The organism is Rhodococcus sp. A14 (genome assembly GCF_011603105.1).
In the GTDB taxonomy this organism is placed as follows: Bacteria; Actinomycetota; Actinomycetes; order Mycobacteriales; family Mycobacteriaceae; genus Rhodococcus_F; species Rhodococcus_F opacus.
Genome location: NZ_JAAOQS010000039.1, coordinates 1 through 57,671, shown reverse-complemented (window position 1 = coordinate 57,671; position 57,671 = coordinate 1). Strand labels below are relative to the sequence as shown.

Here is a 57,671-nt window from a genome sequence, read left to right as displayed (position 1 = left end):
GGACATCCAGCCGCGGGTGCCACGGGGCGGGGTCTATCCGTTCGTGCGGGCGTTCGCGACCGTGCTCGCCACCGACGTCGCCGTCGCCGCGGTGGTCGGCGATCTGATCAAGGGACGCAGTGTGGTCTACGTCGACCTGATCGGCTATGACGAGGTGTCGCATCACTCGGGCATTTCCCGGCCGGAGACCCTTGCGGTGCTGACCAAACTCGACGACGTCGTCGAGATGGTGCTCGCCGTGGTGGAGCAGGCCGATCGGCCCTACCGCGTCGTCGTGCTGTCCGATCACGGGCAGAGTCAGGGTGCGACCTTCCTGCAACGGTACGGGGAAACTTTGGGGCAGTTGGTTGTCCGGCTCGCCACACAGCGCGAACCGGCGGCGGTGAAGCGCCACTGGTACGAGCGCGAATCCGGCGTCTCCCACCAGCCCGGGGCTGAGGGGCGCGGCTACGCCGCAGCGAGCGTGCACTCGCCGACTGCCGGCGAGGAGGCCCACGCCTCTGCAGGCGAGCCGATCGTGCTCGGCTCCGGCAATCTCGGTCTGGTCTACTTCCCGCACCTGCCCGGCCGCGCCGATGTAAATGCCGTCGAGGCTGCCCATCCCGGGCTGCTCACCGGGCTGCGCGAGCATCCCGGGGTCGGCTTCCTGCTCGTTGCCGCCCCGGGCGGGTCCGTGGTTTTCGGACCCCACGGCCAGGTCGACGTGACGACCGGCGAGGTCACCGGCGAGAACCCGCTCGCGGTGATGGGCCCTGACGCGCTGGCAAAGGTGCGACGCACCGACACCTTCGGCAACGTTGCCGACATCATGGTCGGTGGCGCGTACTGGCCCGAGACCGACGAGGTCGCGGCGTTCGAGGAGCAGGTCGGGTCGCACGGTGGAATGGGCGGACCGCAGAGTACTCCGTTTCTCATCTACCCCGCCGACCTGCCCGCACCGCCCGACCCGCTGCACGGGGCCGAGGCCGTGCACACGGTGCTCGTCGGCTGGCGGGATCTTTCGACGGGACCGCGCGCACGCGACCTATCGGGAACCGGCCCTTGACGGCTGGCGAAGACCCGCAGCCCAAGACGTGCAATGTGCTGCGATCGCCTCCGGGCACGGCGGAAGATGGAACTACGACGGGAAGTCGGACCGTTGTGAGGAAGTACGCGCCGCCGTCGAGGGGGTAGTCACGTGAACAGATCAGGCATCCCCGATACCGGCGACCGTGGCCGGCGGTGGTGGGCCCGTGTGGCGTTCGTGTTCGCCGTCGGTGCGGCGGCAGTGCCCGTGCTGTTCGCCGGGTTGCTGGGCACCGTGGCGTTGCTCATCGTGGGGGCCGGTGGCGTCGTGGTCACGGTGGCAGCGTTGTACTGGTTCCTCACCCGGCGCGGGGTGCTCAGGTGGATCTCGCTGGGGGTGGCGATCGTCGCGCCGATCGTCGTGCTGACGCTGTTCATCCGCGCGCACCTGCTGTGGGTGGTGCTGCTCGCGTACGTGCTCGCTCTGCTGGCCGTCGTCTGCGCCCGCGCCGCTTTGCGTGGCAGACGTGCGGAGATGACCATGCCCGAATACCCTGCCCCGCCCGCGCAGCACCCGTTCCTGATCATGAATCCGCATTCCGGTGGCGGGAAGGTCGCGAAATTCGACCTGAAGCGCAGAGCCGAAGAGCTGGGCGCCGACGTCGTGCTGCTCGAAGGGCCGGCCACCGTCGACGTCACCGCACTGGCCCGGCAGGCGGTCGCGAAAGGGGCCGATCTGCTGGGGGTGGCGGGCGGAGACGGGACCCAGGCGCTCGTAGCGGCGGTCGCGGCCGAACACCACCTGCCGTTCCTCGTGATCAGTGCCGGAACCCGCAACCACTTCGCGATGGATCTCGGACTCGACCGCGCCGATCCGACCCGATCGCTGGACGCACTCCGGGACGGTGTCGAGCTGCGCGTCGACCTCGGCACCATCAACGGTCGAACCTTCGTCAACAATGCCTCGTTCGGGGTCTACGCCGAGATCGTGCGCAGCCCCGCATACCGCGACGACAAGGCCGCGACAGTGCTGACGCTGCTCCCCGATCTGCTCACCGGGCACGCCGGGCCTCGATTGGTCGCACGGATCGGTGAGACTGCCGTGGAGGGACCGCAGGCGGTCCTGGTGAGCAACAATCCGTACGGCAACAGTGATCTGGCGGGTCTGAGCCGCCGGGACCGTCTCGATCGCGGCGTCCTCGGCGCGGTCACCCTGTCGGTGGCGAACACCCGGCAGGCGGTCGGTCTGCTGCGCCGCACCAACGTACGCGGCCTGACGCAGGAAACGTCGATGGAGGTGGTCGTAGACGCCGACACACCGGAGATCCCCGTGGGAGTCGACGGCGAATCCCTCCTGCTCCGCACTCCGGTGCGGTGCACCATCGAACCGGACGCCTTGCGGGTGCGGGTGCCCAGGACGAGGCCCGGGGTGCGTCCCGCTGCACCGGCGTTCGACTGGGTTCGACTGTGGCGGACGGCGTTCCGACCTCACCCCCCGTCCGGGTCGGCGCCCCGAGACTGAATACGGGAGGTGGTTCTCGATCGTTCGGCAATGCCGTCGCTCTTCAGGATCACGTAGATCAGTGCCGACACGAACGGAACGAGGAGCAGGAAACACACCCAGAACGCTTTCATCCACCCCGAGGTCCCGTGGTCGCGGAACAGGTCGGCGCTGATCGCGAACAGCAGCAGGAGATACGCCAGGAACGCGAAGGCGATGGCACCGAGCCAGAAGATCGTCCAGAAGGAATCCATGCGCCGCGCCCCGTCCTGTGGTCGGTTCAGTCGTCGGTCGGATCGGCGGTGTGATCGGCTCGACTGTGGAATGCGGCCACGGCGGCGTCGATGGTGGGATAGAAGTGTGTCGCGTCGAACCTGTCGCCCACCCCGAACCGGATGAGCCGATCCTTGATCGGGCCCTTCATCTCCGCGAACGCCAACCGGATCTGTTTCCCTTCGAGATACGTGTCGAGGTCGACGAGTTCGTCGACGGCGGTGGTGTCGAGACCGGTGATCGGCTCGGCGGCCACGATCACCCACTCGACCGGGCTCGGCGCTGTCGCCACCACCGAGCGCACGTATTCGTCGAAGATCTCGCCGTTGGCGAAGAAGAGGGGAGCGTCGAAGCGCACCAGTACCAGTCCGGGGATGCGGAGGCCGCCGGGGTGGCGTTCGACGTCATGGAAGCCGGGGCGGTCGGTCGTCCGGACGAGTTCCGTGCGGTACGGCTGCCAGGCCTGCGCGACCACCGCGACGAAGGACAGCCCGATCGCGACGAGGATGCCCTGCAGCACGCCCACCAAAGCGACCCCGAGGAATGCCGCGACGGCGAGTCCGAACTCCACAGTGCTCATGCGCCACATCCGGATCATTCCACTCACATCGACCAGCGCCGTGGCGGCGACGATCACCACGGCCCCGAGTGTCGCGTCGGGGAGGTACGTGGTGACCCCGGGGGCGACGAGAACGAAGACCAGGACGGCGAGTGCTCCGACGACGCAGGCGAGTTGGGTGCGGGCGCCGCTCTGTTCGGCCACCGGGGTCCGCGACCCGCTGGCGGAGATGGGGAACCCGCCGAACAGTCCACCGGCGATGTTGGCCACGCCGACCGCCTTCATCTCCGTGCTGCCGTTCACGTCTTCACCGTGCCGGGCGGCGAACGTGCGGGACAGCACCCCTGTGTCGGCGAACGCGATCAGGGCGATACCGGCCGCGGGGCCGACGAGGTTCCCCACGTCCCCCCAGTCGACACCGCCGAACGACGGCAGCGGCAGGCCGGCGGGCAGGGCGCCGACCATCCCGATGTCGTCGGTGAGTCCGAGTGCGGCGGACAGGATGATCGCGCCGACCACGGCCACGAGGACGCCGGGGATGCGGGGCACCCAGATGCGGAACCCGATGATGACGGCGAGGGATCCGATGCCCACTGCGGCGGCGACGGGGTCGATGTTGCCCTGTACCACGGACTTTCCGATCTCCCCGATCTCTCCGATGAGGCCGGACGCGTCGACGGAGAATCCGAGCAGCTTGGGCAGTTGGCCGACGACGACGATGAGCGCGATCGCATTGAGATAGCCGAGCCGGATGGGCTTCGACAGCAGTTCGGTCACGAAGCCGAGATGCAGGAATCCGCCGACGAGGAGAATGAGGCCGACGAGGACGCCGAGGATTCCGGCGAGCGCGAGCGCGCTCTCCGGGTCGTCGGCCACGGCGAGAGGCAGTACCGCCGCGGCGATGAGCGGCGCGAGCGACGAGTCCGGGCCGAGCACGAGGATTTTCGACGGCCCCACCACGGCATACGCGAGGAGCGGGATGATCGTGGCGTAGAGGCCGGCGTAGGCGGGCAACCCGGCGGCCTCCGCGTACCCCATCCCGGCGGGGATGAGCAGGGCGGTGAGGACGAGCCCGGCGGTGATGTCGGGGCGCAGCCATTCGCGGCGGTACGCCCGCGCCGTCGCGATGCCCGGCAACTGCGCGAGGCTGCCTGTCCAGGACATGGTCCGGGCCTCAGCGTGCGCGCTGGGGGTCGACGGCGGCGGGGGCGGTCATCGGTGCGGGCGGCTCCGAGTGGAGGTGGCGCCGGCGCCGGAACGCCTTCTCCGCTTCGACGACGATCGGGATGATCAGTGACCACCCGAGGCAGGCGAGCCACTGGCCGCCGGTCAGCGACGTGGTCATGAGGAGGTCCTGGAGGAACCCGGCCTCGACCGCGAACACCGTCACGATGGTCGGGATCGAGAGGATCTTCAGTGCGCCGAGGATCGGTGGGGTGAGCCCGGATTCCGGGTCGCGTCGCATGACGAGCCCGGCGAGGATGGAACCGAACGACAGCACCACGAACGCCGTCGTCATGGGAACGTTCGCCTCGGTCGTGCTCATCTCGCCCGGCGCGAGGAGCATCGCGGCGAGCGTGACGGCGAACTGCAGGACGCCGTATGCCAGCCACTGCACGAACGCCCTCCGGTTGGCGATCGGCATCTGCGGGTCGCGGGGCGGCTTGTTCATCAGATCCGGTGCAGGCGGGTCGAGCATGATGACGGCGACCGGGAACAGCGTGATGAAGAAGTGCTGGAACAGCACCATCAGCGGGGTGAGCGCGACACCGTCGTTGATGTCGAAAATGCTCGCGACGAGAAATAGCAGCACCAGCGAGAACAGTTTCGACATCTGGTACCGGATGTAGGACACGATCTTGTCGTAGATGTTGCGGCCCAACCGGATCGCGGTGATCAGGGTCCCGAAATTGTCGTCGGTGAGCACCATCTTGCCCGCCTGTTTGGTGACTTCGCTGCCCGAGCCCATGGCTACGCCGATATCGGCCTTCTTCAGCGCGGCCGCGTCGTTGACGGCGTCCCCGGTCATCGCCACGACGGCGCCGTTCTTCTGCATGATGTCGGCCAGGCGCAGTTTGTCCTGGGGGGTGACGCGGCCGAACACGTGCAGATGCGGGAGTGCGGCCGACAGTTCCTCATCGGTCATGGCCTGCAGTTCCGCACCACCGATCGCGCCTGGTCCGAGCCCGAGTTCGGCGCCGATCGCGGATGCCGTGATCGCGTGGTCGCCGGTGATCATGCGAACGTCGATGCCCGCCTCGTGGGCGGTGCGCACCGATTCGATCGCCTCCGGCCGAAGCGGGTCGATGATCCCGACCATGCCGACGAACGTGAGGTCCGCGACGTAGGACATGGGGTCGGCCACCGCAGCCTCCTCCTGCCCGTCGAGGCGGCGGACCGCGAAGGCCAGCACGCGAAGCCCCTTCTCGGACATGGTCCGGTTCGCTGCCGTCAGTTCCTCCCGGACCTCGTCGAGCGGCACCTCCTGCCTGCCCGGCCTGAAGGCGGTCGTGCACCGCGCCAGGACCACGTCGGGCCCGCCCTTGACCAGTTCCACGAATTGGGTTCTGCCATCGACCTCGAGATGGTGGAACGTCGCCATGAACTTGTACGCGGAGTCGAACGGCACGGCGGCGACGCGCGGATACGTCCGCCGGGTCAGTGGGGCGTCGACACCGATCTTCGCCGCGAGCACCACCAGCGCGGCCTCCGTCGGGTCGCCGACGACCTCTCCGGTGCCGGAGACCGTGGCGTCGCTGTCGAGGCACAACCCGTACGCGAGCAGCGTGAAATCCGGGACCGCCTCGCCCGCGACGTGGGTGATCTTCCCCGACTTGGCGTAACCCTCACCGTCGACGGTGTACCACCGGCAGTGGAAGTACAGCGACCGCACGGTCATCTGGTTCATCGTCAGCGTGCCGGTCTTGTCCGAGTTGATTACGCTGGTCGCGCCGAGCGTCTCGACGTCCGTGAGGTTCTTCACGATGGCTTTGGCGTCGGCCAGCTGCCGTGCGCCGTAGGCCAGCATCGCCTGGACGAACGTCGGCAGACCGGTCGGGATCGCGGAGACCCCCATGGAAATGCCGAGCAGCAGCAGCGTCGTCACGTCCTGTCCGCGAATCACCCCGATGATCACGATGATCGCCACCGAAGTCCACGCGATGACGCCGAGCACTTTCGTGAGCGAGTCCAGTTCGCGCTGCAGCGGAGACTTGCTGGGCGCGACCGCAGAGAGCATCGACGCGATCTGACCCATCTGGGTGTGCATGCCGGTCTCCGTGACCACCATGGTGGCGGTGCCGCGGGTGACCGAGGTGTTCTGGAAGCCCATGTTGCTGCGGTCGCCGAGAGAAACGTCGATGGTGCCGAGCGTCTGGGGGTCCTTCGCGACGGGTGCACTCTCACCCGTCAGTGCCGCCTCCTGGGTCTCCAAGGTGGCCGTCGTGAGAAGGCGGCCGTCCGCGGGGACGATGTCGCCCGCCTCGAGCTGCACGACGTCGCCCGGCACGAGCTCGGTGGCGTCGAGCTGGGTCAGAGCGCCGTCGCGGACCACCCGCGCCTGCGGTGTCTGCATCTTCGCCAGTGCGTCGACGCTGGCGCGCGCCTTCACTTCCTGCCGTGTGCCCAGCACGATGTTGAGCCCGACGAGAACCGCGACCACGATCGCCGTCGGGATTTCGCCGATGACGATGCTGACCACGGCCACCGCGACCAGCATCAGGTTCATGGGGTCCTTCAACTGCAGCAACGCGATCGACCACGTCGAAGGCGGCGGCTCGGAGGCGATCTCGTTCGGACCGTGCCGTCGGCGACGTTCGTCTACTTCGCCGGTCGTCAGCCCCGCCTGCCGATCGGAGGCCAGTGCGGACACGACGGCGTCGGCGTCCTGGGCATGCCAGGCCGTCTGCGCTTGCGTGGGTTCCGTCGAGACCATGACCGCTCGTCCTTTCGGCTCGGATCCTCAGTAGGGGGTGGGAATCCAGTGCAGTGGTTGCCTCGGCGCCTCGTAGCCGTGCGGGCCCCGCCGCTCCGGCAAGGTGATGTCGGGGCGTTCGAGGGGTTCGTAGGGGATCTGGCTCAGCAGATGGCTGATGATGTTGAGTCGACCGCGTTTCTTGTCGTCGTTGACCGCGACGTACCAGGGCGCCCAACCGGTGTCGGTGAAGTGGAACATTTCGTCCCGTGCCCGCGAGTAGTCGTACCAATGGGTGTACGACTTCAGGTCCAGGTCCGACAGCTTCCAGATCTTCCGCGGATCGTCGATCCGGCTCTGCAGGCGCAGCGTCTGCTGGTCCTCGCTCACCTCCAGCCAGTACTTCAGCAGGATGACGCCCGAGTCGACGATCGCGCGTTCGACCACCGGGACGAGTTGGAGGAACTGCTGCGCTTGCTCCTCGGTGCAGAAGCCCATCACCCGTTCGACGCCCGCGCGGTTGTACCAACTGCGGTCGAAGATGACGACCTCCCCGCCGGCCGGGAGATGGGGCAGGTACCGCTGCACGTACATCTGCGTCTTCTCGCGATCGGTCGGGGCCGGCAGGGCGACGACACGGAACACGCGCGGACTGACCCGCTCGGTGATCGCCTTGATGACGCCGCCCTTCCCGGCGGTGTCGCGACCCTCGAACACGATGCAGATTCTCGCGCCCGACGATTTCACCCACTCCTGTAATGCGACGAGTTCGCCGTGAAGTGGGCGGAGCAGGCGGCTGTACTCCTTGTTCTTCATCGGTGCGGCGGGCTCGGCACCGCCTGGCCGGGGCAGGTCGAGCCCGGACTTCTCGTGCTTCGTCTTCTTTCCCACGGTTTCTACCCCGGCCGCCGACTGCTCAGACCCGAGCCGGCTGCCAGGTCGACACGGCCCAGATCACCACGACGTCGAGCGCGATGATGAGCACCGACCACCACGGGTAATACGGCAGCCACAGGAAGTTGGCGAATATGGAGACTGCCGCGATCACGATCGCGGACACCCGCGCCCATCCCGCGCCGGTGAGCAGCGCGAGGCCGACCGCCGCAACGAGCACACCCAGCACGATGTGAATCCAGCCCCACGTGGTCAGGTCGAACTTGTAGACGTAGTTCACCCCCGACACGAATACTTCGTTCTCGGCGACCGCGGCGATTCCCTGGCAGAACTGGATGATGCCCACGGTCACCATGATGATGGCCGCCCCGATCGAAGTGCCTGCCGCGACGCCCTGCTTGACCGACGTTGTCTCGGACATGACCGACCCCTTCCCTACCGCGAGCCGGGCGGCCCGGTACCACCATTGTCCGCCGTCTCCGCGTGGTAGTAGTCGTGAAACCGTATTTCCGGGCAGTACTCCGGAAACTGGATTGATCCCAGAGTCGTGAATATTCACGGTCTCGACACCGAACCGAGTTGCTCGAGAGGCCATTTCGTGTCTTGACGATGGCTTCGCAGCGGGACGACGATGAGTCGATGATCGGTGACGACGAGTTGCTTCAGGTCGAGCAGGTCATCGAGCGCCTGATGACTCGGTACCCGTCCGTCTCACCCGTGGACATCGAGCACGCCGTGCGCACCGTTCACAAGCGCTTCGCAGATTGCCGGATCCGGGACTTCGTCCCGCTCCTGGTGGAGAAGGGGGCCCGACGCGAGCTTGCCGACAGTACGGTGCCGGCCGCTGGTGACATTGCGCTCTAGCGGTGTCGTCGTGGGCTGGGTAATACTAGGGCGAGGCCGTGTGCGGCTGTCGCTGCTGTCTTCAGAAGAGAGGTCCTGCAGTGAACGACACCGATTTCGACGAACTCGGACCCATCGACTATCTCGTCGTGGAGTTCCCTGCCGACCGGAGACCCGACGGATCGGCGTTGCCCCTTCTCGTCGACCTGGTCGAACGAAACATCATCCGAGTGCTCGATCTGGTCTTCGTCCGCAAGGAAGCCGACGGATCGCTCGCCGGTATCGCCGTCGAGGACCTCGGGTTCGAGGGCGGTGTGGACGTGACGGTGTTCGCCGAGGCGACTACGGGTCTGATCGACCGAACCGACCTCGAGGATGCGGCTGCCGTCCTCGCCCCGGGCTGTTCCGGGGCGATTCTCGTCTACGAGAACACTTGGGCCGCACCGTTCGCCTCCGCCCTCCGGCGCGAGGGCGCGCAGCTCGTGGCCTCGGGACGTATCCCCGTCCAGGGAATTCTGGCCGCGCTCGACACGCTCGACGCCACTAGTTGAGATTTTGAGGAGCACCTCATGCCAGGCCAGAGTCCTGGCCCCTGACCGGAACACCGAGTGGACGGAGCGTCGAAAATGGAAGGCTTCTGGGAGTTCTTCTGGTTCATCTTCGTCTGTTTCGCCTTCGCGGCCTACTTGTCCGTGTTGTTCTCGATCATCTCCGACCTGTTCCGGGACCGCGAGACGTCGGGGTGGGTGAAGGCGATCTGGATCCTCTTACTGTTCGTCATTCCCTTCCTGTCTGCACTGGTGTACGTGATCGCCCGGGGCGACAGCATGGCGAAGCGGTCGATGGCCGCCGCCGAGCAACACAGGCAAGCGCAGGACACCTATATCCGGGACGTCGCCGGAAAGTCTCCGGCTCAGCAGATCACGGATGCCAAGGCGCTGCTCGATTCCGGCGCGATCACCGACGCCGAGTTCCAGGCGATCAAGACGAAGACACTGGCGTAGCGTCCGCCGGCGGTCGGCCGGGCAGACTCGTCCGAATGCGAACATCCCAGGTGGGCTTCGGTGTTCACCGGACGTGGTGTGATTGCGGATTGCTGTCGATAGCGACTCCGTGGCGGCTACGCTTGCCAGGTGCCGAACGATGTAATCGATGGTGCACCCGAGCGCGAAGCCGGTCCCGCCCGGCCACCCGGGTATCGCCGCTGGCTTCCGGACCGCTATGCCTTCGGGGGGCTGGTGGTCGCGGTCCTGTTCGTGTGGCTGTCGTTGACGCCGACACTGCTGCCGCGCGGTCCGTTCTTCCAGGGATTGGTCACCGGCGTGTCGGCGGCGCTCGGCTACGCCATCGGATTCCTCGGTTCCAAGTTGGTCCGCTACCTCGTGCAGCGGGAGGCGCCCACCCGTGTGAAGACAATGGTGCGCCGGGTGGCGTCGGTGATCGGAATCGTCGGAACCGTGGCGATACTGGTGTGGTTCTGGGATTGGCAGTCGCAGTTGCGGGCGATCATGAGCGCCGCACCGTTCCCGTGGTTCGGCTATCTCGTCATGGTGGTCGTGGCGGTGCTGATCTACGTCGGGTTGGTGGCGCTGGCCCGGGTGCTGCTGCGGGCGGTGCGGTGGGTCGAACGCAAGATCAGCCGGGTGGTGCCGCGGCGGATCTCGGCGACGGCCATCGGCGTACTGGTGGTGGCGCTGTTGTTCGCACTAGTCAACGGCGCCGCGGTGCGCGTGATCATGTCGGGGCTGAACAATTCGTTCGCCGCTGTCAACCAGGAGACCAAGGCCGGTGACGAGCCGCCGACGTCGTCGCTCCGTTCGGGCGGACCGGACTCGCTCGTCACGTGGGATTCGCTGGGACGGCAGGGCCGTTCATTCATGTCGCGTGGCCCGACCGTCGAAGAATTGTCCGCGTTCAATGGTGGGCGGCCCGCGGTGGAGCCGATCCGGACGTACGCCGGGCTGGCCAGCGGCGGCGATTCGATCCGCGGGAACGCCCAGCTGGCAGCGGACGAACTCGAACGCGCCGGCGGGTTCGATCGTGCGGTGGTGGGCGTGGCCACTACCACCGGTACGGGGTGGATCAACGAGAGTCTCGCCTCATCGCTGGAGTACATGTACAACGGCGACACCGCGATGGTCGGATTGCAGTACTCCTATCTGCCGAGTTGGCTGTCCTTCCTGGTGGACAAGGAGCGTGCCCACCAGGCCGGGGAGGCATTGTTCGACGCTGTGTACGACAAGTGGAAGGTATTGCCACCGGAAACTCGTCCGAAACTCGTCGTCATGGGAGAGAGTCTCGGATCCTTCGGGGGCGAAAGTGCATTCGGCAGTGTCGACGATGTCGAGGCCCGTACCGACGGTGTGCTGTTCACGGGGCCGCCGAACGCGAACGAGATATGGACCGACGTCACCACGAACCGCGATCCGGGCTCGCCCGAATGGCTGCCGATCTACGAGCAGGGCGGGACCGTCCGCTTCGGAGCACGCGCACCGGAGGACCTGCCACGCCCCGACGCCCCGTGGGGACGGCCACGGATGGTCTACCTCCAACACCCATCGGACCCGATTGTCTGGTGGTCACCGGAACTCCTGCTGAGCGAGCCCGACTGGCTGAAGGAGGACCGTGGCTACGACGTCCTCGACAGCACGCAGTGGTTCCCGTTCGTGACTTTTCTTCAGGTGGCGGCCGACATGGCGGTGTCGACGGGTGTTCCCGACGGGCACGGACACACGTACGTCGTCGACATCGCCGACGCGTGGAGCGCAATCCTGTCGCCCGACGGCTGGACCCCGGCAGACAACGATCGCCTGCGGACGACGCTCGCCGAGATGGGGGAGGACGGCTGACCTCCTCGCGTGCGCCGACGGCTACGGCGCCGCGAGGAAGGAGCTGACAGCGGGCGCGAGATCGGCTGCGTTGGTCACGATGTCGAGGTGACCGCCGAGGTGCAGGTGCAGGGTCGCGTGTGGCAGAAGCGCGTTCATGATGTGGGCGTTGGCGATGGGAATGATCGGGTCGTCGGTGCCCGCGACGATCAGGGTGGGCTGCCGGATGAGCGGAAGTACCGGCAGGCTCGTCCACATCGCTCCCGCGAGGAGTTGATGGAGATAACCGATGCGGGAGCCCGTGTGCATCTGTTTTCTGAAGACTCGCGCGACGGCTTCACCGCCGAGGCGCGCCGTGCCGCCGTACAGGTCGCCGGCGATGGCAGCCGCATAGCCGGTGTCGGTGAACCGCCTCGGAGTCAGCATCTTCGCGAGCACACGCGGGTGGCCCGGAATCATCAGGGCCCCGGTCCCGGTGGCGACGAGGACGACGCGCCGGCAGCGCCGAGGGTTCTGGAGGGCGAACTGCTGGGCAAGCGCTCCGCCCCAGGACAAGCCGAGGATGTCGACGACATCGACCCCGATCTCGGTGAGGAGGCGGCTCAGGCCGCACGCGAGGGCGGGAATCCCGTACGGGACCGGGGATGCCGGCGAACCCCCGGTGCCGGGCACGTCGAAACTGATGACCGTCGCTGTCGGATCCATCGAGGCGACAAGCGGGTCCAGCACTTCCAGGCCGGCTCCGATGCCGTTGCACAGGACCAGGGGCACACCGGTCCCGCGGCGGATCCGCACCCGGATCCGCCGACCGCCGACCGGAACGACCCTGTCGTCGAACCGGTCGCGCCCACCGAACAATTCGGTCACGCTCACGTGTAGAGCACCACGACGTCCGCGATGCACACCGGACGCGTTCCGCCGTCGATCTCGTAGGTCAATCCGAAGACTGCCTCGATGCCGGCCGGTTTCCGTTGAGCGGCGATCACGGACACGGTGACACGCAGCGCGGAACCGACGGGAACGGGCGCCGGGAACCGCACCTTGTTCAGGCCGTAATTGAGGGCGGCGTGCACGCCGTCGACGGTGAGAACTTCGGCGAGGATGCTCGGGGCCAGCGACAGCGTGAGATAGCCGTGCGCGATGGTGCCGCCGAAGGGGCCACGGGCCGCGCGCTCGGGATCCGTGTGGATCCACTGGTGGTCCCCGGTCGCGTCGGCGAACAGATTCACCTGATCCTGCGCAATTTTGAGCGTGCCGGTGGTTCCGATGGTCTGTCCGACGAGCCCGAGGAGTTCGGTGGGCTGTGTGAGATGCATGGGTAGGAATGTCCCTCTGTGGTGTCGAGTGGGTCAGCTGTGGTGGACGTAGGTGCCCGGGGCGGGCCCGAGCGGGGGGAACTGCCGGGCGCCGAGGCCGCCGGGGGCGTCGATGTCGGGTCCGCTGCGCTCGGCGAGCCACCGGGCGTAGTCGGGCCACCACGAGTCCGGTGCGGTCTCCGCTGCGGCCAGCCACTCGTCCGGAGTCTCCGGGTCGGGCTGCCCGAATCGGAAGGACGCTCGTGGATTGCCCGGGGGGTTCACGAGCGAGGCGATGTGACCGTTCGACGAGAGCACGAATCGGGAGTCCTTGCTGCCGAGGAGGCGAGCGCTCCGGTAGGTGGACTGCCACGGGCAGAGGTGGTCGGCGGAGCCGCCGACGACGTACGCGTCGGCGGTCACGGTGGCCAGGTCGACGGGTGTGCCGAGCATGGTCGCCGCGCCCGGCGTCGTCAGCGCGTTGCGCAGTCCGAGCAGGACGAGATCGCGGTGCAGTGCCGCCGCCATGCGGGTGGTGTCGGAGTTCCAGAACAGCACGTCGAAGGCGGCGGGAGCCCGGCCCTGCACGTAGTTGTTCACCCAGTACCGCCAGACCAGGTCGGTCGGACGCAGCCAGGCGAACATCTCGGCGAGGGTGCGGCCGTCGAGATAGCCCTTGGCGGCCGAGGCTCGGATCGCGGCCGCAGCGGCGCGCTCGCTCATGACGGCAGCCGCGGTGCCGGCCTGGGTCTGGTCGAGAACGGTGACGGCCAGGGTGAGGCCGGCGATGCGGTCGCCCTCGCCGATCTCGGCGAGATGTGCCGCGACCATCGCCGCGAGAATCCCACCCGAGCAGGTGCCCAGGACGTGGGCGCTGTCGGTTCCGGCAATGCACTGCACCGCATCGCGCGCCTCCACGATCGCCGCGCCGTAGGTGTCGGCATCCCAGTCCCGGTGCCGGGCGTGGGGGTTGCGCCAGGAGATCGCGAAGACCTGCTGACCCTGCTGCAGGAGGTACTCGATCAGACTGCGGCCCGGCGCGATGTCGAGGATGTAGTACTTGTTGATGACGGGCGGGACGATCAACAGTGGTGTGGCGTGGACTTGTTCGGTCTGCGGCGTGTAGTGGATCAGTTCGAACGTGCGGGTCTGCAGGATCACGGCACCCTTCGTCGCAGCCACGTCCTCCCCGACGGCGAACGCGTCGGGTTCGACCATGGCAGGCACGCGAGGTTTGGACAGCATGTCGCGGACGAGCGCGCGGACTCCGCGTGCCGCACTGAGGCCGCCCGTGTCCACCATTGCCTTCCAGCCCAGCGGGCTGAGGAGTGGATTGTTGGTGGGGGACAGGCCTTCGACGAGGTTGTCGAGGACGAACCGCATCCGTTCGTGGTCACGCCAGTCGAGTTCGGCGTCGTCGAGCAGGGCCGCAGCGGTGTGCGACGTCGCGAGATACGCCTGCATCGCCCGGCGCAGGGCCGGATTCTGCTGCCACGCGGCGTCGCCGAAGCGTTTATCCGACTTCGCGGGAGTTCGATCCGAGGCGCCGACGGCGATGGCGCCGAGTTCGCGGACGAGGGCGCCGCCGCGCCGGGCAACGGTACCCGGCCGGCCGGCGAGGCCGACCCCGAGACGGGTCCACGAGCTGTCGGGGAGCATGCGGGCGGCCACGCCGCGGGTTCCGCTGGTGAGGAGAAGGTCGAGGGGAGCGGTGAGCTCGTCGGGGATGGTGGGGAGGGGAGTGTCGCTCACGCTTGTGCTTTCGGTATCAGAGTGCGGCCGCGGCGCGGCCGAGTTCGCGTTTGAGGATCTTGCCGGTGGCGGTCATGGGAAGGGTGGTGACGAATTCGACGGTGCGGGGGTACTTGTAGCTCGCCATCTGCTGCTTGGCCCAGGCGATCACATCGTCCGCGGTGACCTGTGCGCCGGGCTCGAGGATGACGTACGCCTTGATCTCCTCGCCGTGGCTGTCGTCGGGGACGCCGACGACGGCGGCGAGAGAAATGGCATCGTGGCCGAGGAGGACTTCTTCGATCTCACGGGGGTACACGTTGAATCCGCCGCGCACGATCAGGTCCTTGGCCCGGTCGACGATGTAGTAGAAGCCGTCGTCGTCGACGCGGGCGAGGTCGCCGGTCCGGAACCAGCCGTCCCGCAGCACTTCTGCCGTGGCGTCCGGGCGGTTGTAGTAGCCCTTCATGATGTTGTGGCCGCGCAACGCGATCTCGCCGATGTCACCGGCGCCGGTGACGGTGTTCCAGTCCTTGTCGACGAGCCGGGCCTCGATTCCCCACACGGGGACACCGATCGAGCCGGGCCGTGGATCGCCGCCGGGATCGCTGAACGTCGCGAGCGGCGACGTCTCGGACAGTCCGTATCCCTCGAGGATCTGCACACCGAAGCGGTCGGCGAACCGGGTGAGGATCTCCACCGGCAGCGCGGCGCCACCGGAGATCGCGAGTCGCATGTTGCCGGCGATGCGGTCGATGTCGGCGGGGTGTTCGTCGAGGGCGCCGAGCAGACCCCAGTACATGGTGGGCACCCCGGCGAAGACGGTGATGTTCTCCCGTTCGATGAGATCGAGTGCGGCGGCGGCCTCGAACCGGGGCAGCAGCACGAGGGTCGCCCCGACCGAGATTCCGGCGTTGAGGGTGACGGTCTGGCCGAACGAGTGGAACAGCGGCAGGGTCACCAGGTACCGGTCGTGGGTGGCCGGTGTGCTGTCGAAGAGACGATTGGCGGTCAGCGCGTTGAGCACCATGTTGGCGTGGGTGAGCTCGGCGCCCTTGGGTTTTCCGGTGGTCCCGCTCGTGTAGAGGATGACGGCGGTGTCCCCGGGTTCGCGGACCACGGTCTCGACCTCGGTGTCGCGATCCGCGACGGCGTCCGCGAGTGTTCCGATGCCGTCGATCGTGGCGGGAGCGTCCGGGTCGGCGGTGATGCGGAACATGGTGCGGCAGTCGGGACTCTGCGTGAACGCGGAGCGCCCGTACTCGCCCATCGGCAGGTCGGGGGTGCCGTCGTAGCACAAGTACGCCTTGGCGTCGGAATCGGCGAGGTGGTAAGCGATCTCGCGGTCCTTGAGGAGAACGTTGAGCGGTACGACCACGGCGCCGGCCTTGAGGATGCCGTAGTAGACGACGGGGAACTGGGGGATGTTGGGGCAGGAGAGCGCGACCTTGTCACCGGGTTCGATGCCGCACGACATCAGCAGGTTCGCGACCTGGTTCGACCGGGTGTCGAGGTCGGCGTAGGTCATCCGTGCGTCGCCGAGAATCAAGGCGTCACGGTCGGGGAATCGGCGGGCGGAGTCTTGGAGAAGGACGGAAAGGTTGAGCACGGGAGACTTTCTCGTGGTGGGAGGGTGGGAGGAGCGCTACGACAGCGCCGCTGCGGTGGCGGCGCGCACCAGGTCTTCGGTGACCCCGGGCGCGCACTCGCGCAACACCAGGCCGGTTTCGGTGACGTCGACGACGGCCAGGTTGGTGATGATCCGATGCACGACACTGCGTCCGGTGAGAGGCAGGGTGCAGCGTTCGACGATCTTCGGGGCACCGGACTTGTCGCAGTGCTCCATGACCACGATGACTTTGCGGGCGCCGTGCACGAGGTCCATCGCACCGCCCATGCCCTTGACCATCTTTCCCGGAACCATCCAGTTCGCGAGGTCGCCGGCCGCGGAGACCTGCATTCCTCCGAGGACGGCGGTGTCGATGTGGGCGCCGCGGATCATCCCGAAGCTGAGCGCCGAATCGAAGAACGACGCGCCCGCGTTGACGGTGACCGTTTCCTTGCCGGCGTTGATCAGATCCGCATCCACCGCGTCCTCGTCCGGATACGGGCCGGTGCCGAGGATGCCGTTCTCGCTGTGCAGCGTCACGTCGAACCCCGCGGGCAGGAAGTTCGGGATCAGTGTGGGCAGCCCGATACCGAGGTTGACGTACTCACCCGGCGACAGTTCCCGGGCGGCACGGGCTGCCATGTCCTCGCGGGTCCAGCCGATCGTCTCGACGATGGTCGTCATGTCAGTCCTTCCTCGCGGCGACGGTGCGCTTCTCGATCTGCTTGTCCTGGGCCCCGGTGTGGACGATCCGGTCGACGAAGATCCCCGGCAGGTGTACCCGCGCCGGGTCGAGGACCCCGGGCTCGACGAGCTGCTCGACCTGCGCGATACAAATGCGGCCGGCCATCGCGGCGAGCGGGTTGAAGTTGCCTGCGGCCTTGGCGAAGACGAGGTTGCCTTCGGCGTCGCCGATGCGGGCGTGGACGAGTGCGAAGTCGGCGGTGATCGACTCCTCGAGCACGTACTGGCGGCCTGCGAACTCGCGGACCTCCTTCGGCGGAGACGCGATGGCGACCGATCCGTCGGCGGCGTACCGCCACGGCAGCCCGCCGTCGGACACGGGCGTTCCGACCCCGGCGGGGGTGAAGAACGCGGGGATCCCCGCACCGCCGGCGCGCAGCTTCTCGGCCAGGGTTCCCTGCGGCGTCAGTTCGACCTCGAGCTCACCCGACAGGTACTGGCGCGCGAATTCCTTGTTCTCCCCGACATACGACGCGGTGACGCGGCGAATCCGACTGCGGGAGAGCAGGATGCCGAGTCCGTGACCGTCGACGCCGCAGTTGTTGGAAAACACCTCCAGATCGGTGGCGTCACCGGCGGCGATCGCGGCGATCAGCTCGTCCGGGATTCCGCACAACCCGAACCCGCCGACCGCCAGCGACGCACCGGACGGGATGTCCGCGACCGCTTCGGCTGCCGAACCGAAGACCTTGCGCGTCATCGTCCACCAGCGTTCGCCAGCCCGGGAACGACCGTGCTCTCGATCAGTTCCCGGAGCAGTTCCTCGGCGTACGGCCAGTACCCGTAACCGGCGGCGGGATTGAGGTGTCCGACGGCACCCAGGTCGACGAGCTTGCTGCCCCACGACTCGGCCATCCCGGCGACCCGGCGGAATCGGGCCATCGGATCATTCGTGCTGGCGGCGACGATGCTGGGGAACGGCAGCCGGCGGCGGGGGACGGGATCCCAGCCACCCTGCTCGAGTTCCTCGGGGGTGGGATACCCCGCGGGTAGTGGTTCCTCGAGGTCCGGTGGGGTGGCCAGCAGGGCGCCCTGGACCGGGCGGGTGGACTGCTGGGCCCAGTGAACGGTGATCGCCACTCCCGCACTGTGAGCGACCAGCACGACCGGGCCGTCGATGTCCGCGACGACGGCGTCGAGTGCGGCGACCCGGGCCGCGAGGCTGAGCTTGTCCCGTTCGAGCGGCGGCACCGTCCGCACGGTGTCGAGTCTCTCGGCGAGCAACGTCTGCCAGTGGTCGGCGACGTGGTCGCGCAGTCCGGGCACGATCACCACGGTCGGTGCGGTGGAGGTGGAGGTGGTCACGGTCGACTCCAGTTCTTCGGAGGTGGATCAGGCGGGTGCGGCGGTGAGGGCGGCGAGCTTGCGGCGTCCGGCCGGGTAGGCGCGCTTGCCGAGGACGAGGGCGACGATCGCGACGATGTAGATCAGGGGAGCGATCTGCAAGGCAGTGACCAGGCCGAAGCGGTCGGCCAGCACCCCGACGACGAAGGGTCCCAGTGCCAGTCCGAGGAGGTTGTTCGCCAGGGTGAGCGTGCCGAAGGCCGAGGCGCGCACCGACGAGTGGGTGAGGTTCGCGACCATCGCGGCGATGGGGCCGGACGAGCCGGCGGAGAAGAAGGCTCCGATACCGATCAGGACCAGTTGGGGCGCGCCGGTCGGCAACTGGAACCCGGCGCCGAGGAAGACGAGGGAGATCACTCCGAAGACCACCGCGGTGGTCCATTTCCGAGCGGGATCGTTGCGGCTCACGCGGTCTGTGATGATGCCGCACACCACCATGCCGCTGCCGACGAGGAGGACGAAGATCGAGGCCATCGCACCGGCCTTGTCGAGGGCGAGACCGTAAGACCGGTTGAAGAAGCTCGGCAGCCACGCCAGAAGCACACCTGCGGTGAACATCTGGAGACCACCACCGATGTAGGCGAACACGACGGCGGGGGTGGTGAACAGGCTCGAGATCGGCGCCCGGAATCCGGCGGGGCCGGGTGCGTCGGCCGGGTCGTCGTCGGCCGCATGCTGAGCAAGTTTGCGTTCGGAGACCAGAGCCCGGAACAGGGCGACGAGCATGAGCCCGAAGACGGCCATCGCGGCGAACGACCAGCGCCAGCCGAGGTTGACGGCGATCACGCCGCCGAGGGCGACGCCGATCACGGACCCGAACGATCCGCCGCCCATGAAGGCGCCGCTGAGCGTGGAGTGCACTCGCGGGGCGAACACGCTGAGAACCACCGCGATGCCGACGCTGCCGTAGGCGGCTTCACCCACGCCGACCAGGAAGCGGGCGCCGAGCATCTGCTCGTAGCTGCTCGCCACGGCACAGAGCAGGGTGGCGATGCTCCAGAGCACGGCCATCAGGACGAGGCTCTTCACGCGACCCCACCGGTCGGCGAGCAGCGACAGCGGGAGGGTCAGCAGTCCGACCATCAGCGCGACGACGCTGCTGAGCGACGCCAGCTGGGAATCTGTCAGCGTCCATTCGGTTTTGAGGAGCGGGAAGACGGCACTGAGTACCTGCCGGGACATGTAGTCCGACAGCAGCAGACCGAAGGTGAGTGCGAAGACGATCCACGGATAGAACCGGGACCGAGAGGCCGGAGCGGTGCTCCCGGTGGCGGTATTCGGGGTGGTGGTGTTCAGGGCGGTGGTGGCAGGCAGTCCCATGAGGCCTCCTATGGCCGTCAGGAGTGATAAAGGGGTGGGGAGAGAGCCGGCCGTGCTCGTGTGAGCGGCGGTCTGTCCGGCTCTCTCCCCGGCGTGATGCAAAATCCCCCGGCGCCGAAAATCAGGCGTGGTGGGTGAAGCCGACCTGTCCGGGACGGCGGTTGGGCGCGTAGCCGAGCTTGGCGAGGGTCTCGTCGGCATCGGCGTAGGTCTGGCCGATCCGGTAGATGTCGCGGGCCTCCTTGCCGGTGGCCACCTCGCGACCCAATTCACCTGCGACGCGGACCAACTGCTCGACCTGCTGGACGGAGGTCATCTTCTCACCCTTGCGTCCCCAGATGGTGTCTTCGTTACCGCAACGGGGGTGCAGGCCCATCGCGATCGCCATCGCGTTGACCGGCAGCACGCTGCGCATCAGGGTCTCGAGGGTCAGGCAGGCACCGTCCGGGACTCGCTGGATGAAGTTCATGATGTTGTACGGGTTGGGGCCGTCGAAGCCGCCGCCGATGCCGACCCAGGTCAGGTTGAGCGGACCGGTGTAGATCCCGCGCCGGATGAGCCGCTCGACGGTCTCGAGCTGGGGGATGCTCGACAGCTGGAAGTGCGGCTGAATTCCGGCCGCCTGCAGGCGACGCAGATGCTCCTCGACCCACGCCGGGCCTGCCGGGACCGTCATCTCCCGGTACGCCTCGGCGAGCTCGGGCCGCTCCATCGAGGTGCCGGCGATGTCGTCGGCGGTCATGAGTTCCATGATGTTCATCTGCGAGGTGTTGATCGCGATCGTCACCTGGTCGGGTGCGGGATCGAGGTCGGCCAGCATGTGCCGGGTGTCGTCCGAGAGCCACTTCGCATCCGCCCCTTCGCCTTCGGGTGCGAAGGAGATCGATCCGCCGACCTGCAGGATCATGTCCGGCACCGCCTGGCGCAGTCCGGCGAGCAACTCGTTGAACTTCGAGAGCCGCTTGGAGCCCTTGCCGTCGAGCTCACGGACGTGGATGTGCAGGACGGTGGCGCCGGCCTCGTAGCAGTCCACTGCCTTCTGGACGTGCTCGTCCATCGTCAGCGGCAGGTCTTCGCGGAAGTCGTCCGGCTCCCACTCGGGACCGTACGGGGCACAGGTGATGACCAGCTTCTCCTGGGCCTCGGGGAAGAGGGCGTCGTCGTGGAAGTGCATGGTGTTCTCCGTTCGAAATCGGATCTGATGAAAAGGGGCAGTGAGTAATTCAGAAGGGCCGGTCGCCGATGATGCCGGCGCGCTCCATCTTGCGGACGGCGGGCCAGTAGTCCTGGACCGCGTAGTGCTGGGTGGAACGGTTGTCCCAGATCGCGACGCTGTTCTTCGTCCAGCGCCACCGCACCTGGTACTCGGGAATCGACGCCTGGCTGATCAGGTAGTTGAGCAGGTTGCTGCTGCCGGGCGCGTAGTCGATGCCGTACCGGATGTGCTCGGGGGTGTGGTAGTTGACGAAGTGGGTCGCGAAAGCGTTGACGAACAGGATCTTTTCGCCGGTCTCGGGGTGCGTGCGCACCACGGGGTGCTCGGCGTCGGGGAACCTCTCGTGCAGCGCCTGCCGCTGTTCCGGCGGCTGCGCGGCACCGAACGACGCCTCGATGCTGTGCCGGGCGCGGAGTCCGTCGATCTGCTTCTTGACCTGCTCGGGAAGCTTCTCGTACGCCAGGGCCATGTTCACCCAGATGGTGTCTCCGCCGATCGGGGGCGTCTCCACGCAGCGGAGCACGCAGCCCATGGGCGGGTTCTCCCGCCAGGTGGCGTCGCAGTGAAAGGCGTTCTCGTAGTGCTCGGCCGGGCTGTCGAGGTCCTTGTAGATTTGCACCAGCCCCGGGTGGTCGGGGTCGCTCCCCACGGCGGGGTGGTCCTCGAGCGGGCCGAACCGTTCGGCCAGCGCCACGTGCTCGGCGCGGGACATGTCCTGGTCGCGGAGGAACAAAACCTTGTACTCGAGCAGCAGTTCCCGCAGTTCGGCGAACAGGGCGTCGTCGCGGGCGGCGTCACCGAGGTTCACGTCGAACAGTTCGGCGCCGATCGAGCAGGTGAGCGGTGCGAATCGGAAGGATCCGGAAGGGGAGAGGATCGTGTGCGGTTCGGGCGAGTAGGTCAGTTGCGCGGTGTCGGTCATGGTGGTGTCTCCGTCGGGGTGAATGTGGTGGCGCGCTGTCAGAGTCGGAACACGGAGGAGCCGATGCTGCGGCCGGATTCGAGATCGTGGTGCGCCTGGACGGCGTCCTCGAGCCCGTAGCTCTGGTTGATCTCGATCCGGATCCGGCCGGCCTCGACGTGCCCGAAGAGTTCACCGGCGAGTTCGGCGCGCTCCGCCGGGTCGGCGATGTAGTCGGCGAGCGCGGGTCGGGTGACGAACAGCGAACCCTTGACGGCCAACTGCATCGCGTTGATCGGAGGAATCGGTCCGGAGGCGGTTCCGAAGCACACCAGCAGTCCGCGCCGGGCGAGGCAGTCGAGCGAGGTCTGGAAGGTGGACTCGCCGATGCTGTCGTACACGACGGGGACGCCGGCACCGTCGGTGATTTCCCGAACCCGCTCGGCGACGTTCTCCCGGGTGTAGACGATCACGTGCTCACACCCGTGGGCGCGGGCGATCGCGGCCTTCTCGTCGGTGGACACGGTGCCGATCACGTTGATGCCCAGCAACTTTGCCCACTGCGTGAAGATCAGGCCGACGCCGCCGGCCGCCGCGTGCAGGAGCACGGTGTCGCCCGCCTTCAGCGGGTGGATGCGCCGCAGCAGGTAGGCCGTGGTCAGACCGCGCATCGTCATCGCGGCCGCGGTGTCGAAGCGGATCGCTTCGGGCAGCGGGATCAGCGGTGCGGCCGGCATCACGCGTTCGGTGCTGTAGGCGCCGAGGGGGCTGCCCGTGTAGGTGACGCGGTCACCGACCTGCACGTGGGTCACGCCGGAGCCGACTTCCTCGACGACACCGGCCGCCTCCACTCCCATCCCCGCGGGCAACTCGGCCGGGTACAGGCCGGTGCGGAAGTAGGTGTCGGCGAAGTTCAGTCCGACGGCCTCGTGCCGGATCCGGACCCCGTGGGGACCGGGCTCCCCGACCTCGACGTTCTCCCACTTCATGACTTCTGGAGCGCCGTGCTCGTAGAACCGAACAGCCTGTGCCACAGTATTTCTCCTCTTCGATGTGATGATCGGTGCGGTGCCGCCGGACCGGTCGCGGTCGGGCGGGGCGGGGGTGACCCGGTGTGGCGGATCACCTCTCCGACCGCTTCTGTGATGCACCTAACAGTACGGGCGCATCCGGTCGATTGCTTATCCTGACGGGACAGACGGCCTATCATTCTGGGACAGGGCATTGGAGGTGGCATGAAACCCCTTGCGCGCTACGCGTCGCTGAACGGATACCTCGAGCTGTGCCGGTCGCTCGGTGTCGATCCGGTGCCGTTGATGAGGTCCGTCGGTCTCGATCCGTCCGGCCTCGCACTGCAGGACCGATGGATCCCGGCCGCGGCGATCGCGCACCTCCTCGAGCAGTCGGTGGAGGCGTCCGGGCACGAAGACTTCGGGGTGCGCCTCGCCGAGCGCCGGCAGTTCTCCAACCTCGGCCCTCTCAGCCTCGTCGTGCGCGAGGAACCCGACGTCCGCAGCGCCCTGCGCGTGCTCACGCGGTACACGCACACGTACAACGAGGCGTTGCAGACGCGGATGTCCGAGTCGAACGGTCTCGCGACCTTGCGCGTCGAACTGGACGTGGGAGAGGCAACCGAGACGCGGCAGTCGGTGGAACTGGCGGTCGGAGTGCTGCACCGGCTGCTGCGCGGCTTCCTCGGGGGCGGCTGGAAACCGCTCGCCGTCTGCTTCCCTCATCCGGCTCCCGCGGACACGGCTACCCACCGGCGTCTGTTCGGGCCGGTGGTGAACTTCGACCACGAGTTCGCGGGCATCGTCATCGACGCCGGCGACCTGGCTGAGCCGAACAAGATGTCCGATCCACTGCTCCGTCGCTACACCCAGCAACTCCTCGACTCGTGGGAGCCGTCGGACGACGTGACGATCGTGAGCCGGGTCCGCGAGCTGATCGAACTACTGTTGCCGACGGGCCGCTGTTCCGTCGAGCAAGTGGCTCGCAGTCTGGGGGTCGACCGGCGAACGGTGCATCGCCGCCTCGCCGAGAGCGGGGAGACGTTCTCGACCGTCCTCGACGCGACCCGCGTCGAACTCGCCGAACGGATGGTCGCGAATCCCCGCCTGAGTCTCACCGAGATCGCGGACGTGCTGGCGTTCTCGGCGCCGAGCAACTTCTCCCGCTGGTTCAGTGGGCGGTTCGGGTGCAGCCCGAGTCGCTGGCGCGCTCAGCGTGCGGGCGACACCGGGTGAATCGGCCGGCCCTCGTCCAGATCGAGCCTGCTGATGTAGTGGGCGCCGTCGTCGATCGGGTTGTCCGGTGGGAGGTAGCCCTCGCCGACGCGGCGGAAGCCGGCTTTCTCGAGCGCGCGCCACGACGCCCGGTTGGGGACGACGACGGGGACGACGATCGCGGTGGCGTCGGGTAGGTCGGCCCGGCACTTGGCGACGAACGCGCTGATCATCGCGGTTCCCAGCCCCTGGCCGGTGTGCTGCGGGCCGCCTACGTAGTAGTCGATGGAGATGCTTCCCGGTGGGATCTCGACGAGGGCGGCGAGGAGCGCGAGGTCCTCGGGATAGTCGGCGATCCGGTACCGCTGGATGAACCCGAACGGCAGGCCGTCTCGCAGGACGAGGAAGTCCTCGCAGGGCTCGGTGCCGTCGATGCTGCCGCCGAAGTCGCGCTCGATGTCGGCGTCTGCGGTGTCGTGGTTCCAGAACCGCGCGACGTGTGGTTCGCGGAGCCATCGTTGCAGTTGAGGGAAGAATTCGCGGGTCGTGCGGACGAACTCGAAGGTGACTGCGTCGGCGCTCACGGTAGGAAACTAGCAGGAACCACGTCGATTCAACTTCGGCATCGATAACGAGAATCTTTGACTTGGACATGTATCGAACATGCCTCTAGCGTGATTCCTATGACTCAGGTCACGCCTGGTAGCCGGGCGTGATCGGAGTCCTCCAACGTTCCCCGCACCACCAGCGCCAGCACAGAGAGGAGTCACCGATGACCCTCCCCCTCGCCGTTTCCCCGGCAGTCGACAGCGCGGTCTCCAAGATCTTCCGTCGCGTCGTCCCGCTGTTCATCGTCATGCTCATCTGCAACCAGCTCAACAGGTCCAACATCGGTTACGCGCAGACGCATCTCGAGGCGGACGTGGGCATCGGCGCTGCGGCGTATGGATTCGGTGCGGGTGTCTTCTTCATCGCCTACGCGATCTTCGAACTCCCGTCGAACGTGCTCATGGAGAAGTTCGGCGCCAAGGTGTGGCTCACCCGCATCATGATCTCGTGGGGCCTGGTGTCCGCGGCGATGGCGTTCGTCAACGGCCCGGAGATGTTCTACGCCCTGCGGTTCCTCCTCGGTGTCGCGGAGGCCGGCTTCTTCCCGGCCATCATCTTCTACTTCACCCGCTGGCTGCCGAACAACCACCGCAGCCGCGCCACGGCACTGTTCATCGCCGGGTCCTCCATCGCGGCCGCCATCTCGGGACCGCTGTCCGGACCGCTGCTGTCCCTCGACGGACTCGGCGGGCATCACGGCTGGCAGTGGATGTTCGCGCTGGAGGGACTGCTGTCGGTGGTCGTCGGTTGCTTCGCCTACCGCCTGCTCGACTCGAAGATCGACGACGCGAAGTGGCTCACCGGCGCGGAAAAGCACGACCTGCAGGCTGTCATCGCCGAGGAAGACGTGCTGCGCAGTGAGGCGTCCGCGAAGCGTGGCGAGTCGGGCTCGCGCTGGAAGCTGCTCCTGCAGCCGCGGATCCTGGTGTGCTGCGGCATCTTCTTCGCGATCACCATGGCGATCTACGCCAACACGTTCTGGTTGCCGTCGATCATCCGCCGCATCCCGGGCACCACCGACGTCACCGTCGGACTGCTCTCCTCGCTGCCGTGGATCTGCGCGATCTTCGCGATGTACTTCTCCAACCGCTCCGCCGACCGCACCGGACGGCACAAGCCCTACCTCGTCGCCGCGCTGCTCATCGGCGGTATCGGCACGATGGCCGCCGCGTTCGTCACGCCCTGGCTGGCGCTTCCGCTGCTGTGCGTCGCGACGATGGGATTCAAGAGCGCGAGCCCGCTCTTCTGGTCGATTCCGCAGCGCACGCTCCACCCGATGGTGCTGGCGCCGGCGATCGCGATCATCAACTCGCTGGGCAACCTGGGTGGCTTCGTCGCCCCGTTCGGCTTCGGAGTGATCAAGGAGCAGACCGGCACGGTGACGATGGGCCTGGTCGTGTTGTCGCTCTTCGCCCTGGCCGCCGCCGCGGCGGTGACCTACTTCCGGCGAGACAAGGAAGACATCGACGACGTCGCCGACCTGGCAGAGGTGGGCTCCGACGAGCCCACCGTGGCAGCCAAGTGACCTCTCCCCGGCACATACGAAACGCAGACGAGAACTCGAGGACTTGAATCATGACAGCAACGGTGAACCGGACCGACGTGACCGGACAGATGATCATCGCAGGGAAGCCCGTTCAGGGTTCCGGCACGACGATCCACGGCATCGACCCCACCACCGACGGCCGGCTGGAACCCGGCTTCGCGCACGGTGACGAACGGGACGTCGACGCCGCCTGCGCCGCCGCCGCCGACGCGTTCGCGCCGTTCCGCGCCACGAGCAGCGAGAAGCGCGCCCAGTTCCTCGAGGCGATCGCCGACAACATCGAGGCCCTCGGCGAGACGCTCATCGCCCGGGCGTGCGCCGAATCCGGACTTCCCCAGGGCCGCATCACCGGTGAGATGGGCCGCACGTCCGGACAGCTGCGGCTGTTCGCCGGCGTCCTGCGTGACGGCGGCTGGAACGGCGCCCGCATCGATCCCGCGATGCCCGACCGGACGCCCCTGCCCCGTGCCGACATCCGGCAGCGGAAGGTGCCGCTCGGACCCGTCGCGGTGTTCGGCGCGAGCAACTTCCCCCTCGCCTTCTCCGTCGCCGGCGGCGACACCGCGTCCGCGCTGGCGGCGGGCTGCCCCGTCGTCGTGAAGGCTCACGACGCGCACCCCGGCACCTCCGAACTCGTCGGCCGTGCCATCGCCGACGCCGTCGCGAGCACCGGCATGCCCGCGGGCACGTTCTCCCTGCTGTTCGGCTCGGGCCGCGGGCTCGGCACCGCACTCGTCACCGACCCGCGCATCAAGGCCGTCGGATTCACCGGATCACGTTCCGGTGGAACCGCTCTGGTCGCCGCTGCCGCCGCACGTCCGGAACCCATCCCGGTGTACGCGGAGATGAGTTCGATCAACCCGGTGTTCGTGCTCGAGAACGCGCTCACCACGCGCGCCGCCGACCTCGGGCGCGCATTCGTCGCATCCCTGACGCTCGGATCCGGACAGTTCTGCACCAACCCCGGACTCGTCATCGCCGTCGACGGTCCCGGCCTCACCTCGTTCGTCGAGTCCGCGAGCGCCGCCGTCGCCGGGAGCACCCCCACCCCGATGCTCACCCCGAACATCGCCGGCTGCTACGCGGACGGCGTCACCGCGCTCACCGGCGAGGCCACCGTGGAGGCGCGCGGCACCGAATCCGACGCGCCGAACACCGGCCGGGCCGCGCTGTTCAGCACCGACGCCGACACGTTCCTGGGCTCGGAGGTGTTGCAGCAGGAGGTATTCGGCTCGTCCAGCCTGATCGTCAAGTGCCGCGACGCCGAGCAGGTGCGTGCCGTGGCAGCGAAACTGGAAGGCCAGCTGACCGCGACCGTCCACGTCGACGACGCCGATCTCGACGAGGCCGGACGACTGCTGCCCGTCCTCGAACTCAAGGCCGGACGAATCCTGTTCAACGGCTGGCCCACCGGGGTCGAGGTCGGCCACGCGATGGTGCACGGTGGCCCACACCCCGCGACATCCGACTCGCGCACCACGTCCGTCGGCTCGCTGGCGATCGAACGGTTCCTGCGTCCCGTTGCCTACCAGGATGTTCCGAGCTCGCTGCTCCCCGCCGCCATCGCCGACGGCAACCCCGACCAGTTGTGGCGTCGCATCGACGGCCGACTCACCCAAGCCTGATTTTCCCTTCGTGAAGGAGTTCCCCATGCTCGACGGCGTCCTGTTCTTCCCCGTCACCCCGTTCACCGCATCCGGCGACGTCGACTACGACCGGCTCGCCGAGCACGTCGCCAAGGGTGTCGACGCGGGCCCCGGAGGCGTCTTCATCGCCTGCGGCACCGGAGAATTCCACGCCCTCGGGCTGGAGGAGTTCGGCAAGATCGTCGCCAAGGCCACCGAGGTCGTCGCCGGACGCGTCCCCGTGTTCGCCGGGGCCGGCGGCTCGGTGCAGCAGGCCAAGGAGTTCGCCGCCAGCGCGAAGGCCAACGGCGCCGACGGCATCCTGCTGCTCCCGCCGTACCTGGTGACGATGCCGCAGGCCGGGCTGGTGGAGTACACCCGCGCGGTCGCCGACACCACCGACCTCCCGCTCGTCGTCTACAACCGCGGCAACGCCCGGTTCGACGAGGCGGCCGCCGTGGAGGTGGCGCAGTTCCCGACCGTGGTCGGGTTCAAGGACGGCACCGGTGATCTCGACAAGGTAGGCCGCATCGTCCGTGCGGTGAAGGACGCGCTCGCCCCCTCCGGCAAGCCGTTCCTGTTCTTCAACGGCATGCCCACCGCCGAGGTCACCCAGCAGGCGTACCGCGCGATCGGTGTCACGCTGTACTCGTCCGCGACGTTCGCGTTCGCGCCCGAACTCGCTCTCGGGTTCTACGAGGCGCTCGAATCCGGCAACGAGGAACTCACCGACGCGCTGCTCCGCGACTTCTTCCACCCCTTGGTGCGCTTGCGTGACCAGGTGCCCGGATACGCGGTGTCGCTGATCAAGTCGGGGGTCGCGATGGAAGGTATCGACGCCGGGTCGGTGCGGCCGCCGCTCGTCCCGACGAGCGAGGCCCACCTGCGGGAACTCGCGCAGATCACCGCAGCCGGGCGCGCCGTTCTCGCCGACGCACTCGCCGTGCAGGCGGCGGTCTGATGACTGCCGCACCCATCCGAATCACCGGCGCACGGATCACGCCCGTCGCGTTCGTCGACCCGCCGCTCCTCAACACCGTCGGAGTGCACCAGCCCTATGCGCTGCGTGCGATCATTCAGCTCGACACGGACGGCGGGCTCGTCGGCCTCGGTGAAACGTACGCCGACACCGCCCACCTCATCCGGCTCGAGGCGGCCGCCGAAGCGATCGTCGGTCTGGACGTGTTCGCGCTCAACGCGATCCGCGCGGCGATCGACGAGAAGATTGCCACCCTGACCGTCACGGGCGGTGACGGGGTCGCGGGCATGATCACCACGGCCAGTACCACCGACCGCGTGTTCTCCCCGTTCGAGGTGGCGTGCCTCGACGTGCAGGGCAAGGCCCTCGGCCGGCCGGTCTCCGATCTGCTCGGCGGCAAGGTACGCGATGCCGTCCCGTTCAGCGCCTACCTGTTCTACAAGTGGGCCGGGCACCCCGGCGCCCAACCCGACGAATGGGGCGAGGCGATCGACCCCGACGGTCTGGTCCGTCAGGCGCAGAAGATGATCGGCGAGTACGGCTTCGAGGCCATCAAGGTCAAGGGCGGCGTGTTCTCGCCGGACGAGGAGATCGCCGGCATCAAGGCGCTGCGCGCCGCGTTCCCCGACCTGCCGCTGCGTCTCGACCCGAACGCCGCGTGGACCGTCGACACGGCGATCAGGGTTGCGTCGGAACTCGACGGCATCGTCGAATACCTCGAGGACCCGACGCCGGGCCTCGACGGCATGGCCGAGGTCGCACGTGAGGCGAAGATGCCGCTGGCCACGAACATGTGCGTCGTCGCGTTCGATCAGCTCGAGCCTGCCGTGCGGAAGGATTCCGTCCAGGTGGTGCTGTCGGATCACCACTACTGGGGTGGCCTGCAGCGGTCGCGGCTGCTCGCCGGTATCTGCGACAACTTCGGCCTGGGCCTGTCGATGCACTCCAACTCGCACCTGGGCATCAGCCTGGCCGCGATGGTGCATCTCGCCGGCGCCACACCGAACCTCACGTACGCGTGTGACACGCACTGGCCGTGGAAGACCGAGGACGTCGTCAAGCCCGGTGTGCTGAAGTTCGTCGACGGCGCGGTCCCGGTGCCGACGACGCCGGGGCTCGGTGTCGAGATCGACGAGGACGCCCTCGCCGCCCTGCACCAGCAGTACCTGGACTGCGGGGTGCGGGACCGCGACGACACCGGGTACATGAAGTCGGTGGACCCGACGTTCGAGAACACCTGTCCTCGCTGGTAGCTGTCTCACGAAAGGCGCCGACCGCGGTCTCGGTCGGCGCCTTCCGGGTGGGATACATTGAGTCCACCCCGAGGCAAAGGAGTGGATCGAATGTTCTCCCTCGCGCGGCTGTCGTGTTTCATCGCCGTCGCGGAGGAACTGCATTTCGGTCGCGCCGCGGAGCGCCTGCACATGACGCAGCCGCCGCTGAGCCGTCAGATCCAGCAGCTCGAAAGCGAACTCGGCGTGCAGTTGATCGACCGCACCAGCCGATCCGTCACCCTCACCGCCGCCGGTACGGCGTTCCTGCCCGACGCCCGGCGCATCCTGAGTCTGTCGGAGAGTGCCGCCCTGACGGTGCGGCGCGTGCCGGCCGGCGACCTCGGCACCGTCGTCGTCGGGTTCACCGGCGCGTCCGCGCACGCGGTGCTGCCGAGGTTGCTCGAGGCGGCCCGCGACCGACTGCCGGATGTGAAAGTCGTTCTGCGGGAGATGGTCACCTCCGTGCAGATCGAATCGTTGATCAGTGGTGAACTGGACCTCGGGCTGATCCGCCCCATCCTCACCCGCCCCGGCATCGACACGCGCCCCATCCATCACGAGCGGCTCGTCGCCGCGCTGCCGGCCGGTCACCCCCTCGCCGACGCCGAGCAGCTGGCGGTGGAGGATTTCGACGATCAGCCCGTCGTCATGTATTCGCCCGTCGATGCCCGGTACTTCCACGAACTGCTCATCAGCACGTTCACGATCGTCGGTGCCTCCCCGCGCTACGTCCAGTACGTCACGCAGGTGCACACCATGCTGGTGCTCGTCCGGTCCGGGCTGGGCATGGCCCTCGTCCCCGAATCCGCGCAGACGATGCACCCGGAAGGGGTCGTGTTCCGCCCCGTCTCCGCCGTCCGCGACCGGCCCGTCCAGATGAACGCCGCCTGGCGTTCGGACAACCGGAACCCCGCGCTGCGCAGGTTCATGGAGGACGTCCTCCCACAACGGGAGTGGGAATGAGAATCGGAGCGCTCAGAGCGTGAGCTTGCACGTCTGACCGATGTCGAGCACCCGCAGCACCCGGCCCGTCCCCAGCCACAACGCGCACGACAGCGCCAGGTCGGTCAGGATCTCGTCGGAGAAATGCTCGTGACACCGCGCCCAGAAGTCCTCGTCGTCGCGGAGCGCGGTGTGATCGGTGGCGAACCGGTGGGCGAACTCGGCCGCCGTCCGCTCCTCGGCGCTGTACCCCGGCCACGACTCCCACTCGAGAACGTGATCGTAGAAGTGCTCGTCGATCCCCGCATCGGCGCCACTCCTGTCGCGGGTGCCGAGGCACACGGCACACTCGTTCGCCTCCGCGACGGCCATTCGCGCGATCTCCCGGACCCGTAACGGTAACCGGTTCCGGTTGTACACGGCGTCCGTGAATGCCCCGAGTGCACCACCCAGCTCGGGTGAGATCGACAGCCAACCGGCCACGTCATCGTCACTGTAGCTACCTACTCGACTCATCCCCGAATGCTACAGCGGGAGGTGTCGCGGGGGATAGATCTGACACGTGTTCTATGTCAGTACTCAGTGGCAGGTGTTCGATGAGTCGGGATGCAGCACATTGCCCCCGGAGTTGGTCAGCGCATTCCGAGGATTCGGCGGACGACACCGCGTTTGCGCTTCTTCTCGATCGTCGTCGCCAGGCCGATCCGGCGGCCGGTGAGTGGATCGGTGGCGGGGGGACCGCCGAACCCGGCTTCGGACGCGGTTTCGGGTGCTGCGTCGCGGGTGTCCGTGAGGTACTTGTCGGGAAGCGAGAGCTTCGCGATGGTGCGCCACGACTTCCAGTACTGCACTGCGAGCGGGCCGGTCGTGTACGGCAGGTCGTACTTCTCGCACAGCTGCTTCACGCGGATCGAGATCTCGTGGTAGCGGTTGGACGGCAGGTCCGGGAAGACGTGGTGCTCGATCTGATAGCTCAAGTTGCCGGTCATGAAGTCCATGACGGGGCCGCCCGAGATGTTCGCGGAGCCGAGCATCTGCCGCAGGTACCACTGGGCGTGCGTCTCGTTGTCGACGTCCGTCTTGGTGAATTTCTCGGCGCCGTCCGGGAAGTGACCGCAGAAGATCACGGCGTTGGTCCACAGGTTGCGGACGAGGTTGGCGGTCGCGTTCGCCTTGGCCGTGGACTTCCATGCCTTGCCCGTCAGTGCCGGGTATACGACGTAGTCCTTGAGGGTCTGCCTGCCGAGCTTGGCGAGCACTTCCTTGCCGCGCTTCCTGGTGAGTTCACGGTCGTCCCGGCCCCGGGTCACTTTGCCGAGCTCGAGCAGTTGGATGGCGAGGCCGTACTGGAACAGCGCCGCGAGGATCGCATTGTAGGCGAGGTTGCCGAGGTAGAACGGCTTCCAGCGCTGGTCACGGGTGACGCGGAGCAGGCCGAATCCCACGTCGTCGTCCATCCCGAGGACGTTGGTGTATTTGTGGTGCGCGTAGTTGTGGGTGATCTTCCAGTGCGCCGACGGATCGGCGTTGTCCCATTCCCAGTTCACGGAGTGCACTTCGGGGTCGTTCATCCAGTCCCACTGCCCGTGCATCACGTTGTGCCCGAGCTCCATGTTCTCGATGATCTTCGACAACGAGAGCATCCCGGTGCCCAGCACCCACAGCGAACGCTTGCGGGAGCCGAAGAGCACCGCCCGGCCGCCGAGTTCCAGTCCGCGTTGCAGCCGGATGGTGTTGCGGAGGTACAGGGCGTCGCGTGCCCCGCGGGATTCCTCGATGTCCCGTCGGATCGCATCCAGGTCGCGGCCGATGGCCTCGACGTCGGCGTCCGTCAGGTGTGCGTACTCCTTGATGTCCGATATCGCCATGCACCTACGGTACCGTAAGTTACGGTCCCGTAGGTTACGGGCGGGTATTTTATGACGCGAATCACTTCGACTGGTACGCAGCGATTTTCGATGTCGAATGGTGCGCCGGACGAGCGAATATCGCGTGCTCGCGCCCGCCGGGGCGGGTCACTGGGTGAGGAACGTCGGCACGTGGTCGGTGGGGAAGCGGGGGAGGGTGGTGCAGACGGCAGACAGGTCGTTGCCGCTACTCAGGACGGTGCCGTCGGGCCGGATGACGGCGGCGCGGGCGCGGGCGCGGTGTAGCCAGTGGTGCAGATCGGTGCCGGGTCGAGCCAGCAGGACTGTGCCGCCGCGTTGTTCGATGTCGGTGCGTTGTGTCGGGGTCGGGGAGAGGGAGGTGACAACCGCGAACCGGCCTGCGACGACCTCGGCGAATCGGCGACCCTGGCCGAGGTCCGGATTCGGGATCAGGCGGCCCGCTCGGCTTCTGCGTAGTCGAGGTCGTTCTATCAGCGTGGAGCGGTGAAGGGCCGGGGTCTCGCCGTCCATGATCTTGTCGCCGAGGCCCGGGATACGGTGCAGCAGCGGTAGGACGATGCGACGGATGAGGTTACCGAGTTCGCCGCCTTCGGTCATGGCCATCCCGACGAGCTTGGCGCGCCGGATCAGTGCGAGCGCGTGGGGTTTGCGTTCGATCTCGTAGGTGTCGAGTGCGCTGTCCGGCAGATCCCCGGTGAGGACGCCGGCAAGTTTCCATGCGAGGTTCATCGCGTCGCGGATCCCAGCCCCCATCCCCTGTCCGATGAACGGCGGTGTGAGATGGGCGGCGTCGCCGAGAAGGAACACGCGCCGGTCGCGCCATCGGTCCGCGATTTGGGCTCGAAAGGTGTACTCGGCCACGCGGACAAGCGTCAGGTCGTCGACCGGTGTTTTCCGTGTCCACGGCGAGATGAGGGGTTGCAGTCGAGCCATGTCGCGATAGTCGTCGGCGGTCTCGCCGGGTTCGAGCCGGAACTCCCAGCGGTAGCGCGTGTGTCCGATCCGCATGTATGTTGCCGCGCGCACGGGGTCGCACACCTGGTGGGCGCCCTCCCACTCGCTGAGGTCGGCGGTGGTCGCGACGTCGACAACCAGCCAGCGTTGGTCGAACTTCAGGTCCCGCATCGTTGCCTGAATCTGGTCTCTGACCAGACTGTTGGCGCCGTCGCAGCCGAGGACATATCTGGCCTGCACCGATTCCTGCATACCGGTGCTTCGGTCGGTGAAGTCGACGCGAATGGTGCCGGGCGTGTCGTCGGTCAGCCCGGTGACCGCTACGTTGCCGCGCAGGGAGGCCTTCGGGTGCCGTTTCAGGTTGGCGCGCAGGATCTCCTCGAACTGCGGCTGGTCGAACATATTGGCCTCGGGGTAGCCGTGTACGCCCGGGCCAGGGTCTCGGTGAAACTCGGTGAGAACGCGCATGTTCCGGTCGAGAAGCCGCAACCCGAGGCACGGCCGGGAGATCGTCGCGAACTCTTCGGCGATCCCGAGGTGCGCCACGATCCGGTGGATCTCACCGTCGAGGTGGACCGCCCGCGGCTGCGCATAGACGCCCTCCCAGCGCTCGAGTATCAGGCACTCGACACCGTACTGGGCCAGCAGCGTGGCGGCGGTCAGTCCGGTAGGCCCGGCACCGACGATGACGACCGGGACGACCCGTTCGCTCATCGGATCGATCCGAACAGGACTACGAGGTAGGCCACGATAGCTACGCCGACGACGATGGCGGGCGCCATCTCTCGCAATCCGTCACCGTTCCGTACGTGTGTGACGACGGCGCCCACCATCAGGAGCAGCAGCCCGATGCCGGCTGCGGCGCCGAGCGCCGGCACGAGTCCGCCGATCACGAGACCGACGGCACCGGCGACCTCGAGCGCACCGATACCCCGATACGTGCTGACGGGCATACCGACGTGGGCTGCTCGTTCCCGCATCGGCGAGGTCGCCGCTATCTTGCCGACGCCGAGCAGGAGGTAGAAGACTGCGAGGCAGAGTGCCAGAACTAGTGATGCGGTGGTCATGTGCGCACCGTGACCTTCCAATTGATCGCGTATCGGTCCAGGATCGCCTTGACCGTCGGTTCGCCGACAGATCCATCGATCTCGACAGTGGCGAGAATCGAACCGTCCTCGACGGACGCATGGATGCTGTCGATGCCTGCGACGGCGGCGAGGGCATGCTCGAGTTCGCGCCGTGTCGCGTCGGCGCGCAGTGCGAGCTTGTAGAGCTTGCCTACCGCCGTGACGGGCAACGCGGGGAGGATGGTGACCGCCTTGGGTGCCGCGGCCCGTTCGGGGACGCGCTCGCCCGCCCAGGCTTGTAGCTCGTGAGCGGTGATACCGGCGTCAGCGACAACGGTGACGTAGGCAACGGGCACTTCGCCGGCATGGGCATCGGGGCGTCCCACCGCGCTGACTGCGGTGACCTGCGGATGGGTCAGAAGAGCGTCTTCGATGACCGCTGGATCGATGTTGTGCCCGCCCCGGATGATAACGTCCTTCGCGCGTCCGACCAGGTAGATGAAACCGTCGCTGTCGACGCGCGCCAGGTCGCCGGTGTCGAGCCAGCCGTCGACCAGTTTGCCCATGCCGTCGAGAACGGGTCCGTGTTCGTCGTGGCCGGAAACATAACCGGCGAACACCGTCGGACCGCTGATCGCCAGCACTCCGGTCGCTCCGGTGGGCAGGTCTTCCCAGGTGCCGTCTTCGCGGACGCGTACCACTTTGACCTGCTGATAGGGCATCCGTACCCCGACCGAGCCAGGACGTGGCGCGTCGGTGAAGCTGCGTGCAGTCGCGCAGGTTGCCTCCGTCAGTCCGTAGCCTTCGAGGAGGGGCACACTCGTGTGGTCCTGGAACTTTTCGATGAGCGCGGTCGGTAGAGGCGATGCTCCCACCATGGCGAATCGCAGACTACTGATGTCGGCATCGACCGGGCGCTGCGCGAGGGCCGCGTATACGGTGGGCACCGCGCTCATCGACGCGATGCGGTAGTGCTCGACGATCTTCCAGAATTCGCTGGACAAGTCCGGGTCGCGATAGCCGAGCGGGCCGGCCCACACCACACCCTGGCCCTTGAACAGCGGCGCCAGCAGCGTGACCATCAAGGCATTGACATGGAACAGCGGCAGGGCGGCGAAAACGACGGAGTCCGAGTCCCACGACGAGTTCGCGGCCAGCATCCAGGCATCGGCGACCTCGTTGTCGTGGGTGTGGGCGGCCAGCTTCGGAACACCGGTGGTACCACCGGTGTGAAACAGTGCGGCCACGTCGAACCCACGGGGGGGATCACCGACGAAGTCGGAGGAATCGATATCGGCCGCCAGCGCACTGAGATAGCCGATCCGCACTCCGTCGACCTCGGGCAGGTCCGCAGGAGCGCCGGCTGCGCCGGTGGGCCGCAAGACCAGCACGGCGTCCACCGTCCCGCTCACGGCAATCCGGTGCGCGGCCTCCCATGTCTCGGGCGCGAGTTCCGGTCCTGCCGCGACGAGTACCCGGGCACCTGAGCGGCGCAGCAATTCAGCGATGTGCTGCTGCGACTGCGCGGCGTTGATGGGAGCAGCGATGCCGGCAAGCTGTGCGGCGAGAGTCGCGGGGATCAACTCGGCGCAGTTGGGCGCCATCACGGCGACCGCGTCCCGGCGCCGTACGCCCAGACGATGGAGCAGGTTCGCGTAACGATGAACATCGTCGAGTAGTTCGGAGAAACTACGCTGCACCGGCTCCCGCCACCGTGCACCGTCCGGTAGGACGGTGAGCGCGAGGCGATCCGGCCACATGCGGGCCGCTCGGGTGAGCAACGCATAGGTGGACTCCGGAAGCCCCCGATCGCGCAGCGGCACGGCCTCGATCGTCGTCAGATCTGTGGGAACCGCGTAACGCGGCCACAGCAGGTCGGTGGTCATCGCGCGTACCTCACCACCGTGCGCTGGCGCCCCAAGTCGATGGTCCCGTCGTCCGTGAAGACGGTGGCTTCGATGAGGTCGCCGTCCTGCAAATAGTTCGAGTTCTTGGCCTGGCCCGCGAAGAAGAGCTTCCATTTGACTGCCGGCGGCAGCAGGGAGGAGAGGATTGCGATCGGCTTCGGTGGCGCGCTCAGTGCCGTCCCGACCGGTGTTCCGGTCAGCAGTAAGTCCCCGGCATCGAGGCGTTGGAACCGGGTCAGCGCCTGCAGAGTCTCGGTCGGCTGGTAGATCATATCGGCAACAGTCATGTTCTGGCGCGGCTCACCGTTGACCCAGAGCCGCAGGCGCAGGTCGGTGAACCGCTTCAGCTCGTCGCCGTCCAGCAGGACGAGGGCGGGGCCGACCGGGGTGAACGTCGGGTATGACTTGCCTTCGTAGAACTGCGTTTTCGGAAGCTGAATGTCGCGCGCGGAGATGTCGTTGGTGACGACCAGCCCGGCAACGTAATCGGCGAGAGTGTCTGCCGTGATCGCCGTCCCGACCGGGATGTCGCGGGCGAGGACGAGCCCGATCTCCACCTCGTAGTCCAGCAGTCGGACATGGGCAGGACGGATCACGTCGTCATTGGGGCCGCTGATCGACCCGGAGGACTTTCGAAAGAAGGTCAACGGAATGGTGTCGGGGTTCATCCCGGCGTCCTCGACGTGCGATGCGAAGTTCGTCATCTGTGCGACCACCCGGCAGGGGGCGGTGACCGGGGAGAGCAACGAGAGAGTCTCGACGGCCACGGTGCCCTCGCTGGACGCCGCTGCCTCGACGGCCGGCCGGTCGGCGAGCAGTTGGGCGGTGGTGGTGGCCTCGGTGTCTACCCGTGCGGCACCCGTGGGTGTGACGACCCACCAGGCGTCGACGGTGCGGAGGACGGAGATGGTCATGAGCTGGCAACTTTCAGAAGGCCGCGGAGGCGGTGGAGGTCGAATTCGTTGTCGGCGCGCAGCGCGTTGACAATGGCGCGCAATTCCTGGAGTGATTCCCGACCGGGGTTCAATCCGAGGAAGTCTTTGGTGGCGGGCGGCCCCCACTGGGCCAGTCCGGACGCGGTCATCGGTGCCCAGCCCGCGTCGAGTGTGCTGTCGAAAAGATCGCCGTCGCTGAAGTGCTCGACCATGAATCCGTCAGGGTCTCGCCAGTAGTCGAAGATTTGGCTGCCCTGAATGTGCCGGCCGATGCCCCAGGACCGGCGGTAGCCCCGGTCGAGCAGGTATTCGCCACCAGCGGCGAGGCAGTCGAGGTCGGCGACCTGATATGCCGAATGCACATAGCGGTTGGCCGGGCCGAGAACCATCGCGAGCGTGTGATGGTCGGTGGGCGTGGCGCCCCGGTCGCAGCGGATGAAGCTCATGATCGGGCCCCGGGCCCGTTGACCGGGGTAGTACAGGAAGTCGCTGACGATCAGTCCGAGGTGCTCGAGGTACCAGTTGAGTGTTTCGAGGTACGTCGTCGTCTGGAGCACGACGTGACCGAGCCGTTGCACGGCGGCCGGCGTGCGGGGTGGCCGCTGAGGGGCGTTCACCCGCTCGCGGTCGTGTCCGAAATTCAGTGGGAGCGGGGCCTGATCGGACAGCGCCGGCAACTCGAACGTGTCGGACACGACGCGGACTCCCAAAGCGCTGGGATCTGTGAGATCGACCGTGATCCCGCCCAGGCTCTCGGGGAGGGGCACGACCGCACCTCCGACCGCGTCCGCCAATCGCAGCACGTCGGTCGAGTCGGCTGCCCGGAAGGCTGGACCGACGAACCGCGACCGCGGGCCTCGGCGGATGAGCACGCAGGGCGAGCCGGGGTCTGTACCGCGCAACTGCAGTTCGTGTGCGGTGCGGAGCGCCGTCGTAAAACCGAAGGCATGGGCGAACGCCTCCGCCCGCTCGAGGTCGGGCTTCTCGAACTCCAGCCACGCGAGGTCATGCACCTTGATGATCGGCTCGGCGGCCCGCCCCCGGTGTTCGCCCGCCAGGGCGCCCTGCTCACTGTGCAGACCGGTATGCGGGTCATGGTGGACACTCATTGACCACTCCCTTCGATTTATGACGATATCGTCACTTACGACCATATCGTCAGTCAAGAGTATTTGAGGAATTCGTCAATATTGATGACGGGCGCTAGGGTGGGGCGAGGTCAGGCGGATCAGGAGATGAGCGCGCAGGCATGATCGAGCAGGTCCCCGAGCCACCGAAGCGCCTGGAACCGCGCACGGCGCGAACCACTTCCGGGCCGAGGAGGAGCTCTTTCACGCGGTAGTGGAGGAGGCCCTCGACCGCTGCGGGCAGACGGTTTGTCGACGGGATACGAATGGCTGGAATGGGATCGGTGCAACGATTGCTCGGACAAGACAGATTCCAACCGATTCGCGTGGTGACTGAAGTGACTGGCGGGGCCAGCGAGACGAATCGGGAAGAGATTCCCGTGGCGCATGTCGTCGCGCTCCTGCGGGAGCGTGTGTACGGCGCGATGACGTGTTTGGCGACGCTCGCCGTCCTCGTCCGCTATACGGCTCCCGAGACGAGCCCATGGGCGCGGGTCCTCGATGTCGCGGTGGCAACCGGCGGGCTCTGGGCAGCGAGCCTGCTGGCCGACTGGGTAGCACACCTCGGCGCGTACCACCGTGCTCCGCGCGGACGGGCAGCGCTGCGGATGCTCCAGGCTTCCGGCCAGATCGTGGAGGCCGCGGTCTTGCCCCTGCTGGCATTGGTCGCAGCCGCCGTCGGACTACTGAGCACATCCACAGCGATGTGGATCGCGATGTGGATCCTCGTCGTCGAACTTGGCGTAATTGCTCTACTCGCCGTGCGAATGGCCCAATTACGTTGGTGGCAACAGCTGTTCACCGTAACAGGATTGGTCGGTGTGGGCGTTCTCGTGGTCGGGATCAAGATCCTCGGCCATTAGGCTGGACCGATGTGGCGACTGCTCGCGGAGTGGAGTAGTTGCCAAGTTTGAGGAATTCGTCAATATTGATGACGCGCGGGTAGTGTAGGGCAAGGTCAGACGGATCAGGAGAAGGGCACGCAGGCATGACCGAGCAGATCGCCGACGCACCGAACCGCCTGGAACGGCGCAAGGCGCGTACCCGCGCCGCACTCGTACGCGCAGCCCAGTCCTTCATGGCGGCAGGGAAACTGACCGCCCCGATTCTCGAGATCACCCAGGCCGCAGATGTCGGAATGGGGTCGTTCTACAACCACTTTCAGACCAAGGAGGAGCTCTTCCATGCGGCAGTGGAGGAGGCCCTCGACCGCCACGGCGCGGTGCTCGACGAACTGACCGCAGATCTGGACGACCCTGCCCAGATCTTTGCGCAGAGCTTTCGTCTGACCGGACGCCTGCATCGCAGGAATCCCGAACTGAGCAAAGTACTGCTTCGCGACGGGCCGAGTCTGGTCAGCTCGGACAAAGGTCTGGCGCCGAGAGCTCGCCGAGACATCGAGGCAGCTGCCCGTGCGGGCCGGTTCACCGTGCGCGATCCCGAACTGGCCCTGACAATCACAGCGGGGGCCGCACTATGTCTGGGTCAATTGCTGCACGACCACCCCGAACGTGACGACGCGGAGGACACCGACCAGGTCACCGAGGACCTCCTGCGCATGTTCGGCCTCTCGGCCGACGAAGCCCACGAAATCTGCCGACGCCCCCTACCCGACGCCGACGATCAACCCCAAGGCGCAACCGCCACATAGCGTGTCCGCTTCGTCAGGATATGCGGACCGAACACGTCTCGAGATCCTCGACTGGCGCACGCCGGCACAGGTTTTCGCCGCCGATCCGGCACCATGAACCGACGGTGCCGGCGACAAGCGCTCGAATCCGCTGCTCCGAGTTTCAAAGCGGGATGCTCGACTGGCTGTTGAGGCTGTCAGCGCAGTTTGAGCCCGTGTCGAGGGCCGAGGCTGGCAACGGCCTTCTTGAGCTTCTCGCCGATATCGTCGAGATCCTCTGCCGCTGACACGTCGACGGCCGCGCTGATCGCCGCAATCAGACTGCCGTCGGGTGCCAGCAGAGGTGTGGCCACGGCAAACGCGTCCGTGAGCGTGACTCCCCGGTTGAAGGCGAGTCGGCGGGACCGAATCTCGGGGAGTTCGGCGAGGAATTGTCGGACCTCGCCTGCCTGCTCGGGGGCGGCGAGGTCGAGGAGGCGATACATTTCCTCGTCAGTGACGTTGGCGAGCACGGTTTTTCCGGCTGCGGTCGTATACAACGGGCGCCGGGCGTGGGTGCGCGCGACGAAGGTGAGGCTCGGTGATTCTTCACCCGCGAGGTCGGTGAAGACGATGGCGTCCCCGACGCGTACTGCGACGAGGACGGTGCAACCGAGGACCTCGCCCAGCTCGGCGACGAATTGGTGATCGAGTGAGAGCGCGGCCAGCTTGTTCGCGCGTGCGGCGAGGACGAACGGCCCCGGTCCGAGGTGGAACCGGCGCTCCTCCTCGAGGAGATAGCCGCGGGCGAGCAGTCCGTTGGTCAGCTCCTGCACGGAACTCTTCGCCGCGTCCAGGGCGGTTGTCAGTTCGGCCAACGTCACCCCGCGCGGGCTCAAAGACACGGTCTCGAGGATCTCGATCACGCGGTCGACTGTGCGATGCGGGCGAGCAGGCATGCGGGTGACCCTAGCAAACACCTCACACAGTCGGGCTCCACCTCTTGCGACGAGGCGTACGTCACAGTAGTGTTCAAACACGATCCGGAAATCCGGTTCTACATCCGTAAATCCGTACGCATGAAGGAGTCGAACCATGACCGCACCAGTCTCTCCCGGGATGATCCGCACCAAGACCGGCGTCCCGCTGCCGTTGGTCGCTCAGCCGCAGGATGACCTCCTGACCGTCAACATCGATGAGATCCCGCTGCTCGAGAACGCTATGGGCCCGGGGATCCATATTCAGCCGCTGCGCCTGGACCCCGAGAAGGGGCAGGTGGTGCTGATGGCCACCATGGCGCCCGGTTGCCTCCTGCCCGTCCACTACCACACCGGTACCGCCGAGGTGTGGACGTTCTCGGGCTGCTGGAAGTACGCCGAGTACCCGGATCAGCCGCAGGTCGCCGGCTCCTACCTCTACGAGCCCGGCGGCTCGGTCCACACGTTCTACTGCCCCGAGGACAACACCGAGGACACCGTCGTGCTGCTGTGGATGGAAGGCGCGCAAATCGGATTCAACCAGGACGGCACGTTGCATTCGATCAATGACGCGACCTCCATTCAGCACGTGACCGAGACGGTCGCGGTGGCTCAGGGCACCGGACCGGTCGGCTACATCCATGGCGGCTCCGCCGGCGTCATCAAATCCTGACATCTCCCTACCTCCACGGTTGCCGCCCGCGCGCGGCATCACACCCGCGCCGGGCGGAGCCACCCGGGCCGCCCCCGACGGCAGTTCAAGAAGGCCGAAAGACGGTGTCGCGCAGGTGAGCAGCTCCACGATCTTGTCGGGCGACACGTCGCGACACCGGCCGCGCTCACCTCGGCTGTCGCCGGCGCCCGGGGGATCAGCGGCCTCGGACATGGCCGTGCGGGTGCTGCTCGCCGCCAGATGTCTGGCCTGTGTGCAGTGCCGAGTAGGACCGCAACAGCGCATTTCATCGTCAGAAATCACGGAAACTTCTGCGCACCAGAGTTATTGGGCGCCACAGGGAAGCAGGGAGGTGCTGCTCTGGTGACGACGCGCGCAGCGACGAGACCACCACTGCGGCGATGCCGCGGTCAACAACTCCTGATCGGAGAGGCAAACAATCATGTCCGCGTTTGACGGCATCCGGGTCCTCGAATTGGGCCAAATCTACAACGGTCCGTACTGCGGACTTCTGCTCGCACAGCTGGGCGCTGAGGTCATCAAGATCGAGCCACCCGGCGGCGAGCAATTGCGCTTCCGCTCACACCAGCCGGTCGAGTCCCACGAGTTCGTGATGCTCAACTCCAACAAGGTCAGTGTGGTGCTCGACCTGAAGACCGACACGGGTCGCCGCGCGCTGCTCGACCTGGTCGAGACCGCCGACGTGCTCATCGAGAACTTCGCGCCGGGCACCATCGAGCGGCTCCAGCTCGGCCCGGAACAACTCCTCGAGCACAATCCGCGTCTGATCGTGGCCCGCGGCAAAGGCTACGGGTCCACGGGCCCGTACGCACACATGTCGGCCATGGACATCACCGTGCAGGCGATGTCCGGCAGTGCCGCGGCCACCGGAATGCCCGACGGCCCACCGACCAAGGCGGGCGCCGCATTCGTGGACTTCTCCGGCGGCATCCACCTGTTCGGGGCGATCAGCGCGGCCCTGTTCCAGCGCGAGCGCACGGGGCGGGGGCAGCTCGTCGAGGTGTCGATGCACGACACCATCTACCCCATGCTGGCGTCCAGCCTCGGTGGCCTGCACAACAATCCCGACCGAAAGCTGCCCGAGCGCAACGGGAATCGGCACTCGGGCATGGCGCTCGCGCCGTACAACATCTACGAGACGAGCGACGGATGGCTGGCGATCATCTGCATCTCCGAACGGCACTGGCGCGGCGTCGCCACCGCACTGGGCCGGCCCGAACTGGTCGACGACCCCCGGTTCGCCGCGGAGAGCGACAGGGCCGCGAACATCGAGGCGGTCGACGACGAGGTGTCGTCGTGCACCAAGACCCGCACACGCGCCGAACTGGTGCGGGACCTGCAGGCCGCCGGTGTGCCGTGCGCGCCGGTCAAGTCGATCCGGGAGATCGACACGGACGAGCACCTGATCGAGCGCGGCATGATCCGGTACGTCGAGCACCCGGCGAGGGGTCGGGTGCCGGTACCGGGATGTCCACTCAGGCTCAGTGACTCGCCGGTAGGACCACTGCGCGCCGCCCCGCTGCTGGGGCAGTCGACAGAGGAGATCTTGGCGGAACTGTCCGGTGAGGAGCCCCAACATGTCCCCACTGCTTGAATCCGGCACTCCTCTGGCGGCGTACTACGCCCAGACGCGGTCGCGGACAGGAGAAGTTCTCGCGCGACGAAGCCTCGGCACGCTCGACGCGGTGACCATCGGCCGGTACGCGATGACCATCGGCGCAACCGATCCGAAACACTACGACCCGGCGCACGCACGCGCGGCCGGGTACGCCGATGTCGTGGCCCCACCGAACATGCTCGCCGCGATCGTGGAGTGGGGTCTCGGCACCCCCGAGGCCCGGCTCCAGCCCGACGGAACCCCGCACGACGGGGACATGCCCCTCGGTGACGGCGACCTCGGGCTGCGTGTGATGGGCGCCGGTGAAGAAATGGAGTTGGTCAACCCCGTGATCGCGGGCACGGAGCTGGTGCTCGAGACCACCCTCGAGGCGGTCACCCCCAAACAGACCCGGGCCGGCAGCTGCGTGTTCGTCACCACCATCAACACCTTCATGTCCGCCGAGGGTGCCGTCCTCAACCGGAACCGGCGCACCGTGGTACTGCGCAACCCCCTGCAGGAGTCCTGAATGTCCATCAGCTTCCAGACCGGAGACAGGCTGCCCCCGCTCGAGCACACGGGTACGCCCTTTCAGTTGTTCCGCTACAGCGCGGTCACCTGGAACCCGCACCGCATCCACTTCGACGAGTCCTATGCACGCGCGGAGGGCCATGACGGTGTCGTGCTGCACTCCCACCTCCGGGCGGCGCTCGCCCTGCGTTGCGTCACCGAGGGCCTCGGCCACGGGTGGCACGTCGCGAAGGTCGCCTACCGCCTGCGCAGGCCCGTCTACGCACCGGCGGACCTGACCTACACCGCCCGGGTGACGGCGGCCGAAAACGACAACTTGACCCTCGAGCTCATCGAGCAGCACCCCTCCGGTGAGGTGGGCTTCGAGGGGACGGCGTGGGTCAACAAGACAACAGGAGCAACAACATGACATCAGCAGCGGGACAACGTCCGATCCACGTCGGGAATTGCTCCGGCTTCTACGGTGACCGCGCGTCGGCGATGGCCGACATGGCCCGAGCCGGCGGCATCGACGTCCTCACCGGTGACTACCTCGCGGAGGTCACGATGCTGATCCTCGGCAAGGCGCGCGCCAAGGACAGCACCAAGGGCTATGCGACCACCTTCCTGCAACACTTGGACGCAGCACTGGAACACCTCGTCGCGAACGGGATCCGGCTCGTCGTGAACGCCGGCGGCCTCAACCCCGCCGGGCTGGCCGACGCAACCCGAGCCCTGATCGCCGGCCGCGGTTACGACCTGCAGGTCTCTCACATCGCAGGCGACGACATCTTCGGCAGCGTCGGCGAGCTGCAGCAGGCCGGCCATTCGCTGCCACACCTGACCACCGGCGAGCCGCTGTCGTCCTGGCCGCACCGCCCACTGACGGCGAACGCGTATCTCGGCGGATTCGGCATCGCCCGCGCCCTGGCCCGCGGCGCCGACATCGTCATCACCGGCCGCGTCGCCGACGCCGCGTTGGTCGTCGGTCCCGCCGCCTGGTGGTGGAATTGGGCCCCCGACGACTACGACGCGCTCGCCGGCGCCGTCGCGGCCGGACACGTCATCGAATGCGGGCCCCAGGCGACCGGCGGCAACTTCTCCGGATTTCGCACCATCGCCGACCTCGTGCAACCGGGATTCCCGATCGCCGAAATCGACGCCGACGGCTCCTCGGTGATCACCAAGAACCCGGGCACCGGCGGCGCCGTCACCCGTGACACCGTCACAGCCCAACTGCTTTACGAGATCGGCGAACCCGCCTACCTCAACCCCGACGTGATCGCCCAGTTGGACACCGCCGATCTCACCGGCCTCGGCGACGACCGCGTCCGGATCCGCGGCGTGCGGGGCTCGGCGCCACCGGCGACGACCAAGGTCGCGATCACCGGGGTGGGGGGCTGGGAGAACAGCATGATCCTCGCGCTCACCGGCACCGACCTCGACGCGAAGGCGGCCCTCGTCGAGCGATTCGTTCACCGCGAGATCGAGGCCACGGACGGGCTCGACGCGGTCGCGATCACCCGGATCGGTCAGGCTCGGCACGATCCCGACAGTCAGAATGCGGGCACCGCGCTGCTCCGGATCGCAGTGCAGGGGACCAAGGAGGCCGCCGGGCGCGCCTTTTCGTCGCGGATGGTGGAGCTGGCCCTGTCCAGCTACCCAGGGTTGTACACCCTCGGCCCTCCACAACCGGGGTCCGCGTTCGGTGTCTACTGGCCCGCACTGCTCGACCAGCGAATGCTCGACCACATGGTCCACCACCATGACGGCACCACCGAGATCATCGCACCCGGCACTCCACACGAGGTGGGCGTCGAGGTGAATCCGCCGGTCGAGCTCTTCCCCGCGCCGTCGGTGCGAGCGCCCTGGACCGACGAACCACTCGTCATCGCCTCACTCGGTGACATCGTGCATGCCCGCTCCGGCGACAAGGGCGGCGACGCGAATCTCGGCGTCTGGGTACGCGACCTGGACGCATGGGAGTGGCTCGAGTCGACCCTCACCGTGGACGAACTCCGACGCCTCCTCCCCGAAACACGCGAATTGGCCATCTCGCGTTATGAACTGCCCAAGCTCGGTGCGGTCAACTTCCTCATCCGGGGGATGCTCGGGAGCGGTGCCACCTCGACACTGCGGCTCGACTCCCAAGCAAAGGCACTCGGCGAGTGGCTGCGCGCCCGCAACGCCAAGGTGCCGCGATCTCTGCTCAACACGTCAGGAGCGCACTGGTGAGCGATCCTGACGAGAGCAACGTCGACGTCGTCCGCAAGGCAACCCGAGAGCTGGCTCACAAGTTCGGCTACGACTACTGGCGAGCGAAAGACAAACTGGCCCAGTATCCGTGGGAGTTCCTCAGGGCATTTGCCGAGGGCGGATGGCTCGGCGCGCTCATCCCCGAGCAGTACGGCGGCCTCGGGTTGGGTCTCACCGAGTGCGGGGTGATGATGCAGGAGATCGCCGCATCGGGTGCCGGCGCGAGTGGCGCCTCGGCGGTCCACTTCTACCTGTTCCCACCCGCACCGATCATCCGCCACGGCTCGGAGGAGATGAAGCAGGAGTTCCTGCCCAAGCTCGCCCGGGGCGAGATTCTCATGGCGTTCGGCGTCACCGAGCCCACCGCCGGCGTGGACACCTCGCGCATCACAACCAAGGCCGAGAAGGTCGCCGGCGGCTGGGTGGTCAACGGCCAGAAGGTCTGGATCACCAACGCACAGAACGCCCACAAGATCCTGCTGCTGGCGCGCACGTCTGCCCGCAACGAGGAAAGACCGCTGGACGGGATGACGCTCTTCTTCACCGACCTCGACCGGAACCGGATCACGGTCCGCGAGATCGAGAAGCTGGGCCGGTCGGCGATCGACTCCAACGAACTCTTCATCGAGAACCTCGAGGTCCGCGACGACGAAGTCGTCGGTGAGGCAGGTAGGGGCTTCAGCTACCTGATCGACGGGCTGAACTCCGAGCGCATCGTGGTGGGACTGGAAGGGGTCGGTATCGGGCAGGCAGCACTGGAGCTGGCGACGAAATACGCCAACGAGCGTGTGGTCTTCGACCGGCCCATCGGCCAGAACCAGGCGGTCGCCCACCCGCTCGCGGATTCCTGGATCCGGCTGGAATCGGCTCGGCTGATGGCGATGCACGCCGCCGAGCTCTACGACAACCACCAGGACTGCGGCAAGGAGGCCGCCGCGACCAAGTATCTGGGCGCCGAGGCCGGCTTCGACGTCTGCGACCGGGCCATGTCCACGCACGGCGGCTACGCCTACGCGAAGGAATACCACGTGGAGCGGCTGTGGCGGGAGGCGCGCCTGCTCCGCAACGCACCGTTCTCTCAGGAGATGGTCCTCAACTACATCTCCGCGCAGGCGCTGAAGCTTCCCCGCGCATACTGACTGGCCGACCGTCGCGGGCGAGAACGACACGGGCATACGCATCGAGCACTGTCTTGTCTGCAGACCCGACACCCTGTACGACCGCGAGAAGGCATTCGAACACCTACTTACTCCCGCAAACCGCATGCGATGAATGCCGCCATTCGCTCCTTTCGGACACACACAAGCATGACGAAGAGGACAGCCTGCTCGAGTCGAATGACTCGTGGTGGAAGCAACATAGGAGGGAAGCAGTGTCGAATTCTCTAGTGCAAGGTGAGGTGCTGATGCCCGATCATCGCCACTTCAGCAGTCATTTGGCGCTCGTGATCGACGAGGATCGGGATCACCTCAAATCGATGAAACATACGTTCTCCGCTTGCGCACCGGAGAACAAGGTCTTCCTGGTCGACGCGTCTGAGGGGCGCGCGATCATCGCATCCATCGACGAAATCCTCTCACTGTATCGCGGGCCAGGAATGGTCGTGGTTCTCCTTCGCGCGGACCCTGCCAGCTGGACTACGGCCGCGGTCCTGGCAGGGATGCGGCACCAAACAAGCTTCGAACGAGTCGATGTCGTTGTGATGGCAGCGGGAACGCCAGACACACTCCCCGTGCGGATCACCGACCTTCCCGGATTGCGGATGGTGCCACCTGGCAGTCATTCGTGCGGCGTGGTTGCCAGGTTCCTCGAAGCCCGCTTGAACGATTCTGCGGGCACTGAACGCGTGCGCACGCGAGCTATCGACCACACGCGCCGACAATCCGCGGACGAAACCTGAACCGTCCTGGATGAGGTGGAGGCTGCTGACCCAAAAGGGCGAATGCTGGTATGCCTGCACCGAAGAAGTACGACGCAGAACAGCGCAGATCGCCAACCCACACGCCTCACCACTGACCAGATCATCGACCGGATCGAAGACGAAGCCGACGTCAACCACGCACGCACACTTCCCGCTGGACAACGCAAACGGAGGAGATACATGAGGATCGGATCAGAGGACGCTCGTCGACAACGCGCTGGGCTGCAGCGAGATGTTGAGCCCGCAGGTCACAGCGAACACGCGAAACGCCTTCGGCATCCCGACAGTGGTCACGCGATGAAGCCCGCCGAAATCGCCGACGGCGTGTTCTTCGTGCACTCCGAGATGGTCAACTGGGTGCTGCTCACCGAAGGCGACGCAGTGACCGTGATCGACACCGGCTACCCGGGACAGCGTGGCGACGTCGAGGAATCGATCCGGGCTATCGGACGGGACCCTCACGGCATCGAGGCCGTGCTCATCACCCACGCACATGTCGACCACATCGGAAGCGCACAGTATCTCGCCGAGACCTTCGGGGCGCCGGTACTGGTACACCCCGCCGAGGCAGCTCACGCCCGGCGTGAATGCCACGAGGTCGCGACCCCCTGGGACGTGCTCAGCAACACCTGGCGCCCCGGAGTCCTGTCCTGGGCGATCACACTGATGCGCCTGGGTGGCACCGCCAAGTACGGCATCGACTCCCCAACCCCGATGCCCGTAAACGGTGCCCTGCCCTGCCCGGGTGCCCCCGTTCCGGTTCTCGTGCCCGGTCATACCTCCGGACACACCGTTTATCACCTTCCCGATCACGGTGTGGTGATCTCCGGGGACGCCCTGATCACCGGGCACCCGACCTCACCCATCTCCGGTCCCCAGTTGCTGCCGCAGTGGCTCAACCACTACTACGGCACGGCCGCCGAGTCACTGGACATCATCGGAGAGCTCGACGCCGACATCCTTCTGCCCGGCCACGGTCCGATCCATCGCGGCTCCGTCGCCGAAGCGGCCGCGACCGCGCGTGAGCGTGCCGGCCTCGCCCTGTGAAGATCGGGGCTCACACGTGGATCTGCGTGCCGCCTCTACTGACGTTTCCGCTCCACGACCCAGGCCGCGACCTGGGTCCGGGAGGTGAAACCCAGTTTGGCCAGGATGTGCTCCACATGTCCTTGTGCGGTGCGCGGTGAGATCACCAGTCGGTCGGCGATGGCCTGATTGGTCAGGCCTTCGGCGATCAGGTCGGCGACTTGGTGTTCCCTCTTGGTCAGTCGCACCGACGAATCTGTGTCGGGCGTGGAGGAGCCGGCCGGCTGCTCACGGAGGGCGTAGGCGATCGCTGCATCGAAACCGAGACTTCGGCCCTTGCTGTGGGCCGACGCAAAAACTCTGTCTCCGAGTTCCTTCCGGGCCTCCTGGTCGCAGTCCTGATGATAGACAAGCAAATTGGTATGTATGACCACAGCACTGCCCACCGATCGCGCCAGCCCGTCCGCGGCTCCCATCAGCGTTGCGGCCCGTAGTGCGTCGCCCTGTTGGCAGGTGATCCAGGCCAGCGCCTCGAGGCAGGCTGTGGCGACGCGGGGGGTGTGCACTTGCCGGGTCAGTTCGAGCGATTGTTCGAGGAGTCGGACCGCGCGATCGGTATCACCCTGTCGCCACACGTCGATGCCCATGGCCCACAGAGAGTGCGCCCGGTACATCTTCTCGCCGTATCGTTCCGTTATCGCGAGGGCACGTTCGTGGCATTCGATCGCCCGGTCCGTCTGGCCGGACAGTCCGTAGGCCGTTCCCAACGGGTACAGGAGGCTGGTTTCGAGTGTGCGATCTCTCTGTTTACTGAACTCGGCGAGAGCGGATTCGAGGTGGGAGCATGCTCGGGCGAGATCGCCGCTGTAGAGGGCCAGCATGCCGTCGGCGCAGTCGCTGTACGCCCGCAGCACGGGTTCGCTCGTGTGCGCGGTGAGAGTCCGGGCCTTTGCGACGAGCGCCGCCCCTTTCTCGAGGTCTCCCTGGCTATTGGCCATCACGCTGTCGAAGCAGAGCGCCGTGACCCGGTCGAGGGGTGTTGCGCCGCTGTGGCGGTCGAGGAGTTGGTCGAGCCAGCGCCGGCCCTCGTTGTAGAGGCCTTGGGAGCTCCAGAACCAGTACAGTGCGGCGGCGGTGCGCAGGCCGGCGGCGGGATCGTCGTCGATGCCGAATTCGAGGGCCTCCCGCAGATTCGCGTGTTCCCGTTTCAGCCGGGCGATCCAGTCGAGTTGGCGGGCACTGATCCACTCGGCCTCCGCGGCGAGCGCCAACGCCTCGTACCAGTCCCGGTGCCGTCGACGCAACGCCACAGCTTCACCGGTCTGCTCGAGTTTCTCGTAGCCGTATTCGCGGAGGGTTTCGAGCATCCGGAACCGCACTACCGACCCGTGCTCCTCGCGGATCAGGATCGACTTCTCCACCAAGGACGTCAGCGTGTCGAGCAACTCGTCCGGGCCAAGGCCCTCGCCGCACACCCGCTCGGCGGCATCGAGTTCGAAGCTTCCCGCGAAGACCGCCACGCGACACCACACCAATTGCTCTTCAGCGGTGCACAACTCGAAACTCCAGTCGATGCACAACCGCAGCGTCTGTTGCCGTGTCGGCGCACCCCGGCTGCCGCGGGTCAGCAGAGTGTAGCGGTCGGTCAGGCGCCCGAGGATCTGCTCGGGTGACATCGCCCGCAACCGGGCCGCCGCCAGTTCGATCGGTAGCGGCAGTCCGTCGAGTTGGTGGCAGATTCCCGCCACGGTCGCCGCGTTTTCCTCGGTGAGCGCGAATCCGGGAACCGCGGCAGCGGCGCGTTCGGCGAACAACGTCACCGCATCGTATTTGGGCAACCCCCGCAGCGAGGGCCGCCGCTCGGGATCGGGGACGGTCAGCGGGGGGACCCGCAGCACCGCCTCACCGCCGATGACCAGGGGCTCACGGCTGGTGGCCAGCATCCGCAGGCCCGGGCACACCCGTAGCAGGGTCTCGGCCAGTTCCGCCACGGCATCCACCATGTGCTCGCAATTGTCGAGGACTAACAGGACCTCTCGCGGTGCGAGGAACTCGATCAGGACCTCCCGCACCGGCCGCGCCGAGTGATTCCGCACCCCGACGGCGGCGGCCACCACCTCGACCAGTGACGACTCGTCGCGCAGTTCGCCCAACTCGACCAGTCGTACCCCGTCGGCATACTCGCGCTGCACAGCCGACGCCACCCGCATCGCCAGCCGCGTCTTACCGACACCCCCGATCCCCGTCAACGTCACCAGCCTCGACCCGGCCAACAGATTCTTCGCCTCGGTCAACTCGTGCCGGCGGCCGACGAAACTCGTCAGCTCCAGGGGAAGACGTCCCGTCGCGCCCAGCGTGGAGGAAGGCTGCGGCAATCGCCCGCCACGCGAGGTCGGTTGTCGTCGGTTTCCCTGCGCATCGGCATCCGCACGAAGTGCCATCTCGTCGACCCGGAAGCCGTGGTCGCGTTGCAGCCCTCGCAACGCGTCTCCGAAGTCGGCGGCGGTCGCCGGCCGCTGACCGGGCTCGCGGGACATCGCCCGGGCGATCACCGCGGACACATCCTCGGGAATCCCGTGCTCACGCAGATCCGGCACCGCCTGCGTGGTGATCCGCAAAAACTGCGCAACCACCTGCTCACCGCTGCGACGTTCGAACGCGGCATGACCGGTCAGCGCACTGAACAGGGTCGCACCGAGGCCGTAGATGTCGGCGGCCGGACTCGGTGGTTCACCGCCCAGCACCTCCGGCGCGGTATACGCCGGGGAGCCGGTCACCGCACCGGTCGCCGTCTCGAAGCCGCCGGTGACATGCGCGATACCGAAATCGGTCAGTTCCGGCTCGCCGTAGTCGGTGAGCAGGATGTTCGCCGGTTTGACGTCGCGATGCAGGATGCCGAGCCGGTGTGCCGTCTCCACCGCGCCCGCCATCTTCACCCCCAGCCGCAGCGCCTCGCCCACCGGCAGCGGACCGTGGCGGCGGATCCGCACGTCGAGGGAATCCTGCGGGTGGTACGGCATGACGATGTAGGGACGGCCGCTGTCGGTGGCGCCGACCTGCAGAATGTTGACGATGTTCGGATGCCCGGTCAGCCGGCCCATCGCCCGCTGCTCCCGGAAGAACCGGGCCCGGTTCTCCTCGTCGAGTTCGACGGTGAGCACCTTCACCGCGACCGTACGATCCAGCTCCGCCTGGGTGCAGCGGTAGACCACGCCGAACCCGCCGCGTCCGATCTCCTGGACATCGCCGAAACCAGCTCCACCGAGTTCGGCTGCCGGGGGCGGCGGGTACCGCTGAGTGTCGAGCGGATCAGCTTCACCCATCGGACGGTCTACTCACCCCGTCGGCTCATGGTTTCGCGCACTGGTCCCGACGGCACGACCAGCGCAAATGCAACCGTGGACTCACCTCTCGATGGCGTCCTCTCAAGGATATCGCCGACACTCCGGGCACACGGAATAGCTGCACTTCGCCGCCATCGCCTGGCGACCATCGGTGTGGCCTGGTCGACGCCATTCAGTCCAACGGTTCAGAGTTCGCTGACGCAGAGAGGATCCAGGCGAGTCGCTACGTTTTCGCGCGGTCGGTCCAAGGTGGCGCCCCTCTCATGGCCGGCGTCACATCACTCCTAGGGGGCCCTCCGTAGGAAATCCTCGATGACGGGGCCGAGCGTGGCGGCGTTGGTGAGGAGGTCGACGTGGCCGCCGGGGTGGGAGACGAGGGTGGCGTTCGGCAGCAGCCGAGCCATGATGTGCGCATTGATGATCGGGATGATCGGGTCGTCGGTGCCGGCGACGATGAGGGTGGGTTGACGGATTGCCGGGAGGGCGAACAGGCTCGACCACACCGCCCCGGCGAGCAGCTGGTGCAGGTAGCCGCGGCGGGATCCGGCGGCGAGTTGGTGGCTGACGAGCTGGGTGACGGCGGCGTTACCGAAGTCGGCGCTGCCGCCGTAGATCGTCGCGGCGATGGAGGCCAGGTAGTCGCGGTCGACGAATCGGCGCGGGGTGAGCATCTTCGCGAGGACAGCGGGCCGGGCGGGTACCATCAGGGCGCCGGTTGCGGTGGCGGCCAAGACCAATCGTCGACACCGGCGCGGGTTCTGGAAGGCGAACTGCTGGGCCAGGCCCCCGCCCCATGAGTACCCCAGCAGGTCGACCCGGCCGTAGCCGAGTGTGTCGAGCATTCGGCCGGTCACCCATGCAAGGTACGGGATCCCATAGGGCGCAGGAGAAGTCGGTGACGCCCCGGTGCCTGGGGCGTCGAACCGGATCACGGTACGGCGTGCGCCGAGATGTGCGACCAGCGGGTCGAGTACCTCGAGGCTGGCGCCGATCCCGTTGCACAGCACCAGCGGCACGCCGGTGCCGTGCCGGATGCGTACACGCAGGTGCTGGCCACCGGTGCGCACCATCCGGGACTCGACCGACCGGTCCGGCGCGCGGTTCATCGGTATATGACCACTGGTTCGGCGACGCAAAGGGGCCGCACTGCGTCCTCGGACTCGAAGGTGACGCCGAAAACGGCCTCGAGCCCGGCCTCGAATCGCTGCACGGCGAGCTTCCGGCCGGTGCAGCGGACCTTCGTCCCCACGCGGGCGGGTGTGGGGAAGCGAACCTCGTTGAGTCCGTATTCGACGGCCTCCGGTGGACTGTCGATGGTGAGCAGGTCGCCAAGGGGCCGCGGGAGGAGTGAGAGGGTGAGATAGCCGGAGGCGACCACATTCTCGAATGCGGCGGCGGTGCGCGGCGGGGGGAACGGGATCGACCGGTAATCGCCGGTGGCGTCGGCGAACAGGTTCACCCGCTCGTCGGTGATCTGGCACCAGTCGGTGGTACCGAGCTGCTCGCCGACGAGATCAAGCAGCTCGGCCGGGCGCGTCAGGTATGTGGTCATGGTGTCCTTCGCTGGCGAGGTGGTGGGTCATTGTTCGCGGACGTAAGAGCCGGGCGCGGGCATCAGCGGCGGGAGATCCACGGCGCCCAGCATGGTCGGTGCGGTCTTGTCCGGTCCACTGCGCTCGCCCAGCCAGTCCGCATAGTCGGGCCACCAGGAGTCCGGCTTCTTCTCGGCGGTCTCGAGCCACTCGGCGGGGTGCGCGGTGCTCGGTGACGCCAATCGGTAGGAGGCACGAGGATTGCCGGGCGGGTTGACCATCGCGGCGATGTGTCCGCTGGTGGAGAGGACGAACCGGATGCTCTCGCTGCCGAGCAGGCGGGCGCTGCGGTAGCACGCCTGCCAGGGGCTGATGTGGTCGGCGATGCCGGCGATCACATACGAGTCCACGGTGACCTTGGACAGGTCGACGGGGGTGCCGAGCATGCTCACCGCGCCCGGCGTGGTCAGCGCGTTGTTCAGCCCCATCTGCACCATGTCCTTGTGGAGGGTAGCCGTCATGCGGGTGGTGTCGGCATTCCAGAACAGCACGTCGAACGGTGCCGGCGTGCGGCCCTGGATGTAGTTGTTCACCCAGTATCGCCACACCAGGTCGGTCGGGCGCAACCAGGCGAACACCTCGGCCAGTGACCGGCCGTCGAGGTATCCGCGCGCGGCCGAGACCTGGATGGCGGCCTTGGCGGTGGTCGGGTCGAGAGCGGCCGCCGCGAATCCGGCCCGGCTCTGGTCGAGCACGGTGACCGCCAACGTCAGGCCCGCGAGGCGGTCACGCTGACCGATGTCGGTCAGATGTGCGGCGGTCATCGCGGCCAACATCCCGCCCGAGCAGCTCCCCAGCAGGTGCGTGCGCGTACTGCCGGTGATCTTCTCGACCGCGTCCAGGGCGTCGACGATGGCCTGCCCGTAGGTGTCCAATCCCCAGATGCGGTGGCGGGCCTTCGGGTTGCGCCAGGAGATGGTGAACACCTGCTGACCCTGGCCGAGGAAGTACTCGACCATGCTGCGCCCCGGGGAGATGTCGGTGATGTAGAACTTGTTGATCACCGGGGGGACGATCAGCAGCGGCACCTCGCGCACCCTCGGGGTCCGCGGAGCGTATTGGATGATCTCGATTACCCGGTTCTGGAAGATCACCGACCCGGGTGTCGCCGCGACGGTGCCGCCGACGATGAACGCGTCCGGGTCCACCATGGTTGGCACCCGCGGTGCGGTGGCCAGGTCGCGGACCAGGTTGCTCATCCCGCGCACGACGCTGGTGCCGCCGGTGTCGATCACGGCCTTGTAGCCGAGCGGGTTGAGCAGCGGGTTGTTGCTCGGCGCGGCGGCTTCGACGACGTTGTCGAGGACGAACTGCAGGCGCTCGCGATCCCTCCAGTCGAGGTCGGCGTCGACGAGCAGTTTGCCCGCGGTCTCGGCAACGGCGAGGTAGGTCTGGATGATGCGGCGCAGTAACGGGTTTCCGGACCAGGCGGGGTCGGCGAAGCGTTGGTCCGCCCGGGCGGGTGCCCGGGTGGAGGTGCCGCGCGTGATGTCCGCCAGTTCCACCGCCAGCCCGCGGCCACGACCGAGAAGAAAGTGCGGTGCTCCGGCCAGGCTGGCGCCGAGCCGCAACCAGGAACGGTGGGGCAGCATCCGGCGGGCGATCCCGAACACCCAGTCGGTCAGCAGCAGGTCCAGCGGTGCGGCCAGCTCCTCGGCCTCGGCCTCGGTGGCGGCGACGATGGTGTCGGTCATGGTAGGTCCCCTTGTTGTTCGATCAGACGGTGTGCGGACGAGACATGGGTGGGCCGTGATGCGGACGGTCTGGATCCGGCGTGCGACTAATGTCATCGACATCCGTCCGGTGTGACCGTTGGTGGACGTCTCGGCGACCTCCAACGGCGGAGAATGACGCGCCGTCGACCTCCGTTCCGAATGAACCCTGGGAGCGGTCGACGAGGATGAGAGAGGGAGTCCGGCGCGAGCCGGACCTTGATCGATTCGCTGGTCGAGGACGTGGAGTGCGTCGCGGAGTTCGGGTGGTGCTTGGGGCTGGTCGCTGGTGCTTGGGGCTGGTCGCCGGCGGTGAGGTCTCGTTGGTGTGCGGGCGGATGATCAGGCGCCCAGGCGTTGCCGGGCGAGGTTGGTGATCGCGACCTTGTCCGATGGCAGCGCTTACATCCCGCATACGCGAACGTTCGGTTGCCTGTACGCATATTCGTCATCATTTGGAACACAGAAAGATGCAAATGCTTCGGCATGATGTGGCCATTTACTGTTACAGCACAACGTAACTGAGCTGGGAAACTCAAGTTCCCGCATCCATCGGCTCGAAGACAATCACGTGGCGCACGCCATTCCGCTTCATGTGGCTGTCATGTGCGGGCCACATCTCGATCAGCCTCGGCATGTTGCGCGCGACCTCATCCTCTGTAGCGGGTCGCGACAGATAGTTTGCAGCGGTGCCACCGATTTCGATACGTGCCTTTGGGTCGGCGAGCAGGTTCTTCGGCCAACTGGAGGCTGCTTCTAGCCCGAAGTTCTCGCAAGCAGCGACGAGATTCTTGCCGTCGCGCACATAGTGCAGCGGAACCGTTCGATCTTTGCCGCTTCTTCTGCCTGTCGTCGTTAGCAGCATCGTCGTCAGCTGCGGTCCGCTCATGGAGAGCCGGCCTCGGCTCGCGCGGATCAGTGCCCGGTCTACCTGTGAGCCGACGTGCTTCATGAACAGGGAGAACCAGCGGTAGTGACCGACCCGCCGTATCACGCGGAGATACAGCTCACTCATGGTCGGACCTCCGCGCGATCGCGGCTGGGGCTCATTAGGTGCGGTCATATGCCAAAGCTCCCGGATGTACGTATTTACAGGTTGCTAGACAGATATACGGATAACCCGGACTGTACTGCGACGCGTACCTCGCTGCAACACATGCCCGAACTGGTCGGCAGCGCATGTTTGCGATCTGGGATTCGGTGGTCAGTCAGGTTCTGCGCACCGCGCGAGTGCACGTGAGCCCAGTGCGGAAGGCGCTCCGGGCGGACGAGGGGCGTTGCACCGTCGATTGCCGTCGATTCGGGAGGAGGCCGGCCTGCCGGAGGACTCGGTATTACGGGGTGTTCGATGTGATCGCGTGGATGGGCGGGGGAGGAC

Annotated in this window: 52 protein-coding genes (1 of these 52 running past the window's edge); 22 read left to right on the top strand and 30 right to left on the bottom strand. The window is 67.0% G+C overall.

The annotated features are described in order from the left end of the window. Positions 1–1,045 carry the 3' portion of a phage holin family protein gene (locus tag G9373_RS21195; RefSeq protein WP_167116739.1) on the top strand. The gene continues 986 nt to the left of window position 1, outside the view, so 1,045 of the gene's 2,031 nt are visible here — the last part of the coding sequence; the start codon falls outside the window, past its left edge; the stop codon is at positions 1,043–1,045. 132 nt (positions 1,046–1,177) lie between these two features. Continuing rightward, entirely contained in the window at positions 1,178–2,527 is a 1,350-nt protein-coding gene (locus G9373_RS21190) for a diacylglycerol kinase family protein (RefSeq protein ID WP_005566722.1), read from the top strand. Here the strand turns inward: G9373_RS21190 and G9373_RS21185 are convergent. The 5 genes from G9373_RS21185 to G9373_RS21165 are packed head-to-tail and all read right to left on the bottom strand — an operon-like array spanning position 2,494 to position 8,566. Next, on the bottom strand, positions 2,494–2,760 hold the full coding sequence (locus tag G9373_RS21185; protein WP_005257658.1) for a hypothetical protein: 267 nt from the start codon (positions 2,758–2,760) through the stop codon (positions 2,494–2,496). The genes G9373_RS21190 and G9373_RS21185 overlap by 34 nt on opposite strands. A gap of 26 nt (positions 2,761–2,786) precedes the next feature. Beyond that, positions 2,787–4,502, bottom strand: coding sequence for a SulP family inorganic anion transporter (locus G9373_RS21180; protein WP_167116730.1), 1,716 nt, complete (start codon positions 4,500–4,502; stop codon positions 2,787–2,789). A gap of 10 nt (positions 4,503–4,512) precedes the next feature. Continuing rightward, positions 4,513–7,272 (bottom strand): cation-transporting P-type ATPase, encoded by a 2,760-nt coding sequence (locus G9373_RS21175; protein WP_167116727.1) that lies wholly within the window; start codon positions 7,270–7,272, stop codon positions 4,513–4,515. A 27-nt stretch (positions 7,273–7,299) separates the two neighbouring features. After that, positions 7,300–8,142, bottom strand: a complete 843-nt coding sequence (ppk2, locus tag G9373_RS21170; protein WP_167116724.1) for a polyphosphate kinase 2 — start codon at positions 8,140–8,142, stop codon at positions 7,300–7,302. Between the two features lie 25 nt (positions 8,143–8,167). Then, positions 8,168–8,566, bottom strand: a complete 399-nt coding sequence (locus G9373_RS21165; RefSeq protein WP_167116721.1) for a hypothetical protein — start codon at positions 8,564–8,566, stop codon at positions 8,168–8,170. Positions 8,567–8,754: 188 nt separating this feature from the next. Between G9373_RS21165 and G9373_RS21160 the strand changes: the two genes are divergently transcribed. From G9373_RS21160 to G9373_RS21145, 4 genes are all read left to right on the top strand, one after another. After that, the gene (locus G9373_RS21160) at positions 8,755–9,009 is read left to right on the top strand and encodes a hypothetical protein (RefSeq protein ID WP_167116718.1); all 255 of its coding nucleotides are present in this window, start codon (positions 8,755–8,757) and stop codon (positions 9,007–9,009) included. Between the two features lie 80 nt (positions 9,010–9,089). Further along, positions 9,090–9,539, top strand: coding sequence for a DUF6325 family protein (locus tag G9373_RS21155; protein WP_005257667.1), 450 nt, complete (start codon positions 9,090–9,092; stop codon positions 9,537–9,539). 75 nt (positions 9,540–9,614) lie between these two features. Next, positions 9,615–9,992: an SHOCT domain-containing protein gene (locus G9373_RS21150; RefSeq protein WP_007296281.1), complete on the top strand. Its 378-nt coding sequence runs from the start codon at positions 9,615–9,617 to the stop codon at positions 9,990–9,992. A gap of 129 nt (positions 9,993–10,121) precedes the next feature. Continuing rightward, a complete protein-coding gene (locus tag G9373_RS21145) occupies positions 10,122–11,837 on the top strand; it encodes an alpha/beta-hydrolase family protein (RefSeq protein ID WP_144284469.1) in 1,716 nt (571 codons plus the stop codon). Between the two features lie 21 nt (positions 11,838–11,858). Here the strand turns inward: G9373_RS21145 and G9373_RS21140 are convergent, their stop codons facing one another. The 11 genes from G9373_RS21140 to G9373_RS21090 all read right to left on the bottom strand — a co-directional run bounded on the left by G9373_RS21140 (position 11,859) and on the right by G9373_RS21090 (position 23,010). Then, positions 11,859–12,689, bottom strand: a complete 831-nt coding sequence (locus G9373_RS21140) for an alpha/beta fold hydrolase (protein WP_167116715.1) — start codon at positions 12,687–12,689, stop codon at positions 11,859–11,861. Then, complete coding sequence (locus tag G9373_RS21135) at positions 12,686–13,132, bottom strand: MaoC family dehydratase (RefSeq protein WP_054246618.1); 447 nt, start codon at positions 13,130–13,132, stop codon at positions 12,686–12,688. The genes G9373_RS21140 and G9373_RS21135 overlap by 4 nt, the downstream gene beginning before the upstream one ends. A 33-nt stretch (positions 13,133–13,165) precedes the next feature. Further along, entirely contained in the window at positions 13,166–14,863 is a 1,698-nt protein-coding gene (locus G9373_RS21130) for an alpha/beta fold hydrolase (RefSeq protein WP_167116711.1), read from the bottom strand. Between the two features lie 16 nt (positions 14,864–14,879). Further along, positions 14,880–16,451 (bottom strand): long-chain fatty acid--CoA ligase, encoded by a 1,572-nt coding sequence (locus tag G9373_RS21125; RefSeq protein WP_054246616.1) that lies wholly within the window; start codon positions 16,449–16,451, stop codon positions 14,880–14,882. Positions 16,452–16,487: 36 nt separating this feature from the next. Beyond that, complete coding sequence (locus G9373_RS21120; RefSeq protein ID WP_065488417.1) at positions 16,488–17,135, bottom strand: CoA transferase subunit B; 648 nt, start codon at positions 17,133–17,135, stop codon at positions 16,488–16,490. Between the two features lies 1 nt (position 17,136). Then, positions 17,137–17,895: a CoA transferase subunit A gene (locus tag G9373_RS21115; RefSeq protein ID WP_167116708.1), complete on the bottom strand. Its 759-nt coding sequence runs from the start codon at positions 17,893–17,895 to the stop codon at positions 17,137–17,139. Next, on the bottom strand, positions 17,892–18,500 hold the full coding sequence (locus G9373_RS21110; RefSeq protein WP_167116705.1) for an alpha/beta fold hydrolase: 609 nt from the start codon (positions 18,498–18,500) through the stop codon (positions 17,892–17,894). Before G9373_RS21110 ends, G9373_RS21115 begins: the two co-directional genes overlap by 4 nt. A gap of 27 nt (positions 18,501–18,527) precedes the next feature. Next, positions 18,528–19,859: an MFS transporter gene (locus tag G9373_RS21105; protein ID WP_005567237.1), complete on the bottom strand. Its 1,332-nt coding sequence runs from the start codon at positions 19,857–19,859 to the stop codon at positions 18,528–18,530. A gap of 121 nt (positions 19,860–19,980) precedes the next feature. Further along, on the bottom strand, positions 19,981–21,033 hold the full coding sequence (locus G9373_RS21100) for a 3-keto-5-aminohexanoate cleavage protein (RefSeq protein ID WP_005567239.1): 1,053 nt from the start codon (positions 21,031–21,033) through the stop codon (positions 19,981–19,983). Between the two features lie 49 nt (positions 21,034–21,082). Then, the gene (locus G9373_RS21095; RefSeq protein WP_005567241.1) at positions 21,083–21,997 is read right to left on the bottom strand and encodes a TauD/TfdA family dioxygenase; all 915 of its coding nucleotides are present in this window, start codon (positions 21,995–21,997) and stop codon (positions 21,083–21,085) included. Between the two features lie 38 nt (positions 21,998–22,035). Beyond that, positions 22,036–23,010 (bottom strand): quinone oxidoreductase, encoded by a 975-nt coding sequence (locus tag G9373_RS21090; RefSeq protein WP_007296272.1) that lies wholly within the window; start codon positions 23,008–23,010, stop codon positions 22,036–22,038. Between the two features lie 201 nt (positions 23,011–23,211). Between G9373_RS21090 and G9373_RS21085 the strand changes: the two genes are divergently transcribed. Next, entirely contained in the window at positions 23,212–24,222 is a 1,011-nt protein-coding gene (locus G9373_RS21085; RefSeq protein WP_065488426.1) for an AraC family transcriptional regulator, read from the top strand. Here the strand turns inward: G9373_RS21085 and G9373_RS21080 are convergent. After that, a complete protein-coding gene (locus G9373_RS21080) occupies positions 24,198–24,785 on the bottom strand; it encodes a GNAT family N-acetyltransferase (protein ID WP_133985851.1) in 588 nt (195 codons plus the stop codon). The genes G9373_RS21085 and G9373_RS21080 overlap by 25 nt on opposite strands. A 188-nt stretch (positions 24,786–24,973) precedes the next feature. On the opposite strand from G9373_RS21080, the gene G9373_RS21075 reads away from it, so the two are divergent. From G9373_RS21075 to G9373_RS21055, 5 genes are all read left to right on the top strand, one after another. Next, complete coding sequence (locus tag G9373_RS21075; RefSeq protein ID WP_005567246.1) at positions 24,974–26,335, top strand: MFS transporter; 1,362 nt, start codon at positions 24,974–24,976, stop codon at positions 26,333–26,335. Between the two features lie 50 nt (positions 26,336–26,385). Beyond that, positions 26,386–27,981 (top strand): aldehyde dehydrogenase (NADP(+)), encoded by a 1,596-nt coding sequence (locus G9373_RS21070; RefSeq protein ID WP_167116702.1) that lies wholly within the window; start codon positions 26,386–26,388, stop codon positions 27,979–27,981. A gap of 25 nt (positions 27,982–28,006) precedes the next feature. Then, positions 28,007–28,942: a 5-dehydro-4-deoxyglucarate dehydratase gene (locus G9373_RS21065; protein WP_005567248.1), complete on the top strand. Its 936-nt coding sequence runs from the start codon at positions 28,007–28,009 to the stop codon at positions 28,940–28,942. Next, on the top strand, positions 28,942–30,213 hold the full coding sequence (locus G9373_RS21060) for a glucarate dehydratase family protein (RefSeq protein WP_005567249.1): 1,272 nt from the start codon (positions 28,942–28,944) through the stop codon (positions 30,211–30,213). Before G9373_RS21065 ends, G9373_RS21060 begins: the two co-directional genes overlap by 1 nt. A gap of 90 nt (positions 30,214–30,303) precedes the next feature. After that, positions 30,304–31,197: a LysR substrate-binding domain-containing protein gene (locus tag G9373_RS21055; RefSeq protein WP_005257699.1), complete on the top strand. Its 894-nt coding sequence runs from the start codon at positions 30,304–30,306 to the stop codon at positions 31,195–31,197. Between the two features lie 12 nt (positions 31,198–31,209). Here the strand turns inward: G9373_RS21055 and G9373_RS21050 are convergent, their stop codons facing one another. From G9373_RS21050 to G9373_RS21020, 7 genes are all read right to left on the bottom strand, one after another. Further along, complete coding sequence (locus tag G9373_RS21050; protein ID WP_005567250.1) at positions 31,210–31,692, bottom strand: carboxymuconolactone decarboxylase family protein; 483 nt, start codon at positions 31,690–31,692, stop codon at positions 31,210–31,212. 116 nt (positions 31,693–31,808) lie between these two features. Next, positions 31,809–33,044: a fatty acid desaturase gene (locus G9373_RS21045; protein ID WP_167116698.1), complete on the bottom strand. Its 1,236-nt coding sequence runs from the start codon at positions 33,042–33,044 to the stop codon at positions 31,809–31,811. Positions 33,045–33,191: 147 nt separating this feature from the next. Further along, complete coding sequence (locus G9373_RS21040) at positions 33,192–34,733, bottom strand: bifunctional 3-(3-hydroxy-phenyl)propionate/3-hydroxycinnamic acid hydroxylase (protein WP_167116695.1); 1,542 nt, start codon at positions 34,731–34,733, stop codon at positions 33,192–33,194. Beyond that, positions 34,730–35,086, bottom strand: a complete 357-nt coding sequence (locus G9373_RS21035; protein WP_005567253.1) for a DoxX family protein — start codon at positions 35,084–35,086, stop codon at positions 34,730–34,732. Before G9373_RS21035 ends, G9373_RS21040 begins: the two co-directional genes overlap by 4 nt. Further along, complete coding sequence (locus G9373_RS21030; RefSeq protein ID WP_005567255.1) at positions 35,083–36,972, bottom strand: acyl-CoA synthetase; 1,890 nt, start codon at positions 36,970–36,972, stop codon at positions 35,083–35,085. The genes G9373_RS21035 and G9373_RS21030 overlap by 4 nt, the downstream gene beginning before the upstream one ends. Continuing rightward, the gene (locus G9373_RS21025) at positions 36,969–37,907 is read right to left on the bottom strand and encodes a fumarylacetoacetate hydrolase family protein (protein WP_167116692.1); all 939 of its coding nucleotides are present in this window, start codon (positions 37,905–37,907) and stop codon (positions 36,969–36,971) included. Before G9373_RS21025 ends, G9373_RS21030 begins: the two co-directional genes overlap by 4 nt. Then, entirely contained in the window at positions 37,904–39,037 is a 1,134-nt protein-coding gene (locus G9373_RS21020; RefSeq protein WP_120660010.1) for a VOC family protein, read from the bottom strand. Before G9373_RS21020 ends, G9373_RS21025 begins: the two co-directional genes overlap by 4 nt. Positions 39,038–39,330: 293 nt before the next feature. On the opposite strand from G9373_RS21020, the gene G9373_RS21015 reads away from it, so the two are divergent. Continuing rightward, a complete protein-coding gene (locus G9373_RS21015; RefSeq protein WP_065488444.1) occupies positions 39,331–39,918 on the top strand; it encodes a hypothetical protein in 588 nt (195 codons plus the stop codon). A 125-nt stretch (positions 39,919–40,043) separates the two neighbouring features. Next, a complete protein-coding gene (locus tag G9373_RS21010) occupies positions 40,044–40,706 on the top strand; it encodes a TetR/AcrR family transcriptional regulator (protein WP_054246608.1) in 663 nt (220 codons plus the stop codon). Between the two features lie 176 nt (positions 40,707–40,882). On the opposite strand, the gene G9373_RS21005 is transcribed toward G9373_RS21010, so the two are convergent. Continuing rightward, entirely contained in the window at positions 40,883–41,623 is a 741-nt protein-coding gene (locus G9373_RS21005) for an IclR family transcriptional regulator C-terminal domain-containing protein (RefSeq protein WP_054246607.1), read from the bottom strand. Between the two features lie 136 nt (positions 41,624–41,759). On the opposite strand from G9373_RS21005, the gene G9373_RS21000 reads away from it, so the two are divergent. From G9373_RS21000 to G9373_RS20965, 8 genes are all read left to right on the top strand, one after another. Continuing rightward, positions 41,760–42,314: a 2,4'-dihydroxyacetophenone dioxygenase family protein gene (locus G9373_RS21000; RefSeq protein ID WP_054246606.1), complete on the top strand. Its 555-nt coding sequence runs from the start codon at positions 41,760–41,762 to the stop codon at positions 42,312–42,314. 442 nt (positions 42,315–42,756) lie between these two features. Further along, complete coding sequence (locus G9373_RS20995) at positions 42,757–43,929, top strand: CoA transferase (RefSeq protein WP_005567272.1); 1,173 nt, start codon at positions 42,757–42,759, stop codon at positions 43,927–43,929. Continuing rightward, positions 43,913–44,461 (top strand): MaoC family dehydratase N-terminal domain-containing protein, encoded by a 549-nt coding sequence (locus G9373_RS20990; RefSeq protein WP_043790113.1) that lies wholly within the window; start codon positions 43,913–43,915, stop codon positions 44,459–44,461. Before G9373_RS20995 ends, G9373_RS20990 begins: the two co-directional genes overlap by 17 nt. Further along, positions 44,462–44,872 (top strand): MaoC/PaaZ C-terminal domain-containing protein, encoded by a 411-nt coding sequence (locus tag G9373_RS20985; protein WP_005567276.1) that lies wholly within the window; start codon positions 44,462–44,464, stop codon positions 44,870–44,872. It abuts the gene before it with no gap. Next, positions 44,869–46,677, top strand: a complete 1,809-nt coding sequence (locus G9373_RS20980; RefSeq protein ID WP_167116689.1) for an acyclic terpene utilization AtuA family protein — start codon at positions 44,869–44,871, stop codon at positions 46,675–46,677. The genes G9373_RS20985 and G9373_RS20980 overlap by 4 nt, the downstream gene beginning before the upstream one ends. Next, positions 46,674–47,837, top strand: a complete 1,164-nt coding sequence (locus G9373_RS20975; RefSeq protein WP_120660008.1) for an acyl-CoA dehydrogenase family protein — start codon at positions 46,674–46,676, stop codon at positions 47,835–47,837. Before G9373_RS20980 ends, G9373_RS20975 begins: the two co-directional genes overlap by 4 nt. A gap of 266 nt (positions 47,838–48,103) precedes the next feature. Continuing rightward, positions 48,104–48,598, top strand: coding sequence for a hypothetical protein (locus G9373_RS20970; RefSeq protein ID WP_206032430.1), 495 nt, complete (start codon positions 48,104–48,106; stop codon positions 48,596–48,598). A 318-nt stretch (positions 48,599–48,916) separates the two neighbouring features. Next, positions 48,917–49,666 carry an MBL fold metallo-hydrolase gene (locus tag G9373_RS20965; RefSeq protein WP_054246602.1) on the top strand — a complete coding sequence of 250 codons (750 nt, stop codon included), beginning with the start codon at positions 48,917–48,919 and terminating at the stop codon, positions 49,664–49,666. 35 nt (positions 49,667–49,701) lie between these two features. Here the strand turns inward: G9373_RS20965 and G9373_RS20960 are convergent, their stop codons facing one another. The 5 genes from G9373_RS20960 to G9373_RS20940 all read right to left on the bottom strand — a co-directional run bounded on the left by G9373_RS20960 (position 49,702) and on the right by G9373_RS20940 (position 57,308). Next, positions 49,702–52,968, bottom strand: coding sequence for a protein kinase (locus G9373_RS20960; protein WP_167116686.1), 3,267 nt, complete (start codon positions 52,966–52,968; stop codon positions 49,702–49,704). Positions 52,969–53,273: 305 nt separating this feature from the next. Continuing rightward, entirely contained in the window at positions 53,274–54,095 is an 822-nt protein-coding gene (locus G9373_RS20955; protein ID WP_005566113.1) for an alpha/beta fold hydrolase, read from the bottom strand. Further along, positions 54,092–54,541 (bottom strand): MaoC/PaaZ C-terminal domain-containing protein, encoded by a 450-nt coding sequence (locus G9373_RS20950; protein WP_005566114.1) that lies wholly within the window; start codon positions 54,539–54,541, stop codon positions 54,092–54,094. Before G9373_RS20950 ends, G9373_RS20955 begins: the two co-directional genes overlap by 4 nt. 27 nt (positions 54,542–54,568) lie before the next feature. Next, positions 54,569–56,275 carry an alpha/beta fold hydrolase gene (locus G9373_RS20945; protein WP_167116683.1) on the bottom strand — a complete coding sequence of 569 codons (1,707 nt, stop codon included), beginning with the start codon at positions 56,273–56,275 and terminating at the stop codon, positions 54,569–54,571. Between the two features lie 553 nt (positions 56,276–56,828). Further along, the gene (locus G9373_RS20940) at positions 56,829–57,308 is read right to left on the bottom strand and encodes a nitroreductase/quinone reductase family protein (RefSeq protein WP_005566116.1); all 480 of its coding nucleotides are present in this window, start codon (positions 57,306–57,308) and stop codon (positions 56,829–56,831) included. Between the last annotated feature and the right edge of the window lie 363 nt (positions 57,309–57,671).

Coding starts and splice junctions, on each gene's coding strand:
- G9373_RS21185 (WP_005257658.1), bottom strand. CDS start 2,760: ATGGATTCCTTCTGGACGATCTTCTGGCTCGGTGCCATCGCCTTCGCG.
- G9373_RS21180 (WP_167116730.1), bottom strand. CDS start 4,502: ATGTCCTGGACAGGCAGCCTCGCGCAGTTGCCGGGCATCGCGACGGCG.
- G9373_RS21175 (WP_167116727.1), bottom strand. CDS start 7,272: ATGGTCTCGACGGAACCCACGCAAGCGCAGACGGCCTGGCATGCCCAG.
- G9373_RS21165 (WP_167116721.1), bottom strand. CDS start 8,566: ATGTCCGAGACAACGTCGGTCAAGCAGGGCGTCGCGGCAGGCACTTCG.
- G9373_RS21160 (WP_167116718.1), top strand. CDS start 8,755: ATGGCTTCGCAGCGGGACGACGATGAGTCGATGATCGGTGACGACGAG.
- G9373_RS21150 (WP_007296281.1), top strand. CDS start 9,615: ATGGAAGGCTTCTGGGAGTTCTTCTGGTTCATCTTCGTCTGTTTCGCC.
- G9373_RS21135 (WP_054246618.1), bottom strand. CDS start 13,132: ATGCATCTCACACAGCCCACCGAACTCCTCGGGCTCGTCGGACAGACC.
- G9373_RS21120 (WP_065488417.1), bottom strand. CDS start 17,135: ATGACGACCATCGTCGAGACGATCGGCTGGACCCGCGAGGACATGGCA.
- G9373_RS21115 (WP_167116708.1), bottom strand. CDS start 17,895: ATGACGCGCAAGGTCTTCGGTTCGGCAGCCGAAGCGGTCGCGGACATC.
- G9373_RS21105 (WP_005567237.1), bottom strand. CDS start 19,859: ATGGGACTGCCTGCCACCACCGCCCTGAACACCACCACCCCGAATACC.
- G9373_RS21100 (WP_005567239.1), bottom strand. CDS start 21,033: ATGCACTTCCACGACGACGCCCTCTTCCCCGAGGCCCAGGAGAAGCTG.
- G9373_RS21095 (WP_005567241.1), bottom strand. CDS start 21,997: ATGACCGACACCGCGCAACTGACCTACTCGCCCGAACCGCACACGATC.
- G9373_RS21085 (WP_065488426.1), top strand. CDS start 23,212: ATGAAACCCCTTGCGCGCTACGCGTCGCTGAACGGATACCTCGAGCTG.
- G9373_RS21075 (WP_005567246.1), top strand. CDS start 24,974: ATGACCCTCCCCCTCGCCGTTTCCCCGGCAGTCGACAGCGCGGTCTCC.
- G9373_RS21070 (WP_167116702.1), top strand. CDS start 26,386: ATGACAGCAACGGTGAACCGGACCGACGTGACCGGACAGATGATCATC.
- G9373_RS21065 (WP_005567248.1), top strand. CDS start 28,007: ATGCTCGACGGCGTCCTGTTCTTCCCCGTCACCCCGTTCACCGCATCC.
- G9373_RS21060 (WP_005567249.1), top strand. CDS start 28,942: ATGACTGCCGCACCCATCCGAATCACCGGCGCACGGATCACGCCCGTC.
- G9373_RS21055 (WP_005257699.1), top strand. CDS start 30,304: ATGTTCTCCCTCGCGCGGCTGTCGTGTTTCATCGCCGTCGCGGAGGAA.
- G9373_RS21050 (WP_005567250.1), bottom strand. CDS start 31,692: ATGAGTCGAGTAGGTAGCTACAGTGACGATGACGTGGCCGGTTGGCTG.
- G9373_RS21045 (WP_167116698.1), bottom strand. CDS start 33,044: ATGGCGATATCGGACATCAAGGAGTACGCACACCTGACGGACGCCGAC.
- G9373_RS21040 (WP_167116695.1), bottom strand. CDS start 34,733: ATGAGCGAACGGGTCGTCCCGGTCGTCATCGTCGGTGCCGGGCCTACC.
- G9373_RS21035 (WP_005567253.1), bottom strand. CDS start 35,086: ATGACCACCGCATCACTAGTTCTGGCACTCTGCCTCGCAGTCTTCTAC.
- G9373_RS21030 (WP_005567255.1), bottom strand. CDS start 36,972: ATGACCACCGACCTGCTGTGGCCGCGTTACGCGGTTCCCACAGATCTG.
- G9373_RS21025 (WP_167116692.1), bottom strand. CDS start 37,907: ATGACCATCTCCGTCCTCCGCACCGTCGACGCCTGGTGGGTCGTCACA.
- G9373_RS21020 (WP_120660010.1), bottom strand. CDS start 39,037: ATGAGTGTCCACCATGACCCGCATACCGGTCTGCACAGTGAGCAGGGC.
- G9373_RS21015 (WP_065488444.1), top strand. CDS start 39,331: ATGGGATCGGTGCAACGATTGCTCGGACAAGACAGATTCCAACCGATT.
- G9373_RS21010 (WP_054246608.1), top strand. CDS start 40,044: ATGACCGAGCAGATCGCCGACGCACCGAACCGCCTGGAACGGCGCAAG.
- G9373_RS21005 (WP_054246607.1), bottom strand. CDS start 41,623: ATGCCTGCTCGCCCGCATCGCACAGTCGACCGCGTGATCGAGATCCTC.
- G9373_RS21000 (WP_054246606.1), top strand. CDS start 41,760: ATGACCGCACCAGTCTCTCCCGGGATGATCCGCACCAAGACCGGCGTC.
- G9373_RS20995 (WP_005567272.1), top strand. CDS start 42,757: ATGTCCGCGTTTGACGGCATCCGGGTCCTCGAATTGGGCCAAATCTAC.
- G9373_RS20990 (WP_043790113.1), top strand. CDS start 43,913: ATGTCCCCACTGCTTGAATCCGGCACTCCTCTGGCGGCGTACTACGCC.
- G9373_RS20985 (WP_005567276.1), top strand. CDS start 44,462: ATGTCCATCAGCTTCCAGACCGGAGACAGGCTGCCCCCGCTCGAGCAC.
- G9373_RS20980 (WP_167116689.1), top strand. CDS start 44,869: ATGACATCAGCAGCGGGACAACGTCCGATCCACGTCGGGAATTGCTCC.
- G9373_RS20970 (WP_206032430.1), top strand. CDS start 48,104: ATGCCCGATCATCGCCACTTCAGCAGTCATTTGGCGCTCGTGATCGAC.
- G9373_RS20965 (WP_054246602.1), top strand. CDS start 48,917: ATGAAGCCCGCCGAAATCGCCGACGGCGTGTTCTTCGTGCACTCCGAG.
- G9373_RS20960 (WP_167116686.1), bottom strand. CDS start 52,968: ATGGGTGAAGCTGATCCGCTCGACACTCAGCGGTACCCGCCGCCCCCG.
- G9373_RS20955 (WP_005566113.1), bottom strand. CDS start 54,095: ATGAACCGCGCGCCGGACCGGTCGGTCGAGTCCCGGATGGTGCGCACC.
- G9373_RS20950 (WP_005566114.1), bottom strand. CDS start 54,541: ATGACCACATACCTGACGCGCCCGGCCGAGCTGCTTGATCTCGTCGGC.
- G9373_RS20945 (WP_167116683.1), bottom strand. CDS start 56,275: ATGACCGACACCATCGTCGCCGCCACCGAGGCCGAGGCCGAGGAGCTG.
- G9373_RS20940 (WP_005566116.1), bottom strand. CDS start 57,308: ATGAGTGAGCTGTATCTCCGCGTGATACGGCGGGTCGGTCACTACCGC.